General features: G+C 66.0%; 51 protein-coding genes, 1 tRNA gene and 1 pseudogene (2 of these 53 only partly in view). 14 read left to right on the forward strand and 39 right to left on the reverse strand.

The genetic code is table 11. The annotated features are described in order from the left end of the window. Together OC373_RS02980 and efp are read right to left on the reverse strand one after the other, a co-directional pair. A protein-coding gene (locus tag OC373_RS02980; RefSeq protein WP_261997021.1) for a TRZ/ATZ family hydrolase crosses the window boundary here: on the reverse strand, positions 1-452 show its start. 892 nt of this gene lie to the left of the window's left edge; 452 of the gene's 1,344 nt are visible here — the first part of the coding sequence; its start codon is at positions 450-452; the stop codon falls past the left edge of the window. A gap of 226 nt (positions 453-678) precedes the next feature. Beyond that, the gene (gene efp, locus OC373_RS02985; protein WP_019182820.1) at positions 679-1,248 is read right to left on the reverse strand and encodes an elongation factor P; all 570 of its coding nucleotides are present in this window, start codon (positions 1,246-1,248) and stop codon (positions 679-681) included. Between the two features lie 126 nt (positions 1,249-1,374). On the opposite strand from efp, the gene epmB reads away from it, so the two are divergent. Next, positions 1,375-2,379 carry an EF-P beta-lysylation protein EpmB gene (epmB, locus tag OC373_RS02990; RefSeq protein WP_019182819.1) on the forward strand — a complete coding sequence of 335 codons (1,005 nt, stop codon included), beginning with the start codon at positions 1,375-1,377 and terminating at the stop codon, positions 2,377-2,379. On the opposite strand, the gene OC373_RS02995 is transcribed toward epmB, so the two are convergent. Genes OC373_RS02995 through OC373_RS03005 form a run of 3 tightly spaced genes read right to left on the reverse strand, consistent with a single transcriptional unit; the run spans position 2,380 to position 6,261 of the window. Continuing rightward, positions 2,380-4,506: an EAL domain-containing protein gene (locus tag OC373_RS02995; RefSeq protein ID WP_070425552.1), complete on the reverse strand. Its 2,127-nt coding sequence runs from the start codon at positions 4,504-4,506 to the stop codon at positions 2,380-2,382. Next, positions 4,503-5,435 carry a phosphate/phosphite/phosphonate ABC transporter substrate-binding protein gene (locus tag OC373_RS03000; RefSeq protein WP_261997022.1) on the reverse strand — a complete coding sequence of 311 codons (933 nt, stop codon included), beginning with the start codon at positions 5,433-5,435 and terminating at the stop codon, positions 4,503-4,505. The genes OC373_RS02995 and OC373_RS03000 overlap by 4 nt, the downstream gene beginning before the upstream one ends. Positions 5,436-5,487: 52 nt before the next feature. Continuing rightward, positions 5,488-6,261: an RNA methyltransferase gene (locus OC373_RS03005; RefSeq protein ID WP_019182816.1), complete on the reverse strand. Its 774-nt coding sequence runs from the start codon at positions 6,259-6,261 to the stop codon at positions 5,488-5,490. A gap of 119 nt (positions 6,262-6,380) precedes the next feature. On the opposite strand from OC373_RS03005, the gene OC373_RS03010 reads away from it, so the two are divergent. Then, the gene (locus OC373_RS03010) at positions 6,381-7,208 is read left to right on the forward strand and encodes an inositol monophosphatase family protein (RefSeq protein ID WP_019182815.1); all 828 of its coding nucleotides are present in this window, start codon (positions 6,381-6,383) and stop codon (positions 7,206-7,208) included. Positions 7,209-7,321: 113 nt separating this feature from the next. Here OC373_RS03010 and htpX read toward each other — a convergent pair whose 3' ends face one another. Further along, a complete protein-coding gene (htpX, locus tag OC373_RS03015; RefSeq protein ID WP_019182814.1) occupies positions 7,322-8,194 on the reverse strand; it encodes a protease HtpX in 873 nt (290 codons plus the stop codon). Between the two features lie 93 nt (positions 8,195-8,287). Here htpX and gluQRS point away from each other — a divergent pair. From gluQRS to phaR, 3 genes and pseudogenes are all read left to right on the forward strand, one after another. Continuing rightward, positions 8,288-9,190 (forward strand): annotated as a pseudogene (gene gluQRS, locus OC373_RS03020) (tRNA glutamyl-Q(34) synthetase GluQRS); the annotation flags it as partial. Between the two features lie 56 nt (positions 9,191-9,246). Beyond that, positions 9,247-9,987, forward strand: coding sequence for an acetoacetyl-CoA reductase (gene phbB, locus OC373_RS03025; RefSeq protein ID WP_019182812.1), 741 nt, complete (start codon positions 9,247-9,249; stop codon positions 9,985-9,987). A gap of 181 nt (positions 9,988-10,168) precedes the next feature. Continuing rightward, a complete protein-coding gene (phaR, locus tag OC373_RS03030) occupies positions 10,169-10,708 on the forward strand; it encodes a polyhydroxyalkanoate synthesis repressor PhaR (RefSeq protein WP_019182811.1) in 540 nt (179 codons plus the stop codon). Between the two features lie 102 nt (positions 10,709-10,810). On the opposite strand, the gene OC373_RS03035 is transcribed toward phaR, so the two are convergent. The 6 genes from OC373_RS03035 to OC373_RS03060 form a co-directional block, all read right to left on the reverse strand. Continuing rightward, positions 10,811-11,773: a TraB/GumN family protein gene (locus OC373_RS03035; protein WP_261997023.1), complete on the reverse strand. Its 963-nt coding sequence runs from the start codon at positions 11,771-11,773 to the stop codon at positions 10,811-10,813. 2 nt (positions 11,774-11,775) lie between these two features. Then, entirely contained in the window at positions 11,776-12,717 is a 942-nt protein-coding gene (locus tag OC373_RS03040; RefSeq protein WP_261997024.1) for a DUF1684 domain-containing protein, read from the reverse strand. A gap of 10 nt (positions 12,718-12,727) precedes the next feature. Further along, positions 12,728-14,611: a DNA mismatch repair endonuclease MutL gene (gene mutL, locus OC373_RS03045; RefSeq protein WP_261997025.1), complete on the reverse strand. Its 1,884-nt coding sequence runs from the start codon at positions 14,609-14,611 to the stop codon at positions 12,728-12,730. A 104-nt stretch (positions 14,612-14,715) separates the two neighbouring features. Continuing rightward, positions 14,716-16,332: an N-acetylmuramoyl-L-alanine amidase gene (locus OC373_RS03050; protein ID WP_261997331.1), complete on the reverse strand. Its 1,617-nt coding sequence runs from the start codon at positions 16,330-16,332 to the stop codon at positions 14,716-14,718. 88 nt (positions 16,333-16,420) lie between these two features. Beyond that, positions 16,421-16,903 (reverse strand): tRNA (adenosine(37)-N6)-threonylcarbamoyltransferase complex ATPase subunit type 1 TsaE, encoded by a 483-nt coding sequence (gene tsaE, locus OC373_RS03055; RefSeq protein ID WP_019182806.1) that lies wholly within the window; start codon positions 16,901-16,903, stop codon positions 16,421-16,423. Between the two features lie 2 nt (positions 16,904-16,905). Beyond that, positions 16,906-18,384, reverse strand: coding sequence for an NAD(P)H-hydrate dehydratase (locus tag OC373_RS03060; protein ID WP_261997026.1), 1,479 nt, complete (start codon positions 18,382-18,384; stop codon positions 16,906-16,908). 72 nt (positions 18,385-18,456) lie between these two features. On the opposite strand from OC373_RS03060, the gene queG reads away from it, so the two are divergent. Together queG and xseA are read left to right on the forward strand one after the other, a co-directional pair. After that, the gene (queG, locus tag OC373_RS03065) at positions 18,457-19,545 is read left to right on the forward strand and encodes a tRNA epoxyqueuosine(34) reductase QueG (protein WP_261997027.1); all 1,089 of its coding nucleotides are present in this window, start codon (positions 18,457-18,459) and stop codon (positions 19,543-19,545) included. A gap of 61 nt (positions 19,546-19,606) precedes the next feature. Further along, the gene (xseA, locus tag OC373_RS03070) at positions 19,607-20,947 is read left to right on the forward strand and encodes an exodeoxyribonuclease VII large subunit (RefSeq protein ID WP_261997028.1); all 1,341 of its coding nucleotides are present in this window, start codon (positions 19,607-19,609) and stop codon (positions 20,945-20,947) included. Between the two features lie 30 nt (positions 20,948-20,977). On the opposite strand, the gene OC373_RS03075 is transcribed toward xseA, so the two are convergent. Further along, positions 20,978-21,880, reverse strand: a complete 903-nt coding sequence (locus OC373_RS03075; RefSeq protein WP_019182802.1) for a M48 family metallopeptidase — start codon at positions 21,878-21,880, stop codon at positions 20,978-20,980. A 103-nt stretch (positions 21,881-21,983) separates the two neighbouring features. Next, on the reverse strand, positions 21,984-23,855 hold the full coding sequence (locus tag OC373_RS03080) for a formylglycine-generating enzyme family protein (protein WP_261997029.1): 1,872 nt from the start codon (positions 23,853-23,855) through the stop codon (positions 21,984-21,986). 252 nt (positions 23,856-24,107) lie between these two features. Between OC373_RS03080 and rnd the strand changes: the two genes are divergently transcribed. Continuing rightward, complete coding sequence (gene rnd, locus OC373_RS03085; protein WP_026069717.1) at positions 24,108-25,187, forward strand: ribonuclease D; 1,080 nt, start codon at positions 24,108-24,110, stop codon at positions 25,185-25,187. A gap of 86 nt (positions 25,188-25,273) precedes the next feature. On the opposite strand, the gene OC373_RS03090 is transcribed toward rnd, so the two are convergent. Next, positions 25,274-27,619: a TonB-dependent receptor gene (locus OC373_RS03090; RefSeq protein WP_026069716.1), complete on the reverse strand. Its 2,346-nt coding sequence runs from the start codon at positions 27,617-27,619 to the stop codon at positions 25,274-25,276. 366 nt (positions 27,620-27,985) lie between these two features. Here OC373_RS03090 and OC373_RS03095 point away from each other — a divergent pair, with 366 nt between their 5' ends. From OC373_RS03095 to OC373_RS03110, 4 genes are all read left to right on the forward strand, one after another. Then, positions 27,986-28,174 carry a hypothetical protein gene (locus OC373_RS03095; protein WP_070425562.1) on the forward strand — a complete coding sequence of 63 codons (189 nt, stop codon included), beginning with the start codon at positions 27,986-27,988 and terminating at the stop codon, positions 28,172-28,174. Positions 28,175-28,277: 103 nt separating this feature from the next. After that, positions 28,278-28,353: transfer RNA gene (locus OC373_RS03100), tRNA-Ala, on the forward strand. A gap of 156 nt (positions 28,354-28,509) precedes the next feature. Next, on the forward strand, positions 28,510-29,709 hold the full coding sequence (locus tag OC373_RS03105; RefSeq protein WP_315985445.1) for an integrase arm-type DNA-binding domain-containing protein: 1,200 nt from the start codon (positions 28,510-28,512) through the stop codon (positions 29,707-29,709). 43 nt (positions 29,710-29,752) lie between these two features. After that, entirely contained in the window at positions 29,753-30,625 is an 873-nt protein-coding gene (locus tag OC373_RS03110) for a hypothetical protein (protein ID WP_261997030.1), read from the forward strand. Between the two features lie 24 nt (positions 30,626-30,649). On the opposite strand, the gene OC373_RS03115 is transcribed toward OC373_RS03110, so the two are convergent. Then, positions 30,650-31,408, reverse strand: coding sequence for a hypothetical protein (locus OC373_RS03115; protein WP_261997031.1), 759 nt, complete (start codon positions 31,406-31,408; stop codon positions 30,650-30,652). 440 nt (positions 31,409-31,848) lie between these two features. Beyond that, the gene (locus OC373_RS03120) at positions 31,849-32,151 is read right to left on the reverse strand and encodes a hypothetical protein (RefSeq protein WP_261997032.1); all 303 of its coding nucleotides are present in this window, start codon (positions 32,149-32,151) and stop codon (positions 31,849-31,851) included. A 60-nt stretch (positions 32,152-32,211) separates the two neighbouring features. On the opposite strand from OC373_RS03120, the gene OC373_RS03125 reads away from it, so the two are divergent. Both OC373_RS03125 and OC373_RS03130 read left to right on the forward strand, forming a co-directional pair. Further along, a complete protein-coding gene (locus OC373_RS03125) occupies positions 32,212-33,111 on the forward strand; it encodes a hypothetical protein (RefSeq protein ID WP_261997033.1) in 900 nt (299 codons plus the stop codon). A gap of 42 nt (positions 33,112-33,153) precedes the next feature. Continuing rightward, positions 33,154-33,819 carry an SOS response-associated peptidase gene (locus tag OC373_RS03130; RefSeq protein ID WP_261997034.1) on the forward strand — a complete coding sequence of 222 codons (666 nt, stop codon included), beginning with the start codon at positions 33,154-33,156 and terminating at the stop codon, positions 33,817-33,819. A gap of 4 nt (positions 33,820-33,823) precedes the next feature. Here OC373_RS03130 and OC373_RS03135 read toward each other — a convergent pair whose 3' ends face one another. From OC373_RS03135 to OC373_RS03240, 22 genes are all read right to left on the reverse strand, one after another. Continuing rightward, positions 33,824-34,021: a hypothetical protein gene (locus OC373_RS03135; RefSeq protein WP_070471446.1), complete on the reverse strand. Its 198-nt coding sequence runs from the start codon at positions 34,019-34,021 to the stop codon at positions 33,824-33,826. 75 nt (positions 34,022-34,096) lie between these two features. Continuing rightward, positions 34,097-39,262 (reverse strand): carbohydrate binding domain-containing protein, encoded by a 5,166-nt coding sequence (locus OC373_RS03140; protein WP_261997035.1) that lies wholly within the window; start codon positions 39,260-39,262, stop codon positions 34,097-34,099. Positions 39,263-39,271: 9 nt separating this feature from the next. Then, positions 39,272-43,708 carry a phage tail protein gene (locus OC373_RS03145; protein ID WP_261997036.1) on the reverse strand — a complete coding sequence of 1,479 codons (4,437 nt, stop codon included), beginning with the start codon at positions 43,706-43,708 and terminating at the stop codon, positions 39,272-39,274. A gap of 96 nt (positions 43,709-43,804) precedes the next feature. Beyond that, the gene (locus tag OC373_RS03150; protein WP_261997037.1) at positions 43,805-44,170 is read right to left on the reverse strand and encodes a hypothetical protein; all 366 of its coding nucleotides are present in this window, start codon (positions 44,168-44,170) and stop codon (positions 43,805-43,807) included. Between the two features lie 55 nt (positions 44,171-44,225). Further along, entirely contained in the window at positions 44,226-44,987 is a 762-nt protein-coding gene (locus tag OC373_RS03155; RefSeq protein WP_261997038.1) for a hypothetical protein, read from the reverse strand. A 4-nt stretch (positions 44,988-44,991) separates the two neighbouring features. Continuing rightward, positions 44,992-46,959, reverse strand: a complete 1,968-nt coding sequence (locus tag OC373_RS03160) for a hypothetical protein (protein WP_261997039.1) — start codon at positions 46,957-46,959, stop codon at positions 44,992-44,994. 3 nt (positions 46,960-46,962) lie between these two features. Next, positions 46,963-47,199, reverse strand: a complete 237-nt coding sequence (locus OC373_RS03165) for a hypothetical protein (RefSeq protein WP_261997040.1) — start codon at positions 47,197-47,199, stop codon at positions 46,963-46,965. Between the two features lie 56 nt (positions 47,200-47,255). Then, positions 47,256-47,633: a hypothetical protein gene (locus OC373_RS03170; RefSeq protein ID WP_261997041.1), complete on the reverse strand. Its 378-nt coding sequence runs from the start codon at positions 47,631-47,633 to the stop codon at positions 47,256-47,258. A gap of 128 nt (positions 47,634-47,761) precedes the next feature. Continuing rightward, entirely contained in the window at positions 47,762-48,238 is a 477-nt protein-coding gene (locus OC373_RS03175; RefSeq protein ID WP_261997042.1) for a phage tail tube protein, read from the reverse strand. An 84-nt stretch (positions 48,239-48,322) separates the two neighbouring features. Further along, positions 48,323-48,682 (reverse strand): DUF3168 domain-containing protein, encoded by a 360-nt coding sequence (locus OC373_RS03180; RefSeq protein WP_261997043.1) that lies wholly within the window; start codon positions 48,680-48,682, stop codon positions 48,323-48,325. Then, a complete protein-coding gene (locus OC373_RS03185; RefSeq protein ID WP_261997044.1) occupies positions 48,682-49,188 on the reverse strand; it encodes an HK97-gp10 family putative phage morphogenesis protein in 507 nt (168 codons plus the stop codon). Before OC373_RS03185 ends, OC373_RS03180 begins: the two co-directional genes overlap by 1 nt. Next, the gene (locus OC373_RS03190; protein ID WP_261997045.1) at positions 49,181-49,513 is read right to left on the reverse strand and encodes a phage head closure protein; all 333 of its coding nucleotides are present in this window, start codon (positions 49,511-49,513) and stop codon (positions 49,181-49,183) included. The genes OC373_RS03185 and OC373_RS03190 overlap by 8 nt, the downstream gene beginning before the upstream one ends. Beyond that, positions 49,510-49,929: a head-tail connector protein gene (locus OC373_RS03195; protein ID WP_261997046.1), complete on the reverse strand. Its 420-nt coding sequence runs from the start codon at positions 49,927-49,929 to the stop codon at positions 49,510-49,512. Before OC373_RS03195 ends, OC373_RS03190 begins: the two co-directional genes overlap by 4 nt. A gap of 3 nt (positions 49,930-49,932) precedes the next feature. Further along, a complete protein-coding gene (locus OC373_RS03200; RefSeq protein ID WP_261997047.1) occupies positions 49,933-50,358 on the reverse strand; it encodes a hypothetical protein in 426 nt (141 codons plus the stop codon). A gap of 62 nt (positions 50,359-50,420) precedes the next feature. Continuing rightward, positions 50,421-51,659, reverse strand: a complete 1,239-nt coding sequence (locus OC373_RS03205; RefSeq protein ID WP_261997048.1) for a phage major capsid protein — start codon at positions 51,657-51,659, stop codon at positions 50,421-50,423. Between the two features lie 67 nt (positions 51,660-51,726). Continuing rightward, complete coding sequence (locus OC373_RS03210) at positions 51,727-52,473, reverse strand: head maturation protease, ClpP-related (protein WP_261997049.1); 747 nt, start codon at positions 52,471-52,473, stop codon at positions 51,727-51,729. Continuing rightward, entirely contained in the window at positions 52,433-53,602 is a 1,170-nt protein-coding gene (locus OC373_RS03215) for a phage portal protein (protein ID WP_261997050.1), read from the reverse strand. Before OC373_RS03215 ends, OC373_RS03210 begins: the two co-directional genes overlap by 41 nt. A gap of 170 nt (positions 53,603-53,772) precedes the next feature. Further along, entirely contained in the window at positions 53,773-55,443 is a 1,671-nt protein-coding gene (locus OC373_RS03220; RefSeq protein ID WP_261997051.1) for a terminase TerL endonuclease subunit, read from the reverse strand. A gap of 3 nt (positions 55,444-55,446) precedes the next feature. Next, positions 55,447-55,827 (reverse strand): hypothetical protein, encoded by a 381-nt coding sequence (locus OC373_RS03225; RefSeq protein WP_261997052.1) that lies wholly within the window; start codon positions 55,825-55,827, stop codon positions 55,447-55,449. A 75-nt stretch (positions 55,828-55,902) separates the two neighbouring features. Continuing rightward, positions 55,903-56,289, reverse strand: coding sequence for an HNH endonuclease signature motif containing protein (locus OC373_RS03230; RefSeq protein WP_315985446.1), 387 nt, complete (start codon positions 56,287-56,289; stop codon positions 55,903-55,905). Then, on the reverse strand, positions 56,289-56,504 hold the full coding sequence (locus tag OC373_RS03235) for a hypothetical protein (RefSeq protein ID WP_261997053.1): 216 nt from the start codon (positions 56,502-56,504) through the stop codon (positions 56,289-56,291). Before OC373_RS03235 ends, OC373_RS03230 begins: the two co-directional genes overlap by 1 nt. Next, positions 56,504-56,673, reverse strand: partial view of a DUF1064 domain-containing protein gene (locus OC373_RS03240; RefSeq protein WP_261997054.1) — the 3' portion only. 130 nt of this gene lie beyond the right edge of the window; only the last 170 of its 300 coding nucleotides appear in the window; its start codon lies off the right edge, out of view — the gene reads right to left on this strand; its stop codon occupies positions 56,504-56,506. Before OC373_RS03240 ends, OC373_RS03235 begins: the two co-directional genes overlap by 1 nt.

The following is a 56,673-nucleotide window of genomic DNA, read 5'->3' on the forward strand; positions in this document are numbered from 1 at the left end:
CCGTGCTGCTTGTAGACGGCGGCCTGGACGTCGGAGAAGAAGTAGTTCTCGTTGGCGCAGGTGGTACCGCCGCGCAGCATCTCGGCGATGGCCAGGGTGGTGCCGTCGGCCACGAACTCCGGCCCGATCACCGCCGCTTCCACCGGCCAGATGTGCTGCTGCAGCCAGACCATCAGCGGCAGGTCGTCGGCGACGCCCCGCAGCAGGGTCATGGGATTGTGGGTGTGTGCGTTGACCAGACCCGGCATCAGCGCCGCCTCCGGGCGCGAGACGGTCTGCTTCGGCGCAAAGCGCTCGCGTGCTTCGGCACGCGGCAGGATCGCGATGATCTCGCTGCCACGCACGGCCACGGCATGGTCTTCCAGCACCACCGCATGCGGTTCGATCGGGACCACGTAACCGGCTTCGATCAGCAGATCACAGGTTTCGGGAATGCGGGCGGTGTCGGTCATGCGGACTCACTTTGCTGGAGAAACAGGTCAGCCTGCGGCAGGGCCTACCTCGAGCCTTCAGAAGACCGGCCCCTACTGGACGGCTACCGCGATGCTTCTGGAGGACTGGCCCCTGAGTCAGGGGCGGCCGCGAAGCGGCGGGGTATGGGTGCTGGTGAGTCGGGGCCCACGATCCGCAGCGCGGATCGTGGGAGCGCCAGCGCGAATGCGCTGCCGCGTACCCGGATTACTTGCCTGCGCGTGCGGAGTATTCGCCCGAACGGGTGTCGACCTTGATGATTTCATCCTGGTTGACGAACAGCGGCACGCGGACCACCGCGCCGGTTTCCAGGGTGGCCGGCTTGCCGCCGCCGCCCGAGGTGTCGCCACGGACGCCCGGATCGGTCTCGGTGATCTTCAGCTCGACGAAGTTCGGCGGCTGGACGAAGATCGGCTCGCCGTTCCACAGGGTGACGATGCAGGACTCTTCGCCCTTCAGCCACTTCTCCGCGCCGCCCATGCCGGCCTTGGTGGCCTGGACCTGCTCGAAGGATTCCGGGTCCATGAAGTGCCAGAACTCGCCGTCGCTGTACATGAAGTCCATGTTGGTATCCACGACGTCGGCCTTCTCCACGTCATCGGTCGCCTTCATGGTCATTTCCACCACGCGGCCGGACTTGATGAAGCGGTACTTCATGCGGGTGAAGGCCTGGCCCTTGCCCGGCTTGACGTATTCGGTCTCGGTGATGACCGCTGGTTCATTGTTGACCAGGATCTTCATCCCGTTCTTGACGTCGTTCATGCCAACAGTGGCCATGCTGAAACTCCTGAATGGGCAAACGCCGCGCAGGCGCGGCGAGCCGGATAGAATGGGAAATCCCACCGACACCGGTGGGGTGACTCGATATTTCTGACCCACATGATAACCGCAGGCCCCCATTCCATGCAGCTTTCCGCCACGCCCCTGGCCGCCCCCGTCCGCTGGCAGCAACGGTGGCGCGAGGCGATCCGCGACCCGCGCGAGCTGCTCCGGCAGCTGGGGCTGGATCCGGTGGCGCTGGGGGTCTCGGATGAGGCGGCCGGCCAGTTCGCGGTGCGCGTACCGCAGGGCTTCGCGGCCCGGATGCGCCACGGCGACCGCCATGACCCCCTGCTGCGCCAGGTCCTGCCGATCACCGACGAGCTGAAGGTCGTGCCCGGCTTCAGCCTGGATGCGGTCGGCGACGGTGCGGCCAAAAAGGCCACCGGGGTCATCCAGAAGTACCGCGGCCGTGCCCTGCTGGTCACCACCGGCAGCTGTGCGATCAATTGCCGCTACTGCTTCCGCCGCCATTTCGACTACGGCACCGAAAACGCCGCCCGCGAGGGCTGGCGTGATGCGGTGGATGCGATCGCCCAGGACCCGGACATCGATGAGGTCATCCTGTCCGGGGGCGATCCGCTGTCGCTGGCCACGCACAAGCTGGTCGAGCTGACCGCGGCGCTGAAGCAGATTCCGCACCTGCGCCGGCTGCGCATCCACAGCCGCCTGCCGGTGGTCCTGCCCGAACGCGTGGATGACGAACTGGTGCAGTGGATCGCCTCGCTGCCGTGGCCGGTAGCGTTCGTGATCCATGCCAACCATGCCAACGAGTTCGATGCGTCGGTGGATGCCGCGATGGCGCGCCTGCGCGCGGCCGGTGCCACCCTGCTCAACCAGGCGGTGCTGTTGCGCGGGGTAAACGATTCGATCCAGGCGCTTCAGGCACTGAGCGAGCGCAGCTTCGCCGCCGGCGTGCTGCCCTATTACCTGTACCAGGTGGACCGGGTCGAGGGCGTGGCCCATTTCGAAGTAGCCGACGACACCGCCAAGGACCTGCATGCGCAGCTCACTGCGCGCCTGTCCGGCTACCTGGTGCCCAAGCTGGTCCGCGAGATCTCCGGCGACAGCAGCAAGCGCCCGGTCTGATCAGCTGCCCGATTCGAGCAGCTGCACCACATCGGTCGCGCTGACCGGATGGCTGAGCCAGTAACCCTGGGCCAGGTCGCAACCGCGCTGGGCCAGCAGGTCGAACTGCACTTCCTGCTCGATGCCCTCGGCCACCACGGTGATCCCCAGGGCATGGGCCATGGCGATGATGGCCGTGGTCAGGGCCAGGTCGTCCGCATCGCGCTGCATGTCGGCCACGAAACTCTTGTCGATCTTGACCCCGTCCACCGGCACCTGGCGCAGATGGCTCAGGCCGGAGAAACCGGTCCCGAAATCGTCCAGCCACACCTTCACACCGGTCCGGTGCAGCTTGTCGAGCAGGGCGGCGGCCAGCATTTCATCGCCGATCACCGCCGTTTCGGTCAGCTCCAGGTGCAGCCGCGAGGCCGGCAGGCCGGTGTCGCGCAGGCAGTCGGCGACCAGCGTGGGCAGTTCGCCGCCGCGCAACTGCCGCGGGGAGACGTTGACCGAAACGAACAGCCCTTCCCCATCGCCCCCGACCGGCCACTGCACCGCCTCGGTGCAGGCCGCGCGCAGCACCTTGGGGCCGATCACTTCGATCAGCCCGCTCTGCTCGGCCACTTCGATGAAGACCGACGGCGGGATCGTGCCCAAGGTCGGGTGCTGCCAGCGCAGCAGCACTTCCACGCCGACCATGCGGCGGTCGCGGGTGCGGAAGATCGGCTGGTAGGCCAGCCGCAGCTCGCCCCGTTCCCAGGCACCGCGCAGCTCCTGCTCCATGTGCACGCGGCGCTCGACCGCATGGTCCATTGCCCGGCTGTAGTAGCGGTAGCAGTTCTTGCCGGCCATCTTGGCCTGGTACATCGCGATGTCGCCGTTCTTGAGCAGCGTGGTGGCGTCGGCAGCGTCATCGGGGAACAGGGTCACGCCGATCGAGGAGCCCAGGAACAGCTCCCGGCCCTGCACCACCAGCGGCTTGCCCAGTTCGCGCACCAGGATCTCGGCCAGTTCGCGGGCGCCGGCGGCGACATCGCCCTCCCCGATCAGGATGACGAATTCATCGCCGCCAAAGCGCGCCAACAGCGCCTCGTCCCCACCGGCCTGGGCCACCGCCGCGCTGATGCGCTGGGCGAACTGCAGCAGCGCCTCGTCGCCGGCCTCGTGGCCGAGCGTGTCGTTGACGCGCTTGAAGTCGTCCATGTCCGCGAACAGCAGGCCCAGCCGGTGGCCGGAGGCCCGCGCGGCCATCAGCCGGTGGTCCAGCGCCTCGCGGAATGCCAGCCGGTTGGTCAGCCCGGTCAGGGCATCGGTATAGGCCATGTGCCGCACTTCGCGGTCGTGCCGGGCGATCGCCTGGCTCATCCGACCGAATGCACGCATCAGCTCACCGACTTCATCCTGGCGCCGGATCTCCGGCATCTGCAGGGTGTAGTCACCGGCCTCGATCTGGCGCGCCGCCCCGGCCAGCCAGCGGATCGGCGTCACCAGGGTGCGCTGCACGTAGATGATCACCACCGCACCAATCCCGACCAGCAGCCCGAGCATCAGCAGCAGCCAGCCCAGGTGGCGCTTGCCGACTTGCTGCAGGCGGTCGCCCAGGGTCTGGTTGGCCTGCTGCTCCATGGCCTGCACATCGTCCAGCGCCATGCCCACGCGCACCCCGCCGATCCGCTGGTTGCCGATCATGATCGGCATCGCGTTGTCGAGCACCTTGGGCGACTGCTGGACCACCAGCTCGCGCGCGCCGGCGGCACCGGCGGCGAGCGGGTCGGTCATCGGCTGGCCGAACTCCAGCACGTCCACCGTGCCGTCGTGGATCAGCCGGCCGTTCTCGTCGAACACCAGCACATAGCGCACCACCTGCTGCCGGGAGGTGTTGCGCACCAGCGCCCCGACCTGCTCCAGGTCGTTGTAGTACAGCGGGTTGGCCAGCGCATCGGACAACTCGCGGGCCAGTGCTTCACCACGGCTGCGCACACTGCGGTCGAACAGGTCATGGATGACCGTGCCGCTGAGATGCTGCACCTCGTCCTGCATCGTCGCCTGGCGCCCCAGCACCACGGCCACGATCGCCACCACGACCAGCATCGCGCCGCCCATCGCCAGCACGAAGCGGGCCTGCATTCCCGAACCCAAGCGACTCATTCCACTTCCATCCGCACGCGCATCAAGCCTTGTTTCAATTCATCCAGCCGGTGCTGCATCTGCGCATCCACCCGGTGGAACCCGGAAGTACCAAAAAATGTCTTCAATGCCGGCTGCGCCTGGGGATCGGATGCGGCATCCAGCAGCACCTGCTGCAGCCGGTCGCGCACCTTCGGATCCAGCCCTTCGCGCACCATCTCCACCGCACGCGGATACGGTTCGGTGCGATGGATGACCCGGAAATCACGCAGGAAGTTGGCCGGAATGCGCTTGCCATCAGACCAGTCCACGCTGCTCACCGCACCGGCATCCACCAGGCCCTTGTGCACGAAGGTGGCGATGTTCGCTTCCGAGCGTGCGAAGACGTAACCGACGGTGTCCGGGGCGGCGACATCGCCCAGCGAGGAGAGAATCTCCGGTGTCTCGCCGTGCTGCAACAGGGTCATCACCGGCACCAGATAGGCGCTGGTGGAGGCCGTGTTCTGCAGGGCCAGGGTGTGCCCGCGTAGTGCTTCCAGCGTCTGGATGGGGCTGTCGCGGCGCACGAAGAACACGGTGCGGTACTCGCGCACGCCGCTGCGTTCGGTCAGCAGCAAGGGCCTGGCACCGCTGCGCAGCCCCAATGCGACGGCGGTGCCGGAGGTCTCGGTCACCCAGTCCACGCGGCCGCGGCGCAGGTAGCTGCCCATCTGCTGGGTATCGCGCGCCATCAGGATCCGGCCTTCGGTGATGCCGACGTCGTGCAGGCGCGGAATCACGTAATCGAGCAGGGGCTGCAGCTGCGCATAGTGTGACCTGGGGTCGTCGCTGATCCGCCCCAGCACCAGGACATGGGCGGGTCCGGCAAACGCCGGACCGGTCATCGCGGCGATGGCCAGACACAGCAGCACGCTCTGCAGCAGCCTTCGCAGTCCCGACAAGCCCATCACTCCCCCCAAGGAATCGAGACAGACTACCCGAAAAAATGAGAACTGCGTCAGCTTACAGAGGCTTGTTGGTCGCCAATCGCGCCATGCGCTGTGCGTCGGACAGGATGCCGCGCAGCAGGCGCACTTCCTGTTCACTCAGCTCGGTGCGCAGGAACAGGCGGCGCAGCTTGCGCATCGCCGATTCAGGCGCACGGCCCTTGTGGAAGTCGATCTCATCCAGGGTGTCGCCAAGCTGGCCGAACAGGCCTTCGACCTGCGCATGGCTGGCCGGGGCTTCGCCGAAGCCGGGCTCGGCCGGCGCGGCGACCGGCGCATCGGCTGCGCCCAGGATCGCCATGCGCACTTCGTAGGCCAGGACCTGGACGGCGGCCGCCAGGTTCAAGGAGCTGAACTCGGGGTTGGACGGGATATGCACGGCGGCATGGCACAGCTGCAGCTCTTCGTTGGTCAGGCCGGTGCGCTCGCGGCCGAACACGAAGGCCACTTCGGCCGGTTCGGCGGCCTTGGCCAGCACGCGCTGGGCGGCCACGGCCGGCAGCAGTTCTTCCAGCTGGACCCGGCGCGAGCGGGCGGTACAGCCCAGCACGAAGCGGCAGTCGGCCACGGCCTCGGCCAGGGTCGCCACCACCGGGGCATCGCCCAGGACATCCTCGGCCCCGGCCGAGCGGCGGAAGGCCTCTTCATCCAGCGGTTTCTCGGGCGCGACCAGGACCAGGCGGCCCAGCCCCATGGTTTTCATGGCCCGTGCGGCCGCCCCCATGTTTCCGGGGTGCTGGGTGCCGACCAGGACGAAGCGGATGCGGGCGGGAGCGGTTTCTACGGACATGAACGGGCCAAATGCGAGCAGGACAGCGACAAATGGTAAACTGTGCGACCGGCCTCTGCGCCGGGACCGCTCTTTTCCCCCGCCAAACCCCTACTCTGCCTTTACGGGAGCTTTTCGCCATGCAGAAACCCGCCGTCACCGTCATGGTCAAGGCCGCCCGCCTCGCCGGCAACGTCCTGTTGCGCAACATCAACAAGCTCGAGGCGTTGAACGTCGTGCAGAAGGGCCGCATGGACTATGCCAGTGAAGTCGATGCAGATGCGGAAAAGGTCATCGTCAAGGAACTCAAGCGCGCCTATCCCGAGTACGGGATCATGGGTGAGGAAGGTGGCGTGCAGTCGGTCAACCGTTACATGTGGGTCATCGATCCGCTGGACGGCACCAGCAACTACCTGCGCGGCTTCCCGCATTACTGCGTCTCCATCGCCCTGGTCGAGAACGGTGAGCCGATCGACGCGGTGATCTTCGATCCCCTCCGCAATGAGCTGTTCACCGCCAGCCGGGGTGCCGGCGCGGTGTTCAATGACCGCCGTATCCGCATTGCCGAACGCAAGGATCTGGGCGGCGCGATGATCCATACCGGTTTTGCGCCGCGTGAGCGCCAGCGCACGAGTGCACAGCTGAAGGCCGTCGATGCGCTGCTGGTGCAGGCAGAAGATGTGCGCCGCACCGGTTCGGCGGCGCTGGATCTGGCCTATGTCGCCTGTGGCCGTGCCGATGCGTATTTCGAGGCCGGCGTGAAGGCCTGGGATATCGCCGCCGGTGTGCTGCTGGTCCGCGAAGCCGGTGGCCGCGTATGCGACTTCAAGGGCGCCACGCCGGCCCGCATGGACAGCCGTGGTCCGGAAACCCAGCAGATCGTTGCCGGCAATGTGAAGATCAGCGATGCGCTGCAGAAGGTGCTGGTCAATACGGGCTACGCGGCGGAGTTCGACGCGAAGTTCTGATCGGGCTGGATGTGATCTGCATGACGACGGCGCCTTCGGGCGCCGTTGTTGTGTGTGGGAACAAAAACGCCCGGCGAAAGCCGGGCGTTCTGGTCAGCGCATCGCGGTGCGGATCACACCACGGTGTTGTTGGCAGCGCGCAGGGCGGCGATGCGCTCGTCCAGCGGGGGGTGGCTCATGAACAGCTTCCTGGCGGCGCCGCCAGCGATGCCGAAGGCGGCGATCTGGGTCGGCAGGGTGCTCTGGCCGTGGTTGACCTTGAGGCGCTCCAGGGCGGCGATCATCTTCTGGCGGCCGGCCAGGTGCGCGCCACCGGCGTCGGCGCGGAACTCGCGGTGACGGGAGAACCACATGGAGATCATGGTGGCGAACAGGCCGAACACCATTTCCAGGACGAACACGATGATGTAGTAGGCGAAGCCGCGGCCGCCGCCTTCGCGGTTGCCGGACAGGGCGCTGTCGATGAAGCCACCGACGATGCGGGCCAGGACGATCACGAAGGTATTGAGCACGCCCTGCAGCAAGGCCATGGTGACCATGTCGCCGTTGGCGACGTGGGCGATTTCATGGCCGAGCACGGCTTCGGCTTCGTCTTCGCTCATGTTGTGCAGCAGGCCGGTGGAAACCGCGACCAGCGCCTTGTTGCGGTTGGCGCCGGTGGCGAAGGCGTTGATTTCCGGACCGTCGTAAACGGCCACTTCGGGCATGCCGATGCCGGCTTCACGGGCCTGGCGCTCGACCGTGGCCAGCAGCCAGCGTTCGGTCTGGTTGCGCGGCTCGGTGATCACCACCGCGCCGGTGGAGCGCTTGGCCATGAACTTGGAGAGCAGCAGGGAAATGAACGAGCCACCGAAGCCGAAGATCGCTGCAAAGATCAGCAGGCCGCTCATCTGGTTGGGATTGACGCCCGCCACCGACATCACGATGCCGGCCAGGATCAGCACCGCAAAGTTGGTCAGAAGGAAGAGAGCAATGCGACTGAACATGGGAAAAGGACGCTCGTTGGAGGTTGATGACTGCAAATCTGCGGGGACTTCAGCTTGAATTCAAGTCGCAAACTGACCGACGATTCATAGTCCATGTCCGATTCCTCCTATTGCGGGCGCTTCGCGCCCTCGCCCACCGGCCCGCTGCACCCCGGCTCGTTGCTGGCGGCGCTGGGCAGCTGGCTGCTCGCGCGCCATGCCGGCGGCCGCTGGCTGGTGCGGGTGGAGGATGTCGATCCTCCTCGAACGGTGCCCGGCGCGGTGAACGGCCAACTGGCCGTGCTGGCAGCCTTGGGGCTGTGCAGTGACGGGCCGATCGTCCACCAGAGCCAGCGCAGCGCGCTGTACCAGGCGGCGCTGGACCGGCTGCTGCGCGAGGGCAAGGCGTTCGCCTGCCATTGCAGCCGCAGCGAGCTGGCCGCGCAGGGCGGCATCCATCACCACTGCGTGGCCCGCGCCGCGCGTGCGCAACCGGCGGTGAGGCTGCGGGTACCGCCGGGCAGCGTGGTGGGGTTCGAGGACGGCCTGCAGGGCCGGATCGTGCAGGACGTGCACGCCGAGGTCGGCGACTTCGTGCTGCGCCGGGCCGACGGATACTGGGCGTATCAGCTGGCGGTGGTGGTCGACGATGGCGCGCAGCACGTGACCGACGTGGTCCGGGGCGCGGACCTGCTCGATTCCACTCCACGCCAGATCCTGTTGCAGCAGGCGCTGGGATTGCCGACCCCGCGCTACCTGCATCTGCCGCTGCTGCTGGGTCCCGATGGGCGCAAGCTCTCCAAGTCCGAGGCCGCTCTGCCGATCGACCCTGCCGACCCGCTGCCGGCCCTGCGCCGGGCCTGGGCGCAGCTCGGCCAGGACCCGGCGATCGGCGCGGGTGTCGAGGACGTTTCCGGTTGGCTGCACCAGGCGGCGGCCTGCTTCGATCCGGTGCGATTGCCACCGGCCGACATCCCCATGCGGCAAGCGGCTGACGGGGCTGCCCCTTTTGCCCGCTGATGTTGCAGAATCCTGTTCCCCCTTGTTGGCCCTGCCTTTCGGAGTAGCTGCTCATGACATCTCGCGTCGCACTGGTCACCGGTGGTACCGGCGGTATCGGTACTGCCATCTGCCAACGCCTGGCCGACCAGGGCCATCGGGTCGCCACCAACTACCGTGACGAAGCCAAGGCCAAGGCCTGGCGCGAGAAGATGCTGGCCCGCGGCTGCGATGTGGCGATCTTTCCGGGCGATGTATCCGAGCCGGACACGGCCGAAAGCATGGTGCAGGCCGTCGAAGCGGCGCTGGGCCCGGTCGAGATCCTGATCAACAACGCCGGCATCACCCGCGACACCACGTTCCATCGCATGCGTGCGGACCAGTGGCACGACGTCATCAACACCAACCTCAACTCGGTGTTCAACGTCACCCGCCCGGTGATCGAGGGGATGCGCCGCCGCGGCTGGGGCCGGGTCATCCAGATCAGCTCGATCAACGGCCTGAAGGGCCAGTACGGCCAGGCCAACTACGCGGCGGCCAAGGCCGGCATGCACGGTTTCACCATTTCCCTGGCCCGTGAGAACGCGGGTTTCGGGATCACCGTGAACACCATCTCTCCGGGCTACGTGGCAACGGACATGGTGATGGCCGTGCCGGACGAAGTGCGCGCCAAGATCATCGCCGACATTCCCACCGGCCGCCTCGGCAAGCCGGAGGAAATCGCTTACGCGGTGGCGTTCCTGGTCAACGAGGAGGCCTCCTGGATCACCGGCTCCAACCTGGACATCAACGGTGGCCACCACATGGGGTGGTAAGGGCGGCGATGCGCCGAGGGCGCGCGGACCGGGCGGGATGTGCGGGCCAACGGCGGGCGAAGGGCCAAATTGCTGCACCCTATGCTGCGCAACATAAATGCGGGCCCTTGCTACTTATGGCGGTTGCATAGGCTGCTGCACTGCGCCATGCTGCGCGCCTACTGTGATGAGTGACTGCTTCATGGCTGCGACCCGCATTATCAAGAAGTATCCGAACCGCCGGCTCTACGACACGGAAATCTCCAGCTACATCACCATAGAGGATGTGCGCCAGCTGATCCTGGATGGTGAGGACTTCGAGGTGCGCGATGCCAAGAGCGGTGATGACCTGACCCGCTCGGTGCTGCTGCAGATCATCGCCGACCAGGAACAGGACGGCGAACCGATGCTGTCCACCCAGCTGCTCAGCCAGCTGATCCGCTTCTATGGCGATTCGCTGCAGGGCTTCATGGGCAATTACCTGGAGCGCAGCATGCAGGTCTTCCTGGACCAGCAGCAGCAGTTCCGCCAGCAGATGGGCAATCTGCTGGGCCAGACCCCGTGGGCGATGATGAACCAGCTGACCGAGCGCAACATGGAGATGTGGCAGGACTTCCAGCGCAACATGGGCACCGGCTTCGGCGGCCGCCCGGGCGGCACCGGAACCGGTACCGGTACCGGCACGGGAACCGGCAAGAAGCCGGAAACCCCGGCGCCGGGCGCAGGCAAGACCCGCCGCTGAGACCGGTTCCGCTGCAGAAAAGAAAAAGGCGCAGCCTCCGGGCCGCGCCTTTTCTCGTTCCGGGGCCAGGCGTCACTGTCGACGCCCCTGTGCCCGATGCCCTCAGCGCTTGGGCTTGGCGCAACCGGTGCAGACGCGCTCGACCTTGTAGCCCTTGGCGCGCAGCTTCTCCACGACCCCATCGTTGCCCAGCAGATGCAGCGTGCCGACCACCACCAGCGTGCCCCCCTGCCCGGCCTGCAGGTGCTGCTGCAGCTTCGGCACCCAGGCATCGTTGCGGTCGGTGTTGATGCGCTTGTACAGCTGCGGGTACTGGCCGCGCATCTCGGTGGCCATCGAGGTCCACAGCAGCTTGTCGTCGCCGCGGCGCCAGGCATCGTGCAGCTTGCGCCCCATTTCATCGCCCTTGCCGGCCTGCTCCAGGGCTTCGGCCACCATCTGCTGCTGCTCCTTGGCCGACATGCCCGACAGCACCGCGATCTGCGTGTCGATATCCTCCAGCCCGGCAGTCGCCTTGCCCGCGCTGGCGGCCCGCGTCATGAAATGCCGGTCCAGGCCCAGCGCCGGGTCCAGGCCCATCTTGGTGAACTGGCTCAGGGTGATGGTCAGGCCGACGAACCACGGTTTCATGCCCTGCAACTGGGCCAGCGGCAGCTTGTTTTCCTGCGCATAGGCCTGCAGCCGGGTCCAGGTGGCCGCATCGAGGTCGCGTTTGAGTTCCGAGCCATCGGTGCGCATCGCCGCCTGCACCATCTTATGCGCCAGTTCGGGCGACTCCATGTCCTGCGGCGAGAGTTCGAACACCACCCGCTGCGAGGCGGCGAAGGCCTGGTCGACATCCGCCGACAGCGGGTAGTCCGTGGGCTGCAGCAGATGGAACGAGCCCAGCAGGTACACGCGGCTGTCGCCCGGGCCGGTGACCTTCCACAGCAGTGGAACCGGCGGGCTGGCCTTGGCGGTTGCGGGTGCACGCGGCGCGACCGGGCGCGCGTCGGCGCTGACCGTGCCGGCCAACAGGCCCGCAGCAATCAGCAACGGGGACAACAGACGCGACAACATCGACATGTTCAAGCCTCTCCTTCGGGGGCGTGGTACGCCTGCTCACCGGCGTCCACGCGCAGGTCCAGGCGGTTTTCAGGGGGCGTCAGCGGACAGGTGGCAAAGGGCGTGAACGCGCACGGCGGGTTGTAGGCCTGGTTGAAATCGATCACCACGCGGCCCTGGTCATCCGGCGCAGGCAGATCCAGATAACGGCCGGCCGGATAACTGCCGTGACCACTGGTACGGTCACCAAAGATCACGAACAGCGCGCGGCCCGGCTCGCCGATGGCTTCCAGCCGCCAGGTGCGGCCGTCGCGCTCGAACTCCAGGGCGCCCGCATTTGGCATGTTCGTGGTCAGGCCGGTGATGTCCACGATCGGCAGCGTCTGGCCGGCCGGGTGCGGCACGAAGCGCGCCGTGACGCGCCAGGACGCGCCGCCCGGCCAGTACGTCAAGCCGGTGAAGTTCGTCCGCGAAGGCGCGTCGGCATGCTTGACCCGCAGCGCGAACCGCTCGCCGCGATGGATCAGGCTGAGCCGGCCCTTGCCGTCGTCGAAGGCGATGACGGTCGGGGTCGGGTCGCGATCGCTGAAGAAGCGGATGCGGCCGGTGACCGGCTTGCCATCCACCTGCATCGCCACCCCACGCTCGGGCGTGAACCAGACGGTGTCACCCTCGCGCGCGACCATGCCCAGCTTGTCCGGGCCGACGGCTAGGCGGATGCCACTGCCCGGGCCGCGACCGATGTAATGCGCTTTGTATTCCAGCCAATGCAGGCCGACCAGGCTGGTCCAGCCGTCGGCGGCATGCAGTTCCTCGTAGCGCTGTTGGCGCCACTGCTGCTGTTCGGCCTCGAAGGCTGGATCGATCGCCACCTTCGCAGGGGCATCCTCCGCTTTTTCGCCACATCCCGACACGCTCACTGCCAGCAGCAGCGCGGCCGCCCACACTCCCCAGTGCTTGCCCATGACCGTCCTCTCAACGTCCGCGCAGGAACCAGCGGTCGATTTCCGCCAGCGAAAAACGGGCCCAGGTCGGCCGGCCGTGGTTGCACTGACCCGAGCGTTCGGTGATTTCCATGTCGCGCAGCAGGCCGTTCATTTCCGGCACGGTCAAGCGCCGGTTCGCGCGCACCGCGCCGTGGCAGGCCATGGTCGACAGCAGTTCGTCGCGGGCGCTGGCGATGCGACGGCTCTGGCCATGCTCGCGCAGGTCGGTCAGCACATCGCGCAGCAGCGCCTCCGGCTCGGCATTGGCCAGCAGGGCGGGAATGCTGCGCACGTGCAACGAGCCGGGGCCGGCGCGGGTGATTTCAAAGCCCAGCGAGGTCAAGGTCTCCGCTTCGCGTTCGGCGGTGTCGGCGTCGCGCTCGCCGACCGCCAGGGTGATCGGCACCAGCAGCGGCTGCGCATGCAGGCCCATGCCATCGTGTGCGGTTTTCAGGCGCTCATAGCCGATGCGTTCGTGCGCGGCATGCATGTCCACCACGATCAGGCCTTCGGCATTCTCGGCGAGAATGTAGATGCCATGCAGCTGCGCGATCGCATAGCCCAGCGGGGGTACGCCACTATCGGCCGCCGTGACCGGCAAACCACTTTCGCTCGGCATCGGCGGCAGGCTGCCGCCGGCGGCGGTGCCACCGGGCGCGCCATACAGCGCCGCATAGGCGGAAGGGGCATCGGCCACGCGCAGGCCCAGTGGCGATTGCTGCGGGCGCCAGTCGCCGCCCATGCTACCCCCACCGCCACCACCGGCTGCACTGCCGGCGAGTGCATAGCCCCCATTGCCTGACGACGGCAGACCGTAGGCCGGCGCCGCGGTCGCGGCACTCTCCGTGGCGTGCACCTGCGTACCGGCAGCGGTCATCCCGGCGCGCGTTTCCGCCAGCGCTTCCTTGAGCGTGCGGTAGACGAAATCGTGGATCAGGCGCGAATCGCGGAAGCGCACTTCATGCTTGGCCGGATGCACGTTGACGTCGACACGGGTCGGGTCCAGCTCCAGGAACAGCACATACGCCGGCTGGCGACCATGGAACAGCACGTCGCCGTAGGCCATCTTCACCGCGTGGGCGACGCTGCGGTCACGCACCGAGCGGCCGTTGACGTACAGGTACTGCTGATCGGTGCTGGCCCGCGAGTAATGGGGCTGCGCGATCCAGCCGTGCAAGCGCAGGCCGGCACCGCTGTGGTCCACGCGCAGCGCCTGGTTGGCGAAGTCTTCGCCCAGCGTCTCGCCCAGGCGCGCGTCCGAGTACAGATCGCCGGGCTTGTAACGGCGCGAAGGTTTCCCGTTGTGCGACACGCGCAGCTCGACATCCGGCCGCGCCAGCGCGAGCGAGCGCAGCCACTCTTCGATATGGCCCAGCTCGGTGCGCTCGGCGCGCAGGAACTTGCGGCGGGCCGGCACGTTGTAGAACAGCTCGCGCACTTCCACGGTGGTGCCCGGCGCATGCGCGCGCGGGGTCACCTCGCCAAGCCGGCCGCCTTCGATCTGCAACGCCGAGCCGTGCTCGTCGATGGCACGGCGCGAGCTCAGGGTGAAGCGGCTGACCGAGGCGATCGACGGCAACGCTTCGCCGCGGAAGCCGAGCGTGGCCACCGACTCCAGATCATCCAGGCTGGCGATCTTGCTGGTCGCATGGCGCGACACCGCCAGCGGCAGCTCTTCCGGTGCAATGCCACCGCCGTCATCGCGGATGCGGATCAGCCGCACGCCGCCCTCTTCCAGGTCGATATCAACCCGCGTGGCGCCGGCGTCCAGCGCGTTCTCGACCAGTTCCTTGACCACGGACGCGGGCCGCTCGACCACTTCGCCAGCGGCGATCTGGTTGATCAGGATCTCGGGAAGCTGGCGGATGCTCATGCGCACCTCCGGCTGACGGAGGTGAGGGGCGCAGCGGCGAGGGGGATTCGGGAAACAGACGTCATCCCGTGATGATAGCGTGCGCCGGGCGGTGGCTGGCGGGCTTACTTGCTGCCGCCCGCCACGGTACCGGCGGCGTCGATCTCGGCCTGGGCGCGCGCAGCGTACAGGGTGCCCGGCGGCGGCTGGCGGCTGAAGAAAGTATGCACGCCATCAAGCACGGCACCGGCGATCTGGCGCTGGTAGGCCGGATCGATCAGGCGGCGCTCTTCATCCGGGTTGGAGATGAACGCGGTTTCGACCAGCATCGCCGGCATGTCCGAGGTGCGCAGCACTGCGAAGTTCGCCCGTTCGATGTTGGGCTTGTGGTTCTTGCCGATCCGCTTCAGGCCGCCCAGCACATGCCCGGCAGCGTCTTCGGAGGCCTTCATGTAACCGCTCTGGGCCAGATCCAGCAGCACGTTGGCCAGGGTGCCTTCGGTCTGCTGCAGGCGTACGCCACCGACCAGATCGGCCGCGTTTTCCTTGTCGGCCAGCCAGCGCGCACGCTGCGAGGACGCGCCCTTGGTCGAGAGCACGTAGACCGACGAACCGGTGGCCGCGCGGTTCTCGGCGGCATCGGCGTGGATCGAGATGAACATGTCGGCCTTGGCGGCGCGCGCCTTCTGCGCGCGCATCGGCAGCGGGATGAACACGTCGCTGTCGCGGGTCAGGTAAGCCTTCAGGCCGGGCGTTGCGTTGACCTGGCGGGCCAGTTCACGCGCCACTGCCAGGGTGATGTCTTTTTCGCGCTTGCCGGTCGGGCCGACCGCGCCGGGATCCTGGCCGCCGTGGCCCGGGTCGATCGCGATCACCAGCGGGCGCATGCCGGCGCGCATCTTCACCCGCGAGGCGTCGCTGGGCATCGCCGGACGCGGGTTCTCCTGCGGCGTCACCGGGGTCGGCGTCGGCGCCGGGGTGGGCACCGGCGCACTGGCGACCACGGCCGTGGTCGACTGACCGGCGAGGATGGCGGCCGGTGAAGCGCTGTTGCTGGCGGCATTGGCGGTGCCGGCAGCGGCCACGTTGACGGTGGTGGCGGTGGTCGCCGCCGGGCCCGGCGCGGGTGCCGAGGTGGCGACGGTGGCGCTGGCCTGCTGACGTACCGAGGCGGTCAGCAAGGCGGTGGCGCGCGCGGCGTCGCTGCGCGCCTGTGCGGATTGGGCAGCGGCCTGCGCGGGGGTCGGAGCGGCTGCGGCCGGCGTGGAAGCCGCTGGCGCAGGCGTCGGCGCAGGGGCAGCGGCAGGTGTCGGGGTCGGGCTCGGCGCGCTGGCCACGCGGGTGGACGTCGGCGCATCGCCCGGCCACTCGATCACCAGCCGCGATTGATCCCCCTGCTTGATCATCTGCGGGCGGAACGGCGCGACCGATTCGGCCAGGTCGAACACCACGCGGAACGTGCCCGGCACCGGCTGCCCGGTTCGGACCGCCGTGACCACACCCTTGGGCGCCGGCAGTTTGAGGTTGCGGATCGCGCTGGAGTCCGGGAAATCGACCACCAGGCGGTTCGGACCGGCCAGGGACAGGGTCTTGTAACCCCCGCTGCCGGCCAGCGAAATCTCCGCACGGGTACCGGTCGCACCGGTCTCCACGGCCACCTGGCGGACTTCGCCCGCCCACGACAGCGCGCTCGCCAGACAGAGTCCGACGGCGGTGCAGATGGCGGTGAGTGATTTCCCCATTGGCATGGGTCTGGATTCAATCACCGCGCTGAATGAAATGCAACTCCTTTTCCCTTAATAATCCGTAACCTGCCGGTGGTTCCTAGTGTCAGCCGACAGAAAGGGCCTGCAAGTCGCCTCCTTGGGGGAGCCGTTCGAGCCATTCGCGACCGGCAGGACTGGTCGCCGTGAGCCGGGCGCGCCGCCCCTGGCCATGGATCTCCAGTGCGACTTCCAGATCGGTCGGCGGCAGCGCACCGGCGCCGCGCTCGGGCCATTCGACCAGCCACAGCGAGGCGCTGCCCTCGTCCAGCCCCAGGAAATCCAGCTCCTGCGCATTGCCGATCCGGTACAGGTCCAGATGCCAGGCCTCGTGCCCGTCGGCCAGCGGGTAGCGTTCCACCAGGGTGTAGGTCGGGCTGCGGATCGCGCCCTGCACGCCCAGCGCGCGCAGCAGGGCGCGGGCCAGGGTGGACTTGCCGGCCCCCAGGTCGCCCTGCAGCTGCATCACCGCCTGCGGTGGTCGGGTCGCGGCCAGCCATTGCCCGAGCAGGTCGGTGTCCTGGGTCTGCGCGAGGAAAAACTCGATCATGTTCAAACGTCCGGATTGACCAGCCGGCGCAGCGGCGCCAGCAGATCGGTGGGAAGCAGGCCCCGCTGGCCGTCACTGGCGGCGGCATCGCCGGCCAGGCTGTGCAGCAAAGCGCCGATACTGGCCGCATCGAACGCGCCCAGGCCCTGCGCACGCAGGGCGGCAATGATGCCGGTGAGCAGGTCGCCCATGCCACCCACGGCCATGCCGGGGTTGCCGGCGGCGATCACCCGCGGCACCGAGTCTGGCGCGGCGACCACGCTGCCGGCGCCCTTGAGCACCACCACCGCGTGGAACCGGTCGGCCAGCGCTTTGGCGGCAGTGAAGCGGTCCGCCTGCACCTGCGCCGTGCTCAACCCAAGCAGGCGCGCGGCCTCGCCCGGGTGCGGGGTCAGGATCGCATCACCGGGCGGCTGCGGTGCCTTGGCCAACAGGTTCAGGGCATCGGCATCGATCACCAGCGGCTTGCCGCTGGCCAGCACCTGCCGCCAGAGTTCGTGGGCCCAGTCGTCCTGGCCCAGGCCCGGCCCGATCGCGATCACTCCGGCGCGTGGCAGCATCGCCTGCAGGTCCTGTGCGTCCTGGACGGCATGCACCATCGCTTCGGGCAGCCGCGCCAGCAGCGGTGCGACATGCGCTGCCCGGGTCGCTACGCTCACCAGCCCTGCGCCCGCGCGCAATGCCGATTCACTGGCCAGCATCACCGCGCCGCCGCTGCCGAGATTGCCGCCCACGCACAGCACGTGGCCGGATTCGCCCTTGTGGGTGTTGGCGCGGCGGGCCGGCAGTTGCGCGCGCAGGCGTGGTTGCTGCCAGCACTCGGCGCTGTGCTGCACGCCCTGGTCGCCGTCGGCAGGCAGTTCCAGCGCGGCCAGCCGACGCCCGCCGACATGCTCCAGCGCCGCGCCGGTATACAGCCCCTGGTGGCGCACGATGAACTGCAGCGTGACCGTGGCGCGGATGGCGACGCCCGGCACGTTACCGGTCTGCGCATCCACGCCGCTGGGCACGTCCAGCGACAGTACCGGCAGGCCCGAGGCAGTGATCGCGTTGATCAGATCGGCCGCCCCACCGGCTGGCGCGCGGTTCAGGCCGATGCCGAACAGCGCGTCCACGAGCAGGTCCACTGGCGGCAGGCCGCCATCGAAATGCGCTACCGCACCGCCGGCGGCGATGAACGCCTGCTCGGCCTGCTGCGACAACGTCGTGGCCGGGGCATCGGTCGCCAGCCGCAGCACCGTCACCTGGCGGCCGGCTGCACGGGCCAGACCGGCCAGCACATAGCCATCGCCGCCGTTGTTGCCGGCCCCCACCACCACGCCGATGCGCTGCGCCTGTGGCCAGCGCTCCAGCAGGCAGTGCCAGGCGGCCAAGCCGGCCTGTTGCATCAGCGAGGCTCCCCCATCGCCCAGCAGGGCGCTGGCCTGCGCATCCAGGCGGCGCGCGGCGGTGATATCGAACAGTTCAGCAAGCTCGGGCATGCCGGGATTCTATACTTGTCGCCCAGGCGCAGCCTTGCCGCGCCCTTCCCAGGCTCCGTTTCCGCCCAGGCCATGTCCGCCGTCCCCCTCCCCGCCCCCGTCCACCTGGCCCGCGCCGCCGACCGCATCCGTGCGATCGCGCGCGTGCATGGCTTCCAGCGCTGCGGCGTGTCCGGGATCGATCTGCGCGAGGACGAAGCCCACCTGGCCGACTGGCTGGGCAAGGGCCTGTACGGCACGATGGAGTGGATGGCGCGGCACGGCACCCTGCGCGCGCGGCCGGATGAACTGCTGCCGGGCACGGTGCGGGTGATCTCGGTCGGCATGGATTACGGCCACAAGGATGACGCCGAAGCCTGGAACACCCTGCATGATGGCGACCGCGCCTACGTAGCGCGCTACGCCTTGGGCCGCGATTACCACAAGCTGATGCGCAACCGGCTGCAGAAGTTCGCCGACAGCATCGCCGCCGAGATCGGTCCCTTCGGCTACCGCGTGTTCGTCGATTCGGCCCCGGTGCTGGAGCGCGCCCTCGCGCGCAATGCCGGGCTGGGCTGGATCGGCAAGCACACCTGCCTGATCGACAAGCAGGGCGGTTCGTGGTTCTTCATCGGTGAGATCTACATCGACCTGCCGCTGCCGGTGGATACACCCGCGAGCGCGCACTGCGGCACCTGCACGCGCTGCATCGATGTGTGCCCGACCCAGGCGATCATCGCCCCGCACCGCCTGGATGCACGCCGCTGCATTTCCTATCTCACCATCGAACATGACGGTGCGATTCCCGAGGAGATGCGCACCGCAATGGGCAACCGCATCTACGGCTGCGACGACTGCCAGCTGGTCTGCCCCTGGAACAAGTTCGCCAAGCGCACCGACGAGCCGGATTTCCGCGCGCGCAATGACCTGGACACCGCCTCGCTCGCCCAGCTGTTCGCCTGGGAAGAAGACGAATTCCTGCGTCGCACCGAAGGCAGCCCGATCCGCCGCAGCGGGCATGAACGCTGGCTGCGCAACATCGCCGTGGCGCTGGGCAATGCGCCGACCCATGCCGAGACCATGGCCGCACTGCAGGCACGGCGCGAGCACCCTTCGGCGATCGTGCGCGAGCATGTGGCCTGGGCCCTGCAGCAGCACGCCGACCGCGCCACCGCAGGATGAAGCATCGCCGCCGACGTGCGACCATGGCCCCCCGTTCGTACCGTTTGGCCTGATGCCCCCCATGGACCGCAGCGCGCAGATTCTCACGCCCAGCCAGCTCAACATCCTGGCCCGCGACCTGCTGGAAGGCGCGTTCCCGCTGATCTGGGTGGAAGCCGAACTGGGCAGCGTTACCCGTCCGGCTTCGGGCCATATGTATTTCACGCTGAAGGACGCGCGCTCGCAGATCCGCGCGGCGTTGTTCAAGCCCAAGAGCCAGTGGCTGAAGTTCGTGCCGCGCGAAGGCATGCGCGTGCTCGCGCGGGGCCGGTTGACCCTGTACGAAGCCCGCGGCGAGTACCAGATGGTGCTCGACCACATGGAAGAAGCCGGCGAAGGTGCCCTGCGCCGCGCCTTCGAGCAGCTCAAGGCGCGGCTGGAGGCCGAGGGCCTGTTCGCGCCCGGGCGCAAGCGGCCGATGCCGGCCCATGTGCGCCGCCTGGCGGTGATCACCTCGCCCACCGGCGCGGCGGTGCGTGACGTGCTGAGCGTGCTGGAACGGCGTTTCCCGATGCTTGAGGTCGACCTGCTGCCCAGCCTCGTGCAGGGCGACAGCGCCGCCGCGCAGTTGACCTCGCTGCTGCGTTCGGCCGATGCCAGCGGCCGTTACGATGTGATCCTGCTGACCCGCGGCGGCGGCTCGATGGAAGATCTGTGGGCGTTCAACGACGAGCAGCTGACCCGCGCGATTGCCGCCAGCCAGACACCGGTGGTCTCTGCGGTGGGTCACGAAACCGACTTCAGCCTCGCCGATTTCGCCGCCGACCTGCGTGCGCCCACGCCCTCGGTCGCGGCCGAACTGCTGGTACCCGACCAGCGCGACCTGCTGCTGCGCGTGCGCCGCCTGGATGCGCGCCTGGCACAGCTGCAGCGGCACAGCCTCGGGCAAGCGATGCAGCGCGCGGACCGCGCCCTGCTGCGCCTCAACGCACAGAGCCCGCAATCACGCCTGCAGCTGTTGCAGCGCCGCCAGCAGGATGTCGCGCGCCGCCTGCACGCAGCGTGGACGACACAGCATCAGGGCCGCCTGGCCCATCTGCGCCACGCCGCGGCTGTACTGCGCAGCGGTCACCCGCAGCGCCGGCTGGATGCCCTGCGTGAGCGCCTGCAACGGCTGCTGCCGCGTGCGGACAGTGCGATCGGCCGCCAGCTGCAGCGCGACAACCTGCGCCTGCGCGCGCTCGCACGTTCGATGGAAGCGGTCAGCCCGCTGGCCACCGTCGCGCGGGGTTACGCCATCCTGACCCGCGAGGACGATGGCAGCCTGGTGCGTTCGCCGCTACAGGTGCGCCCCGGCGATACGCTCAAGGCACGCGTGCAGGACGGCGTGATCGACGTAACGGTCAACGAACCGGCGCGCTGACCCAGCGCGCCCACGCCACGCCGTTCGCCCTCAACGCCCCGCGCTTTCGCAGAACTTCTGCCGGTATTGCATCGCCTTGGGCATCAACGCCTGCAGGTTCTGGATGCGCGTGCCCGGGTTGGGATGCGTGGACGCGAATTCCGAGGTCGACTGCCCCCCACTGGCCTGCCCCATCCGCTCCCACAACGGAATCGCTTCCTGCGGGTCGAAGCACGCTGCGGCGGCCAGCATCAGGCCCACTTCATCGGCCTGGGTTTCATGGCTGCGCGCATAGGGCAACAGATAGCCGTAGCCCATCGCCGACATCATCATCTGCTGCTGTTGCGGGTCCATGCCGCTGGCGGCGCCGGCCATCTGCCCGATCTGGGTCATCTTCTGCTGGGCCATGCGCTGGGCACCATGGCGCAGCAAGGCATGCGCGATCTCATGCCCCATCACCACCGCCATCGCATCCACCGTACGCGCGACCGGAATCAACCCGGTATAGACCGCCATCTTGCCGCCCGGCAGGCAGAACGCATTGGCCTGGTCGGAGGGGATCACGTTGACCTCCCATTCGAAGTCACGCGCGAAGTGCGCAGGCTTCAGTCCGTGTTCCTCGGCGAGCGCGGTTTCCACCACGTCCACCTTGGCGATCAGGCGCTGGGCGATCGCCTGGATCTCGCGCGACTGTGGCGCATTCGGATCCAACGGCCGCTCCTGGGCCAGGATTTCCTGGTAGGCCTGCAGGCCGAGCGCCTTCTCTTGGCTTGCATCGAGCGAGCTGTCGATCAACACGCTTTCGCCGGTGTACGGATCCACCGCACGGTTGGAGAACCAGTAGAACGCGGCATAGCCGGCGAAGGCCAGCAGTACCCACCAGCGGATGTTGCCGAACAGGCCCGGCCGCCGGGCGCGGCCCTGCTGCTGACCGCCGAATGGATCGTTGCGCATGCGCTTGCTTCCTGAGATGGCCGCGGCACCCTGCCCGACACTGCGCCAATCCTAGAACGCGCCGTGGGTGGCCGGGTGAAAATCCGGCCCGGCGCGCCGCTGGTCAGATGCCGCGGACCAGGCGGAAGCCGATCCGGGCGCTGGTGGTGTCCGAGTCCTGCGACTGCCGCCACGCCGCGCGGGTCTGTGCTGGTGCGTTGGCCCAGTTGCCGCCACGGATCACGCGCTGCCGGCAGCCGGGGTTGAACCAGGCCACGCCATCGGCAGGTGCCCGCCGGTAACTGGCATGCCAGCAGTCGGCCACCCACTCGCTCAGGTTGCCGGCGATGTCGTGCAGGCCCCAGGGGTTGGGATCGAAGCTGCCCACCGGCGCCGGGCCCCAGTATCCATCGCCGTAGCCGACGAAGGCGTTGTACCAGTGCCGGCCGGAGGGTGAGACATCCTCGGCGCCGGTGAAATTGCCGGCACGCGCGGGCGGCGTGCCCGCATCGCCCCACGGGTAGCGGCCACTGCTGCCGGCGCGCAGCGCGTATTCGAATTCGGCCTCGCTGGGCAGCCGGTACGAGCGTCCGGTCTGTTCGGACAGCCAGGTCGCGTAATTCTCGGCATCGCGCACGCTGACGTGCATCACCGGCAGGTTGGCGATCGCCTCGGCGCCGTTGTAATCGGACTGCCAGTCCACGCCGCTGCGGCGGACGAAGTTGCCGCTGCGCTCGTCGTACACGATCGAATGCCCGCGCCGCGTGGCACGTGGGCGGGCCTTGGTGGCCTGCACGTAGCGGCGGAAATCGGCGACCGTCACTTCGGTGATCGACATCGCAAAGCCGCGCTCGAACCGCACGTAATGCGAGGGTTTCTCGGCATCGGTCGCGCCCAGTTCGTTCTCGGCGGCGCCCATCTGGAATCCGCCATGCGGCACCACGATCATCTGGGGCCCGCGGCCACCATCGCGCAGAGCATCGCTGAACACCTGCCGCGGCCGGAAGCTGCCGTAATGGGTGACCAGTTCGATGCGCTCGCGCAGCTGGCCCACGACCGGATCGCCGGGCAATGCGATGCGCAGGGCGTCTTCCAGTTTCTGCCGCGCCGGCTTGAGACCCTGCGGCGTGGCCAGATCACGCAGGCCCTCGTTGCGCAGCCGCGCCAGCGTGTCAGAGCGGATGTTCTCGATGCGCTCGAAGGCATCGGCGATGGTGATCGAAGAGTCGCGCACCTTGGCCGCTTCGGCCAGCCACGTTCCCGCGGTCGCAAAGTCAGCGGCCCGCGCGGCCGTTTCCGCACGCCGGATCAGTGCGCTCTCTGCGGCCGCCAGCCCCTGCCGGGCACGCGGATTGTCCGCATCCAGCGCCAGCGCCTCGCGGAAATTGGGGATGGCGCCATCGCCGTCTTCGCCGATGCGATCGGCACGCAGATCCTCTTCACCGGCGCGGTTGTAGGCCACCACGCGCTGGGCGATCTCCACCCGCGACTGCAGCTCACGTACCTTGGCATCGTCGGGCGCCAGGGTCAGCAGGACCAGGGCCATCTCGCTGGCCTGGGCCAGCGCCTCACGCTGCTTGAGCGGGCGGTCCAACAAGGCGGACGCTTCCTGCAGCAGACGCTGACGGGCGCGTTTCAGGCCGGCCTGGGCCACCCTGTCCTTGGGATCGCGCTGCAGCAGCGCCAGCCAGATCGGAATCGCATCCTCGGCGCTGCGGTACAGCCGGTCTTCCTCGAAGGCGCGCGCGGCGTCACGGCGTGCCTGCGCGACTTCGCCGTCGACGAGGGTGACCGCAGGTGGCTGCCAGCGCTCCACCGTCTCGGCCGCATCCTCGCCACCGATGGTGACCTGCGCCACCGGTGCGCTGGGCGTGGGCCGCGGCGCAGCGGGCGTGGCCGCTGGGGTTGCCGGGGCGGGCGCAGGCGCGGGCGAACAGGCGGCCAGCACCCCCAGCAGTGCGGTGAACAGCAGCGGCAATGTGCCTGGCGGTCGCAAATGGGGGTCCTTGGGGCATGGCATCGTCTTGCAGTGCCTGCACCCTGCCGCACGCCGTGTGCCCCGGGTGCAGTCGCGTTCCAGGCGGCATGCCGCAGGTGCGGACAGGCGATCATCATAATCGCCACCGTCGCAGGCGGCGACCGCTGGCGGCCCGGGCGTTCATCGCACTGCGCAGGCATGCCGGCCGTGGCACGGGGTTAGGCTATCCTCCCCGACCTGAGCACCCCTTTGCAGTACATGGAATCCCACGTGGCTTACTGGATCAAAACCCCGGCGGAACTGGACGAGCGCTTCCGCCAGCGCCCCACCCGCATCGGCCTGGACACGGAGTTCATCCGCGAGCGCACCTACTGGCCGCAACTGGCCCTGGTACAGATGGCGGTCGGCGATGAAATCCTGCTGATCGACCCGCTGATCCCCGGCATGAACGAGGCCCTTGCCCCGTGGCTGACGGATACCTCGATCCTCAAGATCATGCACAGCGCCAGCGAAGACCTGGTCACCTTCAAGGTCGCCTGCGGCGTGCTGCCACGCCCGCTCTTCGACACCCAGATCGGCGCTGCGCTGGCCGGCATCGGCGGCGGCATGGGGTACCAGAAGCTGGTCACCGCGGTCACCGGCGTCACCCTGGCCAAGGGCGAGACCCGTTCGGACTGGATGCGCCGCCCGCTCTCGGAGGCACAGCTGGAGTACGCCGCCGACGACGTGGAGTACCTGTTCCAGATCCACGACACCATCGACGCACGCCTGGAAGAACTCGGCCGCCGCCAGTGGCTGCAGGACGATGCCGAGCGCCTGCTCGCCAGTGTGGAACACGATGAAGAGCGCTGGCCGCATGTGGCGATGCGCTCGGCGCAGTTCATGGATACCCCGGCACAGCTGCGCCTGCTGCGCCTGCTGCGCTGGCGCGACGTGCAGGCCCGTGCCAGCGACAAGCCGCGCAGCTGGGTGCTCGACAACGAACTGGCTGCCGTGCTGGCACGCACGCCGCCGGCCGATGTGGATGCGCTGTCCAAACTGATGGAAGGCTTCCCCAAGGCCCCGCGCAAACTCGCCGCGCAGGTCTGGCAGGCGCTGATCACCCCGCTTGCCGATGAAGCCGAAGCCCCGCTGGCGCTGCCGGCCACCGATGCCAACAAGCAGGCCCTCAAGCGGCTGCAGGATGCGGTCAGCGCGCGCAGCGCCGAACTCGGCCTGCCCGACGGCGTACTGGCCTCGCGCAAGCACCTGGAAAGCTACATTGAACGCCGCCAATGGCCCACGGCGCTGGCCGGCTGGCGCCAGGCGCAGCTGGAGCCGATCCTGGCCCCCCTGCTGCCACCTGCCTGAAACGACAACGCCCCGCATCTGCGGGGCGTTGTCTCTTGGATCCGACGCACCGGTGCCGCAGCAGCGCAGCACCGGCGACGTGGGTCTTACCAGTTCATGTTGAGCGACACACCCACGGTGCGCGGTTCGTTGTAGACCGCGGCCATGTAGTTCTCGATCACACCCTTGAGGTTCTTCTCATTGGTGATGTTGCGCGCGAACAGCGCCACTTCCCAGGCACCGTAGTTGGCCGAGTAGCCCAGCTTCAGGCCGCCTTCGAAGCTGCCCTTGGAGTTGAACTCGGCCGAGTCGTACAGCACGAAGCTGGTGTAACCCTGCTTGTTCCAGTCGGTGGAGACGAAGAACACATCGGCGTCATTGACCGGCATGTCGTAACGCGCGGCCAGGTTGATGTTGTACTTCGGTGCATTCGGCAGCGGGTTGCCGTTGATCTGCGCGAAGGTGTTGGCACCAACCTTGATGGTCGGGTCATTCACGGTGCACACCACGGCGCCGTTCAGGGCGCAGACCTGCGCGTACACGCGGTCGTCCTGGATCTTGCTGTGCAGCAGGCTGACGCCGGCGCTCAGGGCCAGGTTCGGGATCGGGCGCAGCTCCATGTCCGCTTCCAGACCGTAGGCCTTGGCCTTGTCGGCATTGAACAGCACGCCGTTGCCGTCCGAATCGTTGCCGTTGAGCTGGATGTCGTTGACCACATAGGTGAACGCAGCCGCGTTCACGCGCAGGCGGTTGTCCCACAGGCTGCTCTTGATGCCCGCTTCCCAGGACAGGATGGTTTCCGAGTTCGCCGTGGTGAAGTCGGCATTGAACACGGCCGAACGGCCCTGGATGGTCGGGCCGCGGAAGCCGCGGGCCACGCGCGCGTACACGCTCAGCTGCGGGTTGAACGCATACATCGCGCTCAAGTCCCAGCTCGGCGTGGTGTCGGACATCTCCACGTAGGTGCGGCCCTTGTAGGTCACGGCACCGGCGGCGGTATCGGCGGTCTTGAGCAGGCGGGTCTTCTTCTCGTCCTTGGTCTGGCGCAGGCCGGCGGTCAGGGTGAACTTGTCGGTCACGTCATAGCTGACCTGGCCGAAGCCGGCCCAGGAGGTGTTGACGTTGCGCAGGCGCACCCAGTTGTTCGGGTTGCGCGCGTTGCCCTGCAGGAACCAGGCGCGCTGGTAGAAATCGGTGGTGTCGCGACCGTCGAAGTAGAACGCGCCGACCTGCCACTTCAGGCGGTTGTCGTCGGCGTTGGCCAGGCGGAACTCCTGGGTCCACTGGTCCAGATCGCGGATCTGGCCCATCGACTGGCCGTAACCGTTCGGCACGCCGTTGACCGGGTAGTTCACGGCCGCGCCGCCGTCGGTGTCACCGCGGCTGTAGCCGGAGGTGGTTTCGTAGGCGGTGATCGAGGTCAGCGAGACGTTGCCGAAATCGTAGATGGCCTTCACCGAGCCGCCGTAGGTCTTGTAGGCCTGCGGGTTGTTGTCGGCTTCGTCGTAGGCGACCTGGTCGCGCGGCACGTCGGTCTTGTTGGAGCCCTTGGTCAGCGCGCTGCGCAGGAACAGGGTCGAGGTGCCGTCATAGTCGCGTGCGTGGGCCGAGGCCAGCAGCGAGAAGTTCTCGGTCGGCTGCAGCAGCAGCTGCGCGCGCACGTTGCGGTCGTCGAAGCCGCCCATGGCGTTCTTCTTCGGCGAGACCGTGCCATCGGCGCTGGGGCCGCGGTAGGTGTTGTCGACGTAATCATCGCGGTGCTGGTACAGCGCCGACACGCGGAACGAGGCGATATCGTTGATCGGGCCACCGAAGCCGCCGTCGATCGCCACGCTGCCGTAGGTACCGTAGCTGGCCTGCACGCGGCCGCTGTAGTCCTGGCTCGGCTTGATGGTGTCGAACTTGACGATGCCGGCGGTGGTGTTGCGGCCGAACAGCGTGCCCTGCGGGCCGCGCAGCACTTCGATCTGGTCCACGTCATAGACCGGGTTGGACTTCAGCACCACGTGCTCGAGCACCACGTCGTCCTGGATGATCGAGACCGGCTGCGACGCACCCAGGTAGAAGTCGATGTTGCCCAGGCCGCGGATGTAGAAGCGCGGGAAGATGCGGCCGGTGGTGGTTTCAGCGTAGAAGCTGGGCACCTTGCCCGACAGCGCCAGCAGGGTGTCGTCGCCGCCGGCGGTGTAGTCGCGGATCTTCTCGCCCTGCACCACACCGACCGAGACCGGCACTTCCTGCAGGTTGCGCTCGCGGTGGTCGGCGGTGACGGTGATGGTGTCCAGCGAGGTCGCGCTGGCCGACTGCGCGTCCTGCGCCGAGGCGGCAGCGGACAGCATCAGCGCAGCCGAGGCGCAGGCCAGCGCCAGGGCGTGGCGGCGCGGCAGCAGGGCGGCCGGCAGGGAACGGGAAAGAAGACGCGTCGACACAGGGGCGTGGCGTAGAGCGGGCATGCAGAGGTCTCTGGTAGTACAGATCGGGGCAGCCGGCGAGATGGCCGGGCACCATAGGAAATCGACACCGCTGTGGAGACAGCGATGCGGCACGGTATTGGCTGGATGTTGCAGATTGGTGTCAGGGCGTTCTGGGCGACGGCTGTCCGGCCCCCCTGGTCCACTGGCTATGCGGCCGCGTTTTCTGGCGCGGATTATGCCCGGCCCACGCGCGCGCCGGAAGGGCAGCGTTCGGGTTTGGACGCCTACCGGGCCATCGGCCACATGTCGCCCGGCACTTGTCGCCCTGGCGGCGGCGAACACTGAACCGGTCATCCATGAGCAGACCACTCGCTGGAGGATGCCCTGCACGCGGCCACCGCCGGGATGGCGCAGTGGCTGGAGCAGGACGACCGGTTGAGCCTGTCCGAGACAGCGCAGGTGCTGGGTAGTTCGGTCAGCTTCGTGGTGGCCAACCTGGCCGGGCGCAGCGTCGGCGTGGCGGCCAAGCTGGACAAAGCGCTGCTGCGGCAGGTCGAACGGGCACCTGGCAGGACACACGGCGCCGGCCCGTGACCCGGACCAGGCACCCCTTGGCAGGCAACGCCGGTCGGCGCTAGACTAGGCCCATCGCGAGGTACGGCCGAGGTCGGGTACGCCACGCAGTTGCACCACCCGTGGGGCCATAGCTCAGCTGGGAGAGCGCGTCGTTCGCATCGACGAGGTCAGGAGTTCGATCCTCCTTGGCTCCACCACTATTCAGCCCGATAGGGCACTCGAAAGGCCGGAACACCTGAAAAAACAGGGGTTTCGGCCTTTTTCGTTGGACGAGCGAGTACCGCCCCGCACGTTGCAGCTAGTGAGACGGTGGGGGCATATTTTGGGGCACCTGCCCCATGCCCCCAGAACCGATGCCCCCACTCTCCGATCTCTCTATTCGTCGCGCCAAGCCGAGTGGCAAAACACAGAAGCTCTTCGACGGCGGGGGCCTATATATGGAGATCTCGCCGGCAGGCGGCCGCTGGTGGCGACTGAAGTACCGATTCGGCGGCAAGGAGAAGCGCCTGGCGCTCGGGGTGTATCCGGAGGTCACTCTGGCCTTGGCACGCAACCGCCGCGAGGACGCCCGCCGGCTGCTCGCCCAGGGCACAGACCCAAGCCAGCAGAAGAAGGACGCGGCCGCAGCGAAGGCGGGGCTGGACGCATTGACGTTCGAGTCCATCGGGCGGGAGTGGATGAAGGGCCGGATCTGGGCGCCGTCGTATCGCATCAAGGTCGAGGCGTGGATGGAGAACGACGTGTTCCCGTGGATTGGCTCCCGACAGGCTGCCGAACTCGAGGCGCCGGATTTCCTGTCGATCGCACGACGCATGGAACGGCGCGGCGCCATCGAGTCCGGCCATCGGGTGATACAGAACTGCGGGCAGATCATGCGCTATGCCATTGCATCGGGCATGGCAAAGCGCAACCCAGTCGCCGACCTACGCGGTGCGCTGCAGCCAAAGCCGAAGCGCCACTACGCAGCCTTGGCCGAGCCGAAGGAGCTGGCACCGCTGTTGCGCGCTATCCACGCCTATCAGGGCAGGCCAGTCACGCGCTGGGCGCTCGCCTTGGCTCCGCTGGTGTTCGTGAGGCCGGGAGAGTTGCGCCAGGCCGAGTGGTCCGAGTTCGATCTGGACGCTGCCGTGTGGCTCATCCCCGCCGACAGGATGAAGATGCGCGCCGAGCACCTGGTGCCGCTGTCGCGGCAGGCTCTGGACATCCTGCGGGAGATTCATCCGCTGACCAACCGGGGCAGGTACGTGTTCTCCGGCCGAAACAGCGTGCAGCGGCCGTTGAGCGAAAACACGGTGAACACCGCGCTGCGGCGGATGGGGTTCGAGAGCGATCAGATGACTGGCCACGGGTTCCGGGCCACCGCGCGCACGATCTTGGACGAGGTGCTCGGATTCCGGCCCGACATCATCGAGCACCAGCTGGCGCACGCCGTGCGCGACCCAAACGGCCGAGCCTACAACCGCACGACCCATATGGCCGAGCGCGTGCGGATGATGCAGGAGTGGGCGGACTATCTGGAACGGCTGCGTTGTCCCGTCGTTGCACAGGGCTGACTAGGCATGCTCAAATCGTGAAAACATGGATGGACCAACCGCGATGGCCAGATTCACCAATGACGACCTGCTAAATCTGGATCGGGAATTCGCGGAGCAGAACATTCCTCTCCATGCACGGCCATTCCAAGCCGCAGTGCGCATCTTAGGGCCTAGCTTCTCGATTGGTCCCTTCCACACCAGTGATGGGCTGGAAGAAATTTCCACAGCCTATCGTGCGCTGTTTCCAGGAAGCGATTTCTGGCCTGGCGCCGGCCAGGGTCTCGCCGCTTCAGTTGATCGAGTTCACCTTATAACGATGCCTGTGGTTTCTGGACCGAGAATTGTCGACCTGCACACCGGACTGGGGTTTGCCGACGCATCGGAGTGGCGAGCTTGGTGCCGCAACGATCCAGAAATTGCCTCGAAATCAGCGTACGCGTTCGCCGACTTGCACGACCTCAGTTGCGGCCTCGACAGCTTGCCCCAGAATTCGGAGCAGCACATGTATTTTCATCGCGCGATGCAACACTTGGGAGACCTTTCAGCAAGCCTGTCGAATACCGGTAGAACCTCCGAAGCTGCTCTACAGCACATCTTGCTGATAGCAGAACTGGCGTTGAAGGGGTCGCTTCTTCAGCTTGGGGTTCCGGTGAAGGTCCTTAAAGACAAATTTGGACACAGACTCCCTGAGTTAGCTCGCGAGCTTGCGAAAGAGCGCCCGCATCATGAAGACGAAGAGCTGCTACGCGTTTGCGAAAAGATGCCGAACCTCGTCGCTAGCCGATATGGCTCTTCAGGACTGAGCCGCATGCAAATTGTTGAGCTTGCAGTTGCGAGCCAGTTCATTGCTGCTTCCGCAATGCGGCGAATCAGCGGGGCCGATTTGGCATTGGAAGTTCGTAGAGACGGATCGCGCCCGAGGTTTCACATCTAGCTTTGGAACTGTCCCCCAGTCGTGCTATCGACCCAAGCCATATGACTCGGTGCGCCGCTCGAAGTGATCGATGATCGACTTCATTCTCTGGAAATGCGCGTCACTCCCAAATCCCTTGGCCGCAACGGCCACAGCGCCGGCTCCACGGAACATGTAGTTCCACAGATCGCGTTCGTGATCGCTGCGGCGAATAGCTGGCCCCGACTCAACCGCGAACGTCTGTGTCTCCTGATCGTAGATCTCCATGACATGCGGGGCAGCTGCATGCACAAACCCAGAATAGGTTTTCGACAATAGCTTCGCAACCCGGTTGCCGGTGCTGGGGTCGTCGGTGATCCGATGAATCGCTGCAACGATCTTCTCACGCGGCACCTGCGGTCGGCTCTGAAAAGAATTGAGCGGGTCGTCGAAGTTTGCGAAGTCTTCTCGCCAAAAATAATCAAGGAATGCCTCGTGACGGTCTGTCATACCCTCCGTCAGACCTATGACCAGGAACAGCACATCCTCGCCGGCCTCGTCCGCCATCCGCTTCACTGCACCTTGAGGCACCACCACTCCCGCCTCACATAACACCAGTGCGCCACTCAGGAAGTTGAGCATTGCCGCTAGCTTCAGCACGATCGCGTGATTGGCATCTTGGTTCGGGAGCCTGTCGATGTACCCCCGCTTCCCCGCTGGAAATCTCTGCGGTGGCGTCATTCCCCCTTCGAGATCCCTATAGACGGCCACCATGCCCTGCAACAGCTCGCGATATGCCGCTATCAGTTCCGGGTGCTGCACCATTGGTTTCATCCTGGAGCGCAAAATCGGATTGTTGCATGGCCCCCTACCATGTCAAGGTCGCGGAAGATCAACAAAAACAACGACTAAGCCGATCACCCGCGATCATTGGTGGCCTACGGAAATCAATGACTTACCAGTGGCCCGGGGTCAGTTTGGGGTCAGTGCATCAGGCGGCTTGGTCGTCGTCCCAGGGCTGGAGCCGGTTTGCGATGCCGTCGAACCTCGAGGCCTCCGCGCGGAGGCGGTCAGCGCCACGCCGGCGACTCGCCCTTGCCCGCCAGTCGCCGCTGTGATTCATGTCCAGGTCGTCGGCCTGCTGCCATAGCGAAGCCGCCCTCGCGCGCGCCCAGCGCGCCTTGCCGATGCTCTTCTGATCCATGGAGCCACTGTCGCCGCCGGCGGTCGCACGTGCCGATACGGAGGCAACGCCGGCTGACTGCCTACCAGGTCCGGTTCTTCCGCTGGGCCGCGCGAGCCACTTCACGCTGATTGATCTCCAGGCGAAGCCGCTGCTGATGCCTTACAGCCCATAGCTCCGACCCGATTACGCCCTGCTCGTAGCTGGTGCATAACCGGCGGCCACGGTGCTGGTCGTCAAGATGACGGTCCACCTCGACCCACCAGACCTTATCGTCCACGCGCTGCGACAGGCGCAACACCTCCGTCATGCCGCAGTAGATGGCATCGGGAAGTTGATCGGCACGGCTGGCGACCGAGCGCCATCGGAAGTCGGGAGGAAGCATGCGCGCAGGATACGGGCCGGGGTCTCAGATTCCGCGACGGTGCGTCAGGGCCATGCAAAGATGACCTCGACCCCTGCAAACGAGCGCGCATCAACCTTCAGGGGCCCAGTACCAACCCCGTCTATTGACAAAGCGATCGCCAAAGTGGGATTAGACGAACCAATTCCTATTTTTGGCAGAACCATGACCAGCGGCATTTACAACGTAGCACCAATGGAAAGCCCAAGGTATCAACTCGCCAGGGCGAGGGAGAAGTTCCAAGACATCCAGGCAGCGCTCGCAAAATATGCATTAACAACACCATTTGCCGTGGTCACAGAGGAATCCCCATCTACTGGCATGCAAAAGACTGTGCTACGCCGGGTAAAGAATACTCCCATTTTTGTCGCCGCCGCAGTCAACGACGCTTTTGAGCCATTACGCAAAGCTCTCGACCAGGTTGGTTACGCCGTAGCAAAGGCGGCGAACATGAGAGGAAAGAACTGTGCATTCCCATTCGGCGACACAGAAAAAGAAGTTAGAGGTAGATCTACCGGGGTGAGCCGCGAGCTGCCTGAGGAAATCTTTGAACTGATGGTTTCATTTCGCCCATACAAGGACGGCGACCAGCAACTCTGGGCACTTAACGAGATAGCCAATACCAGCAAGCACCGAATCACCAAGACCTTTCCCGGGTCATTATCGGGGGCCAGCCTCAAGGACGTCAGCATGAGCGGAACGGGTTCAATAATGGGCCCTTGGAACGAAGGCAACGGTGAAATGATGATTGCCGAAGTAACAAAAGACACATCCCTTGTGATCGGCGAGATCACATTTAGCGTACATCTTGTATTTGGAGACATCCCAGTCGTCTGTGGGCAACCGATTGAACCTACGTTCTCCTATGTTGAATCTGTGGTAAAGAATATTCTTGACGCCGTAGAGGCGAAAGCTGTTGAAATGGGACTATTTCCTCAATAGGCGAGTCGTCGCTTCGGCTCGCCGTCATTCTGGGAACAAAAAATGTGCGGCCGATTCGTCCAGACCCCCATCCGGAACGCTGACACCCTGGGCTTCCCCCAGCTGGTCGGCGACCTGCTGTCGATCCCGGAGAGCTACAACCTGGCGCCGACGCAGCGCGCCTCAGTGATCCTCGATCGCGGCACCGGCTTGCAGGTCACCCGGCTTTCCTGGGGCCTGCTCCCCTTCCGGGCCAAGGCCAAGAAGCTGCAGGGCTCCACGATCAACGCCCGCATCGAGACGGTGGCCACCAAGCCCGCGTTCCGGTCTGCGTTCAAGAAGCGCCGCTGCCTGATCCCCATGGCCGGGTACTACGAGTGGTCGGTCAATGCCGAGGACGGAAAGAAGGATCCGTGGTTCATCCACGCGGCCGGCCCGCTGCTGGCGGCCGGACTGTGGGAAGACACCAGCCCCCTGCTCGACCCGGACAACCTGGGCACCTTCACCGTTATCACCGGCGACAGCAGTGGCGTGTCTGCCGATATCCACGACCGCATGCCGGTTTGGCTGACGGCCGGCCAAGCCGATGATTGGCTGGCGGCCGAGCCCGACGACGCGATGGCGATGCTGCTGGCCAGCGAGCCGCCGGCGATGGAGGCCTATCGCGTCGGCCGCGCTGTGAACACGCCGCGCAACAACCAACCGGCCCTGTTGGACCAGGTTGCCTGACGCGTCAGGCGACCTCGTCTTCGGGCTCGACCTCCGCGGTGAAGCTGTAGATCCGACCGACCTCCATGCCGGCCGCAGCCGCTGGCGACACCGATAGCGTCATCTGCGGCACACCCGCATCGAGCGGAACGAAGCTCAGCGTAACGACGCCGCGCTGGTCTGCCGTCTTCATTTCCATCTGCAGCTTTGCACGAAATTTCATAGTTCTCTCCTGGTAGTGCGGCGGCTGGGAACGCTGGCCGCCGCGTCAGCGATTGGTAGGAGGCAGCGGTGCCGCCTATGGCTCTTCGGTACTGACCACTGCGATGGTCTGGCTCACGATCTGCGGGATCGCCTGCGTGGTGATCGCGCCCTCGTAAATGAAGTTCTGGAAGGTAGATCCCGGCTCGGTAGCGGTGAAGGAACCGCTGCAGGCGAAGTAGTACTCCTGCTGCCACCCACCGTTGGGCAATTCCCGGATACCAGCGTCACGATCGTGATAGGTGAGGTTGACCAATACGGCGGACGCGGGGAAAGCCTGCTGTGAAACCAACTCCAGACCAGCACCCACGTTTCGACGCAGACGTAGAACGGTGCTGGACGCGATTGCTGGCGGCGGCGGCTCGTTGCTCGAGGATCTTCCGTCATACCAGGTGGTGTAGGTCGGAGAGAACGTGCTGAACGATGCCACCACCACCCGCTGTTTACCGTGCGCTGCGAAAGGACCGACCTCGACGTACGGATTGGCGGCGGTGCTGCTGGTGCGATTGGCGTTCTTCCAGATGCCTGCCGACAGCGAACCGCCCCAGTACGCGTTCCCGCTCACATCCATCCACATCGTGGCGTTCATCTTGTTGGCGGCGCCGGCACCCACGTTCGGACCGAAGTAGTCCATCAGGTCGCCGCTGCCAAAGCCGGTGCCGATGATCCGCTGCGAGTTCCCCTTCCATACGCGGATGTAGCCATCGCGCATCTCGATGCCTTCCGGCTGGTTCGGACTGAGGATCTGAAGAACGTTCGCCAAGATCTTCATGTCGACGACCTTGCCGTCGTTCTTTGTGACCATGCCGCCGGTCAAGCCGTCGGCCGTGACGTAGAGGCTATAGCCAGCCAGAGTCTCGCCTCCGCCCGCCGAGTACGGGGACGGGCCAGTCTGCCCCTCACGCATCTCTTCCAGCATCGGCTGGAAGATCCAGAAGTAGTTGCCCTCGTTGTTGCTGAGGCCCAGGCCCCTGAGGTAGTACCCGACCCGCGCACTGACGGCACCGGCAGGTGCCACCATGGCGACGGTCAGTCGCTTCAACCTCTCCAGCGTGATGGGTGGGGTGATGTTGGTGGCATCGGCCGGGCCGGAATACTGCTCACCGACCGTATTGCCGTTGGCGTCCCTGAAGGAAATCAGCAGAGCCAAGCCCACCCGGTGGCAGTTGATGTAGGCGGAAAAGCAGTAGCGCTTACCTGCCACAACGGGCACGGGCTGCTCGTCACCGGCCCAGAACTGGGTGTTCAAGGCAAGATTCGAGGGTGCAAATCCACCGAAATGGACCAAGCCAGGCGGGGCCCACTCCGGCCCGGCGACCAGCCCAAGTTCGTGCCACGTGCCGTTGCCAGAGTTCCACCATCCCCAACCGCGACGCCCATCCTTGAACAACGTGTTGGAGAGCAGGTTGCCGCCACCGGTCATCGTGTCTTTCACCATGGCCGTGAGCGTCTGCACGACCTGAGTGTCAGCTTTGCCCGCAACGCTGGCACCGACCTGGTTGACCTGCTGCCCGAGGGCAGTGATCTGGCCGCCCTGCTGGGTGACGGTCGTGGTCAGCGCGGATAGGCCGGTAGCGGCCGCATCGGCCGTCGTCTTGGCGCCATACGCGTCGGTCACGTCCTGCCAGATAACGTTGTCTACCAACACGCCCACGTTCTGATCGGTCAACCCGCCCGTTGGCATCGACCCCGGAATTGATACCCAGAGCTGAGCTGACCGCGCATTCGGGGTGGTCACGGTCACGTAGGCAGAGACGCGTGTCCACTGGCTCAGCGCGTCCAAACGGCGATTTTCGACACCGGCATGCCATGCTCGGGCGTTACCGCTGGTGAGCACGCTGAGGCCGAATCGGAACACCGCCGCACCGGGCGCCACTCCTGAGAAGAAGCTGTTATTGCGGACCACCGCCTCAATAAAGTAAGTCCGCCCCGTCACCACTGAGATGCTGGGCCCGAAGTACGCATCAGTGTTGCCGGTGGATGGCGCAACGGTGCGACGGAGCAAGCCGACCCGGGTGCCCTCGAAGCACGAGCTACCTGCATTGCCTGCTTTGGCGCGGAACTCCCCAGCCGCGGCAAGGGTATGGATGATCTGCTCTGACGCGAATCCCTCGAACCCCGCATCAATGACGATGTTAGGGCCGGCAGCCTGCGTAGCGGCAATCGCGGCATTCACGCTGGTGATGGCCTCCCCTTGAGCTGTGGTGGTGCCCTCCAGCGAAGTCACCTTGCCGCTGAGCGTCGAGGTGGCGGCTGCATTCGCCTCTGCAGCCAGCTGGTCGGTGATGTCGTAGAGTTCGACGCTATCGACCCTCACCACCGCATTGTTGGGGTAGTTATAGACCCACAGGCGCACGGCCCCGATCGTGGCATCCACAGCATCGAAGTCGACGGCGTATGTGGCGAAGCTGGACGCCAGCGTCAATTGCTTGTCGCTGTAGCCAACAGCGAGGGTTTCGCGGTTTTGGCGCTGCAAGCGCACCATCAGGTTCATGGCACCGGACACGCCCATTGCGCGCACGATGGCTCGGTATCGCCTTGCCCCACGGTTTGGAATCCATTGTGCGTCCATCGCACCCAAGGCAGGGTTCGACGACGTGGTACGTGTCATCGTTACGCCAGGGCGGCTGTCGCCAGCTGTTTCACTCCACACCGGGAACGGCGCCTGCAGGGACCACCATTGCAGACCAGCGGAGAAGTTGCTGTTGGGGATCAGGTTGTCGCCGAGCGTGCGCAGGCCATCGAGCTCTGCGTTGACGGTGGTGATCGCCTGACCCAGCGAGGTCAGTGCTGCTCCTTGCTGCGTGACCTTTGTGTCCAAGGTGCTGAGCGCACCGGCGTTGGCACTTGCCTGGCTCTGCGCCGCATTGGCGGTCTGCTGCGCTGCTGCTGCAGCCGCGGCAGCATCCGTAGCCACCTTGTCGCTGACGGCAGCCCACGCCGTCCCGTTCCACCGCTTGGGCGTATTGGAATTTCCAGTGGAATCGATCCACAGGTTCTGCGGCAAGCGATCGTTAGCAGCCGGCAACGCCGCCCCATAGATGACCTTGCCTTTTGCCCCTGCGGCATCGGCTGCAGCCTGCGCAGCCTGCTGGGCGGCTGTGACGTTGCCGTTGGTCTGAGTAAGCCCGGACTGGACTTGCCCAATCAAAGTTGCCTGCGCATTCTGCGTCCCTTCGATGATGCCGGTTCGCGTAGTGAGGGAAGACAAGCCAGATGCGGTGGCCGCTATCTGCTCTTCGTCGGTGACGTCGACGAGTTCGAAGTCATCGACCAGGACATAGCCCGCAGTATTGCGAATGCCGGCTGACAGGCGGAACCGCGCTGTGCCCTCTGCAATCGTGAAGACAGCCTCCACCAACGTCCAGTTGGTCCAACCCGAGTTATAGGTGCGCGACCACAGCAGTACTTCCGTGCCGTCAGTGCGGATGGCACCTACGCGGATCTTTGAATTGTCGGTGTCGCCGACGTAGTCAGCGCTGACCTTTACCCAGGCCCGCAGCCGGTATCGCCGTCCTACTTTGACCTCGATTCCCTCATTGAGGTTGGCCTGTGCCGAGGCGACCACCCCAACCGGCATGCTGACACCTTTCAGACACCTGCCGCCACCGCGACCTTCCGTGGCGCTGACCGACCACGCGCCAGGCTGACCGCCCGAGATCTGCCATCCAGCGAGGTCGTTGCCTATATCGCCGTTGTTCACCAGATTCACGCCGCGGCTCATTGCGGCGCGCAGATCCGACGACACCTTTGTCGTCGCCTGGGCATTGGCCTGGTCAGCGGCCACCATCGCGTCCTGCAGCGTCGTCACCGATGCGCTCGTGGCGAGGCCGCCGCTGCCGGCAGGCATGCGGGCTTCCATCGTCGTGATGCGTTGCAGCTGCGCGCTGTCGGCCGTAGCACGGGCAGTTCGCTCGTCCGCCATCAAGCCCTGGGTCACCTTGCTCAGATCGCTACCCGTGTAGCTGCCGCGCATCTGCACAGCCAGGTCATCACGCTTGCTGGCTTCGGCGGCAAGTGCCGTGGTCTGCGCCTGGGCCTGTTCCTGCACGAGAGCCATGCTGGCGCCTGGCGACGGCCGACCGATCGCAACCCAATCGATCACGTAGTAATCGGTCAGTGTCTGGGCCGCACCTAGCTGCAGGCGGATCGCCGCCACGGTCGCCGGCCACCAAGGCACGTCAGCCGCATCCATCGTGGCGACGCCGTTGCCGTCCCATGCCGGTTCGGTCATGACCACGCGCTTGGCGGCGTTCCACGTTGCGTCCGTGGTGGTGACCCACTGGAGTGCGCCCGCCCAGGAGGGCTTACCGACCTTCTTGATTCGAATCTTGACGTAGCGGTAGGCGCTGCCGTCGATCCCCAGCCCACCCGGCGATTGCACGTAGGGATTGGCCGCAGCATTCGCCGGGCGCAGCCAGCCGTCTACCAGCACGGGCGCACCGTTGCCCGTCCAGCTTTCAACGGTCAGGTTGAAGTCCCAGATACGCTTGCTGTCGAACTGCGTGCCACTGCCAGCGGCGACCTCCGACAGCGCGCGTGACAGGGAATCGAATCCATTCTGCTGCGTCTCGCTGACCGCGGTGATGGCTGCCTCGCGCTCCATCTTCTCGTTGAGCAGCTGCGTGGCGCGGGTCCGGCTCTCGGCAGCGACCGCATCCATGGCCTGGCCGATCTGGGTGACGCGAGTCTGCGCCTCCTGCACCAGTCCGGCGTTCACCAGTCCGATATCGCGGGCGCGGCTGGCGGCCTCATTGGCGTCAGCCAGCACGCGGTCCACGATCTCCTTGTCCAGCTTCTGCTGGGCGGCGACCAGCTCGGCGGTGGTCGGCGCGGGTGTTGCCTCCACCACCGTGCCCTGCCCCGGCTTCCCCCGCACGGACGCGGTGATTCGGAAGAACCACTTCTGCCCGCTGCCATCGCTGTAGAGGTAGCGGGTTTCGGTGGTGCGGTGGATCTCCGTCCACGGCCCATTCTGGCTGGGGCCCCGCTCGATGATGTAGACCACCCCGGCCTGATCGACGGCGTCCCACTCGATCAGAACGCCGTCGGCCACCGGCTCCGGTGTCACGCCGTCCACCGGCGGCGTCTCTGCGGACACGTACACCGTCGGGAACCATGACGAGTTCTGCGCCGTCACCGGGGTGACAGACGGCAGCGCGCCCGCCCCGATATCGATCAGGGTAATTTTCCGTTCTTGCATTGGGGATCCTTAGTTCAGCGCTTCGCGCAGTGACGCGCTGTTGCTCGTGCGTACGCCGGACGTGGTGACGCGCAGAAGGTCGCGGAGCACTTGGTTCTGTTCGGCCAGCAGGGTATTGCCCTGCTGTACGGCCGCCGTCGTCTCGGCCTGACCCTTCCCATCGACCACCAGATCGAACACCGCCCGGCTGAAGTTGTCCGGCAAAGCCTCGATCACGTCGGCCAGCTTGCCCATGCTGGTGCCGTCCTCGAGGTCGAGATCGCCCACCTTCATGCTGTCGATCAGGCCAGTGACTTGGCCGTACAGGTTGTTGTAGTCCTTGCCGCTGGCGAACAGGTTGCGCCCGAAGCCCAGGGCCGCCTGTGCGGCCGCCTGCGCCGCGCTGCTGTCGCCGCCGGACACCGCGCGCTCCAGCTCCCGCATCGTCTCCTGCAGCTTCTCCTGATCGGTCAGCGGCGATAAGTCGCTGATCGACAGCCCGTACTTCATGGCCTTCTTGTCGGCGTCTATCTGGGCCTGCAGCTTGCCCATGTTGGTCGCCCGCAGTGCTTCGATCTTGGCCAGGTCTTCCGCCCGGGCGCCTGACAAGCCCAGCGCCTTGGCGTAGTCGTTGGCCGCCTTCACCTGCTGGCGGTACGTGCGCTCGATCGTCAGCGCCTGCGACTGGTACTGCGTCAGGTTGCCGGTGAGCAGCTGCGTGGACACGTCGGCCATCAGCGTGGCGTAGTTCCCCAGCAGCCCGGTGACCTTCTCGATCTGGGTCGCCAGATCCGTCCCGGCGACGCCGGCCAAGTCCTGGAAGTAGTCGACCGCCTTGTTGACCTTCTCGATCTCCATGCTGTTGAGCGCCCGACCCAGCTCGTCGGCATTGCCCACGGCCAGCGCGATGGATGCGCTCAGCGCGGAGAACACGTCGGCCGACTCGTAGTAGCCGTCGAGCTGGTTGCCGAAGCCGGCCGCCTGCACCGCCTCGGTGAACAGGCGATCGGTCATGTCGCCCAGATAGGCCTCCAGCTGGGCCTTAGCCTCGGCCGAGTCGGCCGATAGCGTCAGCTTGCCCAGGCTCACCCGGACGCCGGCGAGCTGCTGCGTCAAATCGACACCCAGCTGCTTGGCGAGGTCCGTCGTCGCCCCGCGCACCTGGCGCGCGGCCATGTCGAAGGTGCGATCAATATTGGGGTCGAGGCCGGTGTACTGGGTCCACTTCTTGTCGCTGCGGAACAGGCCGCCCTTGGCCTTTACGTCGGCATAGCTCTGGCCGGCAAAGCCATCGAAACCATAGCTGCCGGTGATGCCCTGGCCCGTGATCTTGGGCGCGCTTCGGCCGAACAGCTTTGCGTGGATGCTGGAGCCGGACAGGATCGATGCCGTCTTGTCGTTGAGGCCCAGTCCACGGAACCCCTTGTCTGCCAAGCCGACAGCGCCCGCCGTGGCGATCTTGCCCGCCCAGCTTTCGCCGTTGGCGATGTCCCATCCCTGATCGAACAGCTCCGCGTTCTTCATCATGCCGGCGATGATCCAGCCGATGATCGGCACCGCCGCCGCGGCGGAAGAACCGGCAGCACCAGCGCCAGCTGCTGCAGACCCACCCGCGGCGCCGCCGCCAGTGAGTGCTGCCACGTTGTTGCCGAAGCCCATGAGGCTGCCCGCGCTGGCGCCACTCGACGCGGCAGATCCGGCACTGAAAAGGCCCTGCCCCTTGGACAACAGCCCGGCGATGGTCCCGACGTTCTGGCCGCCGGCGGCGGATCCGTTCCCGCCGAACATGCCCATGATGCTCTGCATGCTGAAGCCGCCGCCCTGGCTGCCCCAGTTGCTGAAGCCTTCCATGATCCGGGTCTGGATCGGGATCACCAGCTTCTGCTGCAGCAGCTGCCGCGCGAGGTCGCGCAGTCCCTGCTTTGCCACGTCCTTCAGGTCATCCCACAGGCCGTTGAAGTCGCGCAGCCCGCCGGCAACGAAGTCCGCCATGGCATCCGCGGCATCGCCGACGCCGTAGATCACCACGTTGGCCCACGCCTCGACATTGGCCGCGGCCTCTTCCACCTGCAGCGACAGCGCCGCGGAAGCATCAGCCGCGGCCAGCATCGACCGCTCGTATTCTTCATAGCTCGCCGCGCCCTTGGCCAACGCCAGCGCTTCCTTGCCACCGGCGGCCTCCACCGCCTTCTGCAGCTCCTGGCGCATGTCGCGCTCATTGAGCAGCTGCCGGCGGTACAGCTCGCGCGCGCGCCCGATCTTGCCCAGCATGGCCAGCTCGCCGTCCATGGTCGCAAGCAGGGCCTCTGGACTCGAAATGGCCCGATCCACCTCCGCCGCCACCTTGGCGTATTCCATCGCGCTCTGGGCCATGAGCACGTTTGCGTCGGCCTGGGCGATGTTGCCCTTCGCCAGCGCGGCGTTGTACTCGGCCATGTTCTGCAGGTGCTTGGCCATCGCCTCGTCGAGCGGGCCATTCATCGCCGCTGCGGCCAGTTCCGCCTGCTGCCGGTAGCGCTCAAGCGCCTCGGTCGCCGCCTTGTGCTCTTTGATCGCCGCCTTGTCGCCGGCCTTCGAGGCCTGAGCAGCCTTCTGCGCCACCTCCGTCTGGCGGATCAAATTCAAGCCCAGCGCGATCTGCTTGTTGTACTCAGCGCGCTGTTCCGCGCTCAGCTTGTCCGCGCCGCCGGCGGCGTTGATCTTCTGGCCAACGTCGACCATGAAGGCCGCCTCGGCGCCTTGCTTCAGGCGCACCAGGTTGACGAGCTGGCCATCGATGCTGGACTGCAGGGACTTCAGGTGCTGGTCGATCCCATCAGAAGCGGCTTTGGAAGCCACTGCCTGGCGATTCAACGCCGCGGTGGTTGCGTCTGTTTGCTTCTCGGCCTCACCGCTAACACCTGTGAGAGCTTCCATCAACCCGCGCTGCCTCTCAAGCTCCCGGCTGCTGGTTGCAGCAGCTGCAGTCTGCTGAGTAAGCGCCTTGGAGATTGCGGCGGCCGCTGGCGACCCATCAGCCATTACCTTCCAGGCGGCCTCAAGTCCTTCGGAGAACTCGTCCGCAGTGATCTTTCCGGCACGCAGCGAGACCTTCAGCCGGTCCGTCTCTTTGATGAATGCGTCCGCCTTAGAGACGTCAGCAAAGGCAGCTGCAGCCGAGGTCATCTGGCCAATTGACGCCGCAACGTCCTTATACGACTCGCTGATGCGGGCATCGAGCTTCAACAGCTCACCGGCCTGCTCCTGCTTGTTCAGCTCCCGATACTTTGCAATCGTTTCGTCGAGCGTGCCGTTGAAGTCAATCAGCGCGCTGTCCGCATCCTTGGTACTGTCGCGAATCACCCACCATCCCGCTGCTGCCGTGGCAAGGGCGGCGGCGATCCCAACTGGACCTCCCAGAGCCGCGTAGGCAGATGCCAAGCCTTTTGCGGCGACGCGTGCGGCGGTTTGTGCTGCAGTAAGGCGCACGGTCGCCGGGACCATTCCCATCATGCCGACCGAAGCCCGATTGGCCACGACTGCATTGGTGGCCCAGAGCGTGTTTAGAGCTGCAATTCCCTTCGTCAGCTTTCCGCCGGCGTAGAACACGCCCAAGCCGACGCCGAGCGGAACGGCGACCGCTGCCACGACGTTGAGGTTCTGGGCAAACGAGTTGACCGCCGCCGTGGCCGCGGCGATGCCTCCGCTCTGCGCCTGGCTGCCGAGCAGACCGTTAAATGACTCTTTCAAGCCATTGAGGGCACCGCCCAGCGTCTCACGCGCAGCCTTGCCGGCGCCCGCGTAGGACTCTTCCATCACCCCCATTACGATGGCCTGAGCCTCGCCGAGTCGGCCAGCTGCCTCCAGTGACGCCAGCATGTCCTTCTGCTGGGCGGTGAACTTGAAGCCTTGCTTCGTCAGCGCTGAGACACCCTCTGCCGGGTACTCCAGTGCCTTGCCAATGGTCTCTGCAGACTGAGTGATGTTCTCACCCAATCGCACGGACTGATCAATCGCCAACTGCAGCGCGCGCGGGAAGTTCTCCCCCACGATGCCGGTGTAAGACAGCAAGCGCGTCTGTGCATTTACAATCTCGCCCGACGAATGGACCGTCGCCTTCGCCATCTTGTCAGCCATGTCGATCAGCTGCTTGCTGTTGAAGCCGGCAGCCTGCCCGGTGGATTTCAGGGCCGCATTCAACTGGGCCAGCTCGTTCTGAGCGTTCACGGTTTCGGTGATGAACTTACCGAGAAGCGCGCCGCCGCCGATCGCGCCGAACCCCTTTGCCAGCGTGGCCATGCTTACTTCGATGCTGGTGACAGACAACTTGGCGTCGCGTGCAGCCTGGGCGAAGCTATCTGACATCTCGCGCTGCATCTGCCGCATGGCTCGAGCAGATCGATCCGACGCGCGCGCAGCTTTTCCCAGGTCACGCTCGAAACTGCCGGTTTCGGCGAGCAGGTCAACGGTAAGGGTGTAGAGAGCCATGGTCCGTCCATAAAAAAAGGCCCGCACATGGCGGGCCTTGTTTGATTAATCCCCCCGGCACAGGCCTGGGCAGCAATCAGATTCTCGGAAGTCGCGTCAGTCGGAGAAGCACGTGCTCTCGTCCTGACCGGCAAATCTGCCGCACTTCAGCATCAGCTTCTGCAGTCCGGTCGAAGTGTTCTGTCGGTACGACGCCAGCTGCGTAGCCACCGCATCGTCACTCATTGGCAGTGCAGATGGGGTCCGATCTTTGGACGACCAAACACCCACAAAGCAGAAGCGCTTCTCCTTACACACATCCGCTACCGCACGACCGATAACATCAGCATTTCCTGCGAAGCGCTCATCGATCTCCACAAAGTGGAAGTCCCCCTGCTTCGCCACTACACGCCAAACCTTTGGCCCCGATCCCCCGCAACTGACCAGCGCTGAAAGCAGAGCCAGCACTACCAACTTCCTCATTTGCAACCTCCTTTGTTGAAATGAGAGTTTGGCATCACCGTCGAACGCGGCCAAATCAGGCGGGAATTTCTTCAAACTCCAGGTATCCGCTGAAGTACTGCCGGCTGATGTTCTCGGCAGAGGGCAGCTGGGTGGCGTGGCCATACATGGCAGCGCGCGCGGCCAGAACCGGATCGAACACCTTGGTCTGAATGTCGCGGTACTGCGGCACGACACATGCGCGCTGGCGCCCCGCCATCGCCATTGCCACCGTCTCCCAGTCCGTTCCGGCCAGGCCGCCCTTGCGCACCACTGCCGTCGCGCGGCCCGACAGCGTCGCGGTCAGGCGGCGGTACACGGCACCGGCTACCGTGTTCACCTGGCCGCCCTTGGTCCGCGTGTGGGTGCTGGCGTCGATCGGCGCCACCGCCCATCCATCCGTGATTCCAACGTCCACCGTCCGGAAGATCGCGATCTCCCCCACCTCCACGTTGGCGACCGTGGTTTCGATCTGGACCGCCACACTGCTGACTGCGGCCGTGCCCGTCGGGAAGAGCCATGCACATACGGTCCCGGTCGGCAGGCGTACGGTCTGGCCGGTGGCGCCCGCCGCCCGCACGGCGACGCCGGCGGGTACGTTGAGGCCCAGCACGGCCACGATGCCCGGCACAACAGCCTCAGCCAGGGTGATATTTACGGACAGTGCACCGGTGCGGGCGATGCGCGCCCGGCGCGCGGGCTTGCCGTCGAACAGCGCCGCGCCTCCGTCTGCCGTCAACCAGGTCCCACCTACCAGCGCCACCGACTGAGGGGTTGGCATTCCAAATCCGATCAGCATGCGATCAACCCCACATCGTCAGGACCACGTCGCCCGTGGCCGGGTTGCGCTCAACGCGCCGTACCAGCACCGCCTTGCCCTCTTCCAGGCCGTACCGCGGGTACGTCAGGCGGCCGATCTGCCCGGGCTGCGGCGCCAAGTTCTGATCGCCGCGCACAATCACCTGGTAGAAGAACCGCTGCTGCCGGTACATGCCCACCACCCGGTCGATCTCCGACTGGGCGTCGGCTGCGTTCCAGAAGAGCGAGATCACCGGATCTGCCGCGTCCGCCCGGCGATAGTGCTGGTGCAGCACCCCGCCTCCGTAAACCTGTGCGCGGAACAAGCCGCTCAGCTCGTCGCGTCGCGCCTGCGGAACGTCCACCACATCCGTGACCAGATCCGAAGCGGCCAACGCCTGAGCGTTCGGCCGGTAGGCCATGCGGCGCGTCAGGTTCGGTGCGTCGTCTGGCACCGCGAGCAGATCCTCGGCCAGATCGTTGGCCGTGAGCTCGAACGCCGGAGCACCGGAGATCGTCTCGGGGGCCACCACCCTGGTGAAGCGCAGCACGCCGGTGGCGTCCTGGTAGCAGGCGGCACCGTAGCTCGGGAGGATGGCGTTCATGGCATCCCGCCCGGTGATCGCATTGCCGGCGTAGTAGCCCACGCCCGCGTAGCCGGTTGCAGCATCCACCGCGGCGCAGTCGCCGCCCGACCATGAGGTTTTGCCCAGGCGGCCCATGATGTCCGCCATCGCCTGCTGCAGCGTGGCCGGGCGCTGGCCGGGCCCAACACTGGAAAGGTCGGCCACCACCGGCGTGACCGGCGGCGACTTCATGATGAGCTGCTGTCCGTCGGGCGACAGAGAGAACGTGCCCGGCTCCATCAGGTCACCACGGTCCATCACCGCATCAGCGTAGACCAGGCCGTCGGCCACGAACATCGCCGTCGCATCCGAATTGGCCCCCATCGCCGGCACGCTGGCCACCGCCCCTATCACGACCGGCTGCGGCTTCCATGCCAAGGCGGGGATGTTGGGCATGAAGACGCCGCGGTTGATCGTCTCGTCCAGATCGTCGTGAGCATCGCGGAAGTGAACCGTCTTGCTGCCGTCGTCGTTGATCTCGATGCGGTCCACGGTGAAGCGGAACAGGGCAGAGGTGTCCGCCAGCATGCCGGCGGAGCTGCCTGCCCGGATCTGGACCGGCATCCCTGAGGCGCCGGACAGCGCCAGGCTGTCGAGCAGCCCCTCGGCGTCGAGAACCACGCACTCAGCAGCACTGGTCTGGGTGACCGGGTCGCCGCCCCACGGCCAGAAGTTGATCTCGCTGATCAGGCTCACCCCTTCGGCGATCAGCCCCTCGTAGCGTGCGTTGGCCGGCAGGTCGCCCGGTGCAGTCAGCCAGTCCACGTCGGACAGGCGGGTGACGGGCCCGGAGGCCTTGGCCACCCTCCAGCCGGCGAGCGCAGCCGGCCCCCGCGCATTCCACTGCCCGGCGTTCACCACCATGCACAGACCGCCAGCCTTGCTCGCCGCTAGCGCGGCGGCAAAGTGCAACGGGCCAGCCAGTGTGATATCCCGCTGATGAACCTGCGTGGCCCCCAGGTAGAACTGCATCCGGGTCGGTGTGCCGAAGACCAACCGCAGCCCAGCGATGTCACCGGGCTTGGCGATCGGCAAGCCGCTGGCGACAGCCGCGCCGTTCAACATCACTCGCCCCGTGCCCAGCTCCCATCCGACGCCCGCAGCCGTGGCCCCCGGGTAGGTATTGAGCGGCGCTGCTGCCGTGACAATGCCGACCACTGCCGACATCGGATCATCGCCCCAAACGGCGAACTCGACCCCCACCGTTCCCGTGCTTTGCGCCACGTCCGACTTGGCCATGCGGCTGATATTGGCCGCGGCGGTGGTGGCCAGTGTGAGGCCGCCGTCTCGCGCCGCCAGCAGCGGGCCGATGGGAACCGCAGCGAAGCGCCCGAAATTGTCAGCCATTGGTCATCCCAGTGAATCGAACCAGTCCTGCGCCTCGTCGTCGTCCGACCGGGGCACCAGCACGTCCATGAAGTCCTGCATGCCGCGCTTCGTGCCTGCTTGGCTGTGCGCGGCGAAGGTGAAGGCAGCGAATGCGGCCGGCTTGATGTGCAGCCCCACCGGATCGATGGGGTTTCGCTTGTGGAACTCCCACCACCGCAGGAACTCCTTGCGCGACATGGTCCCGCGCAGCTCGGCCACCGTGCGATGCAGATGGCCGGCCAGCACATGCCAGAACCAGTCCTCGCCCCGCTGCCTTAGGCGTTTCCCGCCTCGGCCTGGGCGTCAGCGGCCTTGTCGCCGAAGCCCGAGTGCTTCATGGCCACCTGCTGCAGCTCGGCGGCCACCAGCGGCTTCAGCTGTGCCGCCTGGGCGTCCGTCATCACCGGCTTGCCGTTCTCGTCGCAGATGGTCGCCGCGATCAGCTTGGCGCGATCGCCGTCCTGGAAAAGCTTGCGAAACTCCGCATCCGGCAGTTCGCGCACGTGGAACTGCGCCTTGTCGCCGCTGGGCAGGGTGATGGTGTCCGCATGCACGTCCTTGGAGGCGAACATGCCCAGGCTGGTGAATGCCTGGAGCACGGATTGTTCGGTGGCGCGCGTATCGGTCGCCGGGGTGTCGTTGGTCTTGCTCATGGGCCGTTTCCTGAAATGGTGGCTGGGCACGCAGGCCGCGCACGGCTAACACGCGGGGGTTCCCGCGCACCCGGCCAAAGAGAAAGCCCGCCGAAGCGGGCTGAAAGAGAGAGCGCCGTTTATCTGGGTCAGGGGTTGCCGTTGGGACGACTGGTCTTGACGGGGCCGGTCCCGCGGATCGTGATGGTTCCCTTCCAGATGTCGTTGTCGGCCACGTTCACTGCGAAGTTCTGGACGAAGCCCTGGAACTGCTTGGATACCACCGTGGTCGGCGGCGTGATCTTTCCGGCCACGGCGACCGGCTTGGGGACACCGGCCGTTTCGCTCAGCGGGGCGGCAACCAGGAAGTCCACCACGGCGCCGGTCTCGTGCAGCGCCTCGATCTTCTCGTGGTCGACCGGGTCGTAGTTGATCTCGATGGTGGTGCTACCAGTGGCCTTACGGCCGGCGACGAACTGATCCCAGTCGTCGTCGAAGTCGGAGATATCGATCTCCGACGCCTGGCCGTCGGGGAAGCCGACCGAGCGCAGGCGGGTCACCTTGATGACTTCGGCCGCGCCGATCGCGATGAACAGCTGGGAATGCTTGGACTTCAAAACGCCCATTGCGGTTTACCTCTTGTAGAAGCCCGGTCGCCGGGCACAAAAAAACCGGCTTGCGCCGGCGGTTGGGATTGCGAAGTTGGCCGGCTACCGGATGGCCAGCAGCCGCACGTCGAAGGAAATGCCGAAGGCGCCGGTGTCGTCGTCATCGGGCGTGGGGTTGTAGGACTCGATACTGCCGTGTCGCTCCACCTCGTCGCGGATGGACACAGCAGCCGCGTTCGCCTGGCTCGTGCCGTCGCCCCATACGGTGAGGCGAACGCGCCAGCCATCCGACGGCGGAGGATCGGAAAGCTGCGCCTGCGGTGACCCGCCCACGACGCTCCACGTCGCGTAGGGCAGCGCCGCACCCTCGGGCGCCACCCCGGGCCACACGCGAATCGGGTCGCCCAACAGCGCGCGCACAGCACCGCTGGCCTGCAAGATCGATTGGATCGGAGGAATCATCACAGTACCCAGCCTTGCCGTTTCAGCGCGCGAGTGATCGCGATCCACGTTTCATTGATGATCGCCTGGGCCGCTTGCGGACCACGGGCTTCCGCCGAGGGCGTCAGGAATGGCTTTGCCGCCATCTTCTTGGTCCCGAACTCAACGTGCCGCCAGTAGTGTGCCCAGCCGGTGGTTTCATAAACCTTGCCGACGCGGCGCAGGCGCTGGTTTCGCTTCGTGTTCGAGTACTTGGCCTTTCGGCCTACCCGGACACCGACGGTGAAGTACTCCCCGTCCTTGCCCACCCCTGCCCGGCGTCGGTTCCTCGCATTGGCCCTGCGGACCACGATTTCGCTGGCAAGGAAGCCGGAGTGCTTCACCACACGGTTCCGCGCCTCATCGCGGATGATGTTGCCGCCCTTGCGCATGCCGGTGCGCAGTGGCTTGCCGCGGACCTCGTCCGGCAAGCCGCGCAGGGTAGTCAACAGCCCCTTCAGGCCATGAAGCTGTAGTTCCTCAGCCATCCGACACCCCCGCATCCACCATGAGGTTGATGTGGCTGCGGGCAGTGGGATCCGGCAGCACCGCCCGAATGGCGTACACCTGGCCGTCGAACGTCACCCGCATGGTGTTGAGGACACCCGGCAGATACGGGATCTCCATGCGAGCCGTCACCTGACCATGCTCGGCACTTGCCGCGGTGAACTCGCGCCCTGACAGCGGCACCACCTCCGCTGGTACGTCCCTGTGCCAGTCTGCCCAGGCCTTCCGGTCGCCGCCGAGCTGATCGCGCACCGGGGTGAAGTCCTGCAGCGTGATCCGATGGCGATACTTGCCGGCGCGCCTCATGGCATCACCCTCCGATAGGGAAACATGAGGCGGTCGATCGTAGGGTTCTCGATCGTGCCTGACGCAATGCCTACCTCTCGGTTCGCATACAGCTCGCCAATCAGCAGAAGCATCGCCGCGCGTAGCGGCGCCGGCACCGGTCCAGGAACAGTATCGAACAGAATGGGGTACTCACCGGGACCGCTTGTGACGGTGCCTGGTTCAATCGGTAGCGGCGCGCTCCGCTCGCCTACAGGACTCCATTCGTAGCTGGCCACCACCAGCGCGTAGGCGGTCGCGCGCTCAACCACCTCGCGGGCGGCCACGATCAGGGCACCGATCAGGAGGTCGTCTGCGGCATGGATCACAGCCAGGTGCGCTTTCGCTTCCGCCAAGCTCACCGGCTCTTCAGTGGCTGGGGCTCGCGTACGCAGCATGGATCAATCCCCTTCAGCGGAAGCTACGGCATTGGGATGGGTGTCGATGAAGCCGCCCGCCTCGATCGCGGCAGCGTGTGCGCCTTCGAATTCCCGGACCTCGCCGCAACGCCCGAAAGCGTTGTCGCTCAGCACCAAGGCGCGCACCTTCGCGCCCGGCAGGATCTGCGCCGGTGGGGCCTGTTCATTGTGGGCCTGTTGCCGACCGGGTTCCTCGACCGTCGCTGCGTCGGCCGCCCCGGTGGCGGCGCTCTCGGTAGCCGCTTGGTCAGTGACGCCGTCGGGCCCTCCGATTGAGTCGCCATCGAGCGTGGTGACGGCAGCAACGCCGCCCGCGTTGGGCACTTCAGCGACGGACGCAACTGCGGCTTGATCTTCACCCACCGCAGCTTCACTGGCCGGCAAGGCTTGGGGTTTCTGTTTTGCCATGGTCCTGCTCCTGATACAGACCAAGCGGCCCGAAGACCGCCCGGCCATTCAATGGCGCCGGCTTACGCCGCAGCGCCGTGCTGGAAGGTCTTGACCGCGCCACCCACGTCGACCAGGTTGCCGCCGGTCCGCATCCAGGCAAGGAAGCCCACCTGCCCCTTCTTGATGTAAGCCGAATCGTTGAAGCGGAACAGCGTCACCGCCATCACGTCGCGGATCTTGTAGTAGCTGAAGTCACCGAAGACGATCGACCTGGCGCCAGCGGCCGGGCTGGCCATGTGCTGGTTGATCTCGATGTCCCGGTTCAGCAGACGATCCGGAGCGCCGCCCGGGTTGCCCTGCTCGTAGCCCGGCACGAAGATCGGGCGGCCGCTTTCGTCCTTGACCTTGCGGACCATCTTCAGCATGTCGTCGTGGAACATCCACTTACCGTTGGCGCGGTATGCCGGGTCGATGCTGTGCTCGAGGTCGATCAGGTCGTCATACAGGATGAGCGGAACGGCGGAAGCCGCGCCGATCTTGCCGTTGCTGGCGGCAGTGATCAGACCCATCGGCTGGCCGACGCCGGTGCCCACGGTGTAATGACGGTTGGTGACGCGCCCCAACCGGGTCTGCAGGCGGCCGGTAATGAAGCCCTCGATGTCCGAGGTCGTGTCCTGCAGCACCTCCCAGGGCACCGTGACGACCTTGGAGCTGTACTTGTGCACGCCCAGGCCCTTGGTGCCGAACTCGACGTCATCGTCGGTCGCCGACTGGTTCTCCGCCACGACCTCACCCTCTTCCGAGGTGCCGTCGCTGGTCGGGTACTGCATCGGCTCGCCGCCGGCGGTGCTAAAGACGTCCGCGACACGGCGCATGCCGCCGAAGTCCTTCAGTGCTTCGAGGATCTGCCCTGCGAGCGTGGTCGGGACGGTGTAGCCGCCCTGTTCCGGGTTGACGTTCGGGTTGCCGCTCATTGCGGCATTGACTTGGGTCCAGTCTTCAGCGCTCAGAGCCTTGTCGCCACCGCGGGCCCACTTGTCGAAGAGCTTGCGGTCCTGCGGGCGCTCGCTGTTGCCGGGCGCCTGGTGCTCGCGCACGCCGGCATCGCGCATGTGGTTGTCCGCGGTCAGGTCCATGACCTTCTGGTGGCGCTCGATGGAAGCGTCGATACGCTCGATCTCGGCGATATTGGTGTCGTACTTGGCCTGGTTCTCGGCGGTCCAGGTGTTGCCGTCACCGGTACTGGTGTCCAGCAGGTTGCGGGTTTCCTTTGCCAGCGCGGTGCGGCGCTCCCGCTCGGCCTGAATGTTAAGGGGCATGTGTCAGTTTCCTTTGGGCGAAAAAAAACCGCCTTGCGGCGGCTGATGAACTGCGGGCGGGAGTCGCTTACGCAGGCGCGCGCTCGAGCAGCGCAAGGCGCCGATCAAGCCCGGTTCGATGGGCGGCGATGGCGGCATCGTCATCGCTCGCAGTGTTCTTGGGCTTCCCGAGCGCGGCCGGGGCGTTGTTGTAGGCAGAGAGATCCCAGCTGTTGCTGGCGCCCTTCTTGCCCACCACCTCCACCACGCGGTCGGCGAAGCCGTGCTGCACCGCCTCATCAGCGGTGAACCAGGTCTCTTCGTCCATCCACTGCACAACCTGCTCGGAACTCTGTCCGGAGCGGCGGGTGTAATCGCCGGCGAGCCCGGCGTCAATCTTGGTCAGCAGCTCCGCGGTTTTCGACATCTCGGACTTGTTGCCGATCGCGATCGTCCAGGCGTTGTGAATCATGAACTGAGCGCCTTGGCTGATCTCCACCTCGTCGCAGGCCATGCAAAGGCCGGTCGCGGCAGAGGCTGCGATGCCATCAACATGCGCGATCACCTTCGCCTGGTGCTGGGCGATCGCGGTCATCATCGAGCGCGACGCGAACACGTCACCACCAGGGGAGTCGATCCGAAGATGGATCGTCTCCACATCCAGTGCGGCCAGCTCACGCACAAAGGCGGTTTCGTCGATGTCGCCCCACCACCCTCCGATCACGCCGTGAAGGTAGATTGTGGCCACACCGTCGCCAGCTTCGGCGCGCAGCGGCTTGGAGGCGTTCGCGTTGTTACGCGCGAGCTGCAGTAGCTTCGGGATCGGCATCGTCATCAGTCCTATCGGGATCGTTCTTGTTGCCGGGCGGCTTGGCCGCCTCGGTGGGCAGGTACAGCGTGTCTCCGCCAGGGATCGGCGGCAGGTTCTTCAGGCGGCGAACCTCGTTGACGTACATCCAGCCTTGGGCGCCTGGCCCGCCGAGCGCCTTGCTGAAGTACTCCGCCTGGGCCTTGGAATCACCGGCCATGAAGCCGTCGACGTTGTGTTCAACGTAGAAGCGCTCGGTCCTGAACAGCTTGCGGTTCAACTCGTCCTTGACCCGCTTCAGGTGGGAACCCAGCGTGTACTTCACGAATCCGATGCCCATGGATTCGATGCCAGTGCCGAAGCTGCTGGCCTTCGTGGTCTCACCGATCATGTGCGGCGGAACGCCGAAGGCGCGGGCGATGTCGATCACCTGCCACTGCCGCGATTCCAGCAACTGCTGGTCCACGGCCGACATGGTCAGCTCCTTGACGTCCAGGCCTTCCGTCAGGATCAGGGGGATGCGGCGGTTCCCTTGGATACCTCCGTACTTTTTCACCCAGGCATCGCGGAAGCTCTCCTGCATATCCGGCGTCATTTTGTTGGTGGCCGTGATCGCCACCTCCGGCTTGCCGCCCTCGCTGAAGAACTTGCCGGCGTGTTCGTCGCCTTGAATGGCGATGCCGATTCCGTTGCGGGCACCCCACTGAATCACCGACATTGATGACACGCCGTTGAAGCCGAAGCCCGGGATGTGCAGCACGTCGTCCTGGTCCACCGTGAAGTAGCCGAGGGTGTCGTAGAACGTGTACTGCAGCCGGCGTGGTTCCTTGGGGCTGGATCGCTCCTGCTCCAAGATCGTCACCCGATCGCGCGGCCAAGGGATCAGTCCTGTTACCGTGCCGCTGCGGTTGCGGGTGGCGTAGGCGATGCCGTCTCCGCGCAACAGCATCTGGGAGATCAGGAACTCCCACGCGGTGGATGCGGACCATGCCGGGCCGAATTGCTCGTTCAGGATCCACCAGTAGTCGTGCTTGGCGCGCTGGCGACCGTCTTCCATCCGCTCGAACACCGGCAACGGCAGCTGTGCGATCGAGCCAGCGATCAGGCTCACGCAACTGTAGACGGCTGACACCCGCATCGCGGTCTTGTCGGTCACGACAGCGCCAGATGCAGTCGCGGGGTTGCCGAAGACCTCAAACATCCGAAGATCGGATGAGGCTACGGTGCCCCCCTCAGTCAGCGCGTTTGCGGTTGGAGCCATAGCCCGGACGGCACGGTCTACGCCGATGGCAACGTCCAAGCGGTTGCGTGCAATTTGTGCGCTCATCAGTCCATCACCACGAAGCCCTGTTGAATTTGACCTGTGTCCTGCGCTTGCATCGCGCGGGCCATAGCCATGATCAGCGCCACCGCGCCGTCGATCTTGTTGTCGTTCGATTCCTTACGGGGGTACACATGCTCCTTCGCATCTACCCGCGCCACCACGTTGCCCATCATCCAAGTCAGCGCGGCGTTGCCGTCGTGCCAAAGCTGATGGGACAAGATCAGCGCCTCCACTTCCTTCATCGGCTCGGACAGGTTGCGTACCGATTGGGCCATCTCCACGACCGGCAAGCCTTCTTGGCCAAGCCGCGTCATGACGTACGTAGCCTGGGTCGGATCGAAGGCGATGTCCTGAATGTCGATCCCGCGCGCGGCCAGCTCTTTGAGCTCTTCTTCGATGAAGGCGTAGTCGGTCATGTTCCCTGGCGTGGCCACCATCAGGCCTTCCAGCACATACAGCTGGTAGCGTTCGTTTTCCTCTACCGCCGCTTCCGGCACGTAGAAGCGCGGAACAACGTAGAAGGAGCCGTCCTTCTCGAACAGCATCACCACCGCGGCAACGTCCAGCTTCGATGCGAGATCGACGCCGACCCAGCAGCGGCAGCCGTCGAAGTCGTCGAGGTCGAACGACCGCTTCTGCCGCTGCCACGCCAGCATGTTCATCCAGGCGAGCTTGGCGCCCACCCAGTCGTTCAGGTGCTTGGTCCGGAAGGCGCTTTGCTTGCTGGCAGACCGTTTGGCCTGCGCCAGCTGCGCCAACAGGAACTCTTCGAAGACCGAAACACCGTAATTGGGGTTGGCCTTGCGCAGGCTCGCCGGATCGTCCCACCGGTCGCCCTCGTCGATGCCGAAGATCATCCCGAAGATGGTTTCGTCGGTGACCTCGCCTTCCAGAATTCGTATCACATCGCGCCGCTTCTCGTAACACGGCCCGCCCAGGTTGGTCCCGGCGGTGGTGATGATCCCCAGCAAGGGCTGCTCGCGCGCGCCCATGCCAGTCTGCATCGCATCGACCATGTGGTCGGTGTCGTGCTCGTGGTATTCGTCCACCAGCGCCGCGTGCGGGCTGGACCCGTCACCCGGCTTGCCAATCATTGGCTCGAACTTCGACATGTCCTCCATGACAAACATGGAGCCGGGGTTCTTCGGGTTGCCCGACTGCTCGATGCCGAAGCGCGCACGCAGCGCGGGCATCTTCTGGACCATCTGCCAGGCCGGCCGGTACACCTCGAAGGCCTGCTTCTCGCTGGTGGCGCCCGAGTAGATCTCCGCACCGGCCTCACCGTCGGCGGCAAACAGGTAGAGGCCTCGTGCCGCAAGGCGCAGCGACTTGCCGTTCTTTCGGGGGATCTCTTCGTAGGACTCGCGGAACCGGCGCATGCCGGTGGACTTGCGGACCCAGCCGAAGAGGTTGCACTCAATGAAGTGCTGCCACGGCTCATACACCAGGAGCTGCTTCTTTGCCGCCCACTTGCCCTTGGTGTGGGGCATCAGCTCTTGGAACTTGACCGCGCGATCGGCCTTGGCCGCGTCGTACTTGTACGGCCAGTCAGGGCCGGTGCGCTTCAGGTCATCCAGAAACCGCTGACAAGCAAGGATGATGTACCGTCCGGCCGGAATCTTCCCGGCCACCACGCTGCGTGCGTAGGCCTTGGCAGATTCGCTCGGGGTCATGCATCAGAACTCGTCGAATGGATTGCCCTCCCGGGGCTTCTCGGTCCCGAGCTTCTGGCGATCCGCCGGCGTGAGGCCGAGCCGCGCCAGGCAGCCGATCAGGTGCGAGTACTTGGCCGCCTTGAAGTCAGCGCGGTTCGCGCGGAACTCGGCGAGCAGCGACGCGGCTACCTCCATGACGAACCGGTCAGCGCTGGTCAACACCCCCGGCAGCGAGCACTTGTCCAGTTCCTTCCAGACATCGACCACGTCATCGGGCAGGTGCCCCGGCGGCTTGCCGAGTGCCTTGCCCGTGGTCGGGGCAACCTTCTTGTAGCGCTGGGGGTTCTTTTTCTCGGCCCCTTTGAGCTTGGCCAGCTCGGCCGGCTGCTTGTGCCTCGCCATCGGGGCCAACCTCGAAATTCAAATTCTGTGGAAATGCGACCAAAAGAGGGGGCGCGTATCGCGAGGCGTTCAGCCTCAACTTTCACCCTCCCCCCTCCCTTGGCGACCTCCGCCGTGGAACGCGTCACGGCCGTTGGGGTTCCACGCCGGCCGCCCGAATCCGCCGTTCTCGCGCGCGGTCTTCGCGCTGTGGCAGGGCCTGCAGAGGGACTGGTGGTTGCCCGGGTCGTTGTTGGCGTCGTCGCCGTCGATGTGGTCTACATCCGTTGCTGCCTTGACCCTGCCCAATGCAGCGCAGTGTCGGCACAGCGGCTCACGCGCCAGGTGGGCGGCCCGCATCTTTCGCCATGCGGCAGAATTGGTCGGCAACGCCCGGCGGGCCTGTCGCCGCCTCACCTGCCGAGCGTCTTCCTTGTAGGGCTTCCAGCCGGTCGGCCGGTGCTGCGCGGGCCTGGTCGGCATCAGTACGGGTTCCCATCCATGTCGGTGCGCGGCGGCTCGGGCGTAGCGTCTCCGTCAGGCACCGGCACGCCGAGTTCCTCGCCCAGCAACAGCACGACCGACTGTGTGAGCAGACCGATATGTTCAGCCTGCTGAGCGATCTGTCGTCCCTGCTCCACCATCGTGGCGTGCTGCTGCTCGGCCAACGACAGCAGGCGATCTATGCGCTCGTCCATCAGAACTCCTCGACGGCCCAGCCGCCTCCGTCCCGCTTGGGCTTCACCCGGACCGCAATGAAGCGCATCGGGTACAGCGCGGCAGCCATCCTGATCTTGACCCTGGCATCGTCCATCCAGAAGCCCTTGACCTCGTGCAGCTCCATCACGCCATCAGCGGCTAGCACCG

The organism is Stenotrophomonas sp. Ste96, from assembly GCF_024519495.1.
Classification (GTDB): Bacteria; Pseudomonadota; Gammaproteobacteria; order Xanthomonadales; family Xanthomonadaceae; genus Stenotrophomonas; species Stenotrophomonas bentonitica_A.

Excerpts from the sequence above, each read along its gene's own strand:
- mutL (WP_261997025.1), bottom strand. The coding sequence starts at position 14,611 with ATGAGCATCCGCCAGCTTCCCGAGATCCTGATCAACCAGATCGCCGCT.
- OC373_RS03135 (WP_070471446.1), bottom strand. The coding sequence starts at position 34,021 with ATGAAATTTCGTGCAAAGCTGCAGATGGAAATGAAGACGGCAGACCAG.
- OC373_RS03060 (WP_261997026.1), bottom strand. The coding sequence starts at position 18,384 with ATGCCCGAGCTTGCTGAACTGTTCGATATCACCGCCGCGCGCCGCCTG.
- OC373_RS03010 (WP_019182815.1), top strand. The coding sequence starts at position 6,381 with ATGCAGAAACCCGCCGTCACCGTCATGGTCAAGGCCGCCCGCCTCGCC.
- OC373_RS03210 (WP_261997049.1), bottom strand. The coding sequence starts at position 52,473 with ATGACGATGCCGATCCCGAAGCTACTGCAGCTCGCGCGTAACAACGCG.
- OC373_RS03110 (WP_261997030.1), top strand. The coding sequence starts at position 29,753 with ATGGCCAGATTCACCAATGACGACCTGCTAAATCTGGATCGGGAATTC.
- OC373_RS03040 (WP_261997024.1), bottom strand. The coding sequence starts at position 12,717 with ATGGGCAAGCACTGGGGAGTGTGGGCGGCCGCGCTGCTGCTGGCAGTG.
- xseA (WP_261997028.1), top strand. The coding sequence starts at position 19,607 with ATGGACCGCAGCGCGCAGATTCTCACGCCCAGCCAGCTCAACATCCTG.
- OC373_RS03220 (WP_261997051.1), bottom strand. The coding sequence starts at position 55,443 with ATGACCCCGAGCGAATCTGCCAAGGCCTACGCACGCAGCGTGGTGGCC.
- OC373_RS03105 (WP_315985445.1), top strand. The coding sequence starts at position 28,510 with ATGCCCCCACTCTCCGATCTCTCTATTCGTCGCGCCAAGCCGAGTGGC.
- OC373_RS03115 (WP_261997031.1), bottom strand. The coding sequence starts at position 31,408 with ATGGTGCAGCACCCGGAACTGATAGCGGCATATCGCGAGCTGTTGCAG.
- OC373_RS03235 (WP_261997053.1), bottom strand. The coding sequence starts at position 56,504 with ATGGACGAGCGCATAGATCGCCTGCTGTCGTTGGCCGAGCAGCAGCAC.
- OC373_RS03140 (WP_261997035.1), bottom strand. The coding sequence starts at position 39,262 with ATGCAAGAACGGAAAATTACCCTGATCGATATCGGGGCGGGCGCGCTG.
- OC373_RS03155 (WP_261997038.1), bottom strand. The coding sequence starts at position 44,987 with ATGCTGATCGGATTTGGAATGCCAACCCCTCAGTCGGTGGCGCTGGTA.
- tsaE (WP_019182806.1), bottom strand. The coding sequence starts at position 16,903 with ATGATCGAGTTTTTCCTCGCGCAGACCCAGGACACCGACCTGCTCGGG.
- OC373_RS03130 (WP_261997034.1), top strand. The coding sequence starts at position 33,154 with ATGTGCGGCCGATTCGTCCAGACCCCCATCCGGAACGCTGACACCCTG.
- OC373_RS03145 (WP_261997036.1), bottom strand. The coding sequence starts at position 43,708 with ATGGCTCTCTACACCCTTACCGTTGACCTGCTCGCCGAAACCGGCAGT.
- OC373_RS03185 (WP_261997044.1), bottom strand. The coding sequence starts at position 49,188 with ATGGCTGAGGAACTACAGCTTCATGGCCTGAAGGGGCTGTTGACTACC.
- OC373_RS03180 (WP_261997043.1), bottom strand. The coding sequence starts at position 48,682 with ATGATTCCTCCGATCCAATCGATCTTGCAGGCCAGCGGTGCTGTGCGC.
- epmB (WP_019182819.1), top strand. The coding sequence starts at position 1,375 with ATGCAGCTTTCCGCCACGCCCCTGGCCGCCCCCGTCCGCTGGCAGCAA.
- queG (WP_261997027.1), top strand. The coding sequence starts at position 18,457 with ATGTCCGCCGTCCCCCTCCCCGCCCCCGTCCACCTGGCCCGCGCCGCC.
- OC373_RS03195 (WP_261997046.1), bottom strand. The coding sequence starts at position 49,929 with ATGCTGCGTACGCGAGCCCCAGCCACTGAAGAGCCGGTGAGCTTGGCG.
- OC373_RS03190 (WP_261997045.1), bottom strand. The coding sequence starts at position 49,513 with ATGAGGCGCGCCGGCAAGTATCGCCATCGGATCACGCTGCAGGACTTC.
- OC373_RS03205 (WP_261997048.1), bottom strand. The coding sequence starts at position 51,659 with ATGCCCCTTAACATTCAGGCCGAGCGGGAGCGCCGCACCGCGCTGGCA.
- OC373_RS03175 (WP_261997042.1), bottom strand. The coding sequence starts at position 48,238 with ATGGGCGTTTTGAAGTCCAAGCATTCCCAGCTGTTCATCGCGATCGGC.
- efp (WP_019182820.1), bottom strand. The coding sequence starts at position 1,248 with ATGGCCACTGTTGGCATGAACGACGTCAAGAACGGGATGAAGATCCTG.
- OC373_RS03200 (WP_261997047.1), bottom strand. The coding sequence starts at position 50,358 with ATGGCAAAACAGAAACCCCAAGCCTTGCCGGCCAGTGAAGCTGCGGTG.
- OC373_RS03125 (WP_261997033.1), top strand. The coding sequence starts at position 32,212 with ATGACCTCGACCCCTGCAAACGAGCGCGCATCAACCTTCAGGGGCCCA.
- OC373_RS03075 (WP_019182802.1), bottom strand. The coding sequence starts at position 21,880 with ATGCGCAACGATCCATTCGGCGGTCAGCAGCAGGGCCGCGCCCGGCGG.
- OC373_RS03005 (WP_019182816.1), bottom strand. The coding sequence starts at position 6,261 with ATGTCCGTAGAAACCGCTCCCGCCCGCATCCGCTTCGTCCTGGTCGGC.
- OC373_RS03090 (WP_026069716.1), bottom strand. The coding sequence starts at position 27,619 with ATGCCCGCTCTACGCCACGCCCCTGTGTCGACGCGTCTTCTTTCCCGT.
- OC373_RS03230 (WP_315985446.1), bottom strand. The coding sequence starts at position 56,289 with ATGCCGACCAGGCCCGCGCAGCACCGGCCGACCGGCTGGAAGCCCTAC.
- OC373_RS03035 (WP_261997023.1), bottom strand. The coding sequence starts at position 11,773 with ATGTCGATGTTGTCGCGTCTGTTGTCCCCGTTGCTGATTGCTGCGGGC.
- OC373_RS03150 (WP_261997037.1), bottom strand. The coding sequence starts at position 44,170 with ATGAGGAAGTTGGTAGTGCTGGCTCTGCTTTCAGCGCTGGTCAGTTGC.
- OC373_RS03120 (WP_261997032.1), bottom strand. The coding sequence starts at position 32,151 with ATGCTTCCTCCCGACTTCCGATGGCGCTCGGTCGCCAGCCGTGCCGAT.
- OC373_RS03050 (WP_261997331.1), bottom strand. The coding sequence starts at position 16,332 with ATGGGGAAATCACTCACCGCCATCTGCACCGCCGTCGGACTCTGTCTG.
- OC373_RS03160 (WP_261997039.1), bottom strand. The coding sequence starts at position 46,959 with ATGGCTGACAATTTCGGGCGCTTCGCTGCGGTTCCCATCGGCCCGCTG.
- phaR (WP_019182811.1), top strand. The coding sequence starts at position 10,169 with ATGGCTGCGACCCGCATTATCAAGAAGTATCCGAACCGCCGGCTCTAC.
- OC373_RS03170 (WP_261997041.1), bottom strand. The coding sequence starts at position 47,633 with ATGAGCAAGACCAACGACACCCCGGCGACCGATACGCGCGCCACCGAA.
- phbB (WP_019182812.1), top strand. The coding sequence starts at position 9,247 with ATGACATCTCGCGTCGCACTGGTCACCGGTGGTACCGGCGGTATCGGT.
- OC373_RS03095 (WP_070425562.1), top strand. The coding sequence starts at position 27,986 with ATGGCGCAGTGGCTGGAGCAGGACGACCGGTTGAGCCTGTCCGAGACA.
- OC373_RS02995 (WP_070425552.1), bottom strand. The coding sequence starts at position 4,506 with ATGAGTCGCTTGGGTTCGGGAATGCAGGCCCGCTTCGTGCTGGCGATG.
- htpX (WP_019182814.1), bottom strand. The coding sequence starts at position 8,194 with ATGTTCAGTCGCATTGCTCTCTTCCTTCTGACCAACTTTGCGGTGCTG.
- OC373_RS03225 (WP_261997052.1), bottom strand. The coding sequence starts at position 55,827 with ATGGCGAGGCACAAGCAGCCGGCCGAGCTGGCCAAGCTCAAAGGGGCC.